The sequence below is a fragment of the Leifsonia sp. NPDC058230 genome, from assembly GCF_042882245.1.
GTDB lineage: Bacteria > Actinomycetota > Actinomycetes > Actinomycetales > Microbacteriaceae > Leifsonia.
Genome location: NZ_JBHVWM010000001.1, coordinates 643,348 through 700,879, shown reverse-complemented (window position 1 = coordinate 700,879; position 57,532 = coordinate 643,348). Strand labels below are relative to the sequence as shown.

The window sequence follows — 57,532 nt, the reverse complement described above, 5'->3', positions numbered from 1 at the left end:
GGGTGCGGCGCCGACCGTGCGTGCACAGGCTGACGCGATCGAGGTCGCCGATCTCCTGCTCGGCATGGCTCCTCCGCAGCTGCCTGCCGACGAGCAGGTCGCGCGACTGCGCGGATGGCAGGATGCCGCGACCGGCCGCGTCCCCCGCATGCTCCCCGATGGCTCGCTCGCCGATCCGGCGAAGCTCGACGACGACTCGGCCTACCACGTGCTCTCCGCCGGCTACGCCCTCGACCTGCTCGGTTCGGGCTTCCCGCATCCGCTCACCCTCGTCACTGAATCCTCAGCTGGCGAGCTCGCCTCGTTCTGCGACGCGCTCCCCTGGGAGACGCAGGCGTGGCGCGCCGGCGCGTGGGCCGACGCGCTCGGCACCGCACTGCTCTGGAGCCGACGGCGCGGCGACACCCAGCCGGCCGGCCTGCGTGAGGCCCTCTTCGGCTGGCTCGTGACCCACGCCGATCCGGCGACCGGGATGTTTGGGCGCATCGCTGCCGACGGCAGCCGCCTGCAGCTCGTCAACGGGTTCTATCGCGCGTCCCGCGGAACATTCGCCCAGTTCGCCGTTCCGCTTCCCTACCCTGAGCGGGTGGTCGACACCGTACTCGCGCACGCTCAGGATGTCCGGTACTTCCGACCGGATCGCCACGACGCCTGCAACATCCTGGACGTCGCGCACCCGCTCTGGCTGACCCGTGGTTCGGGGTACCGCACCGCCGAGGTCGAACAGACGGCCCGACGCCTGCTCGACGCCGCGCTGGAGCGGTGGGTCGCCGGGGAGGGCTTCGGCTTCCGCGCCCGCAGTAATGATGATCCGTCGCTCACCGCATCCATTCCTGGCCTCCAGGGCACCGAGATGTGGCTTGCGACGATCTGGTATCTCGCCGACCTCCTGGGTGTGTCCGAAGCGCTCGGCTACCGCCCGCGCGGCGTGCACCGCCCCGAACCTGCCCCGCTGGTCTGCGAGTAGTTCGGTCTATTCCCGACGTTCTCTTCGTTGACTAGAGGAGACCGAGCTGCAAAAGGATGCCGAGCTCGTTGGTCGACCCCCAGCGGTCGGACATCTTGCCGTCACGGAAGCCGACCACTTGTACATTGCGCACAGTGAACCGCTTTCCCGTCGGAGCGTGACCGAGGAATTCACCCGTGTGCGTGCCCGACAGGTTCATGATCGTGATGAATTTGGTCGGCGTCACGATCGTCTCGATGATCTCGCGATCGATGTCGGTGAAGGCCTTGCCGAACTGCTCCCAGTACCAGGCCATCCCGGTCGGCCCGACGGGTTGGCCGGCTGCCGGATCGTGATCCGTGAAGTCCGAGGTAAAACGCTCCTCTTCGGGCAACGAGGCGTCGCGCATTCGCTGCATCGCATCGATCGTGGCCTGTCCGCCTTCGGCGATTTCGGTTGACATGATCGTCACTCCCTTCGACGCGCCACAAGCTGGCGCTCTCATTCCCAGACAGGCGTTCGGCCTCCCGCATAGCGTGCGCCGAATCCGCCGGCCGGCAGGATCTCCGCGATGGTTTGCAGGTCATCGGGCGTGAGGGCGAGTTCGGCGGCTGCGACGTTCTCCTCGACCCGCTGAGGACTGCGGGTGCCGGGGATCGGCACGATGTGTTCCCCTTGAGCGAGAAGCCAGGCGAGGGCGAGCTGGGACACGGTAGCCCCCTTCGACTGCGCCAGCTCCGTGAGGCGACGCGTCGCCTCGAGATTCTTCTCGAAGTTGCCGGGCTGCCAGCGCGGATCGGCGCGGCGCATGTCGCCTTCCTCATACTGGTCGGCAGGCTTCGCTGTTCCCGTGAGGAAACCGCGGCCGAGCGGCGAATACGGCACGAAGCCGATGGCAAGCTCGGTGAGGGTGGGGAAGAGGCTCTCCACGTCGCGCTCGAACAGCGAGTACTCGGTCTGCAGCACTGATACGGGCTGCACGGCGTGAGCGCGGCGGATCGTCTCCGGTCCGGCTTCGCTCAGTCCGAAGTATTTGACCGTGCCGGCGTCGATGAATTCTTTCACGGTGCCGGCGACATCCTCGATGGGCACCGTGGGGTCGACACGGTGCTGATAGAGCACGTCGATGTGATCCACTCCAAGGTTCTGGAGGCTGTTCTCGACGACCTCGCGAATGTGTTCAGGGCGGCTGTCCTGACCGAAGTCGTGAGTGAAGCCGAACTTCGTGGCGATCACGATCTGGTCCCGGAACCCCTTGACGGCGCGCCCGACGATCTTCTCGTTCTCGCCCCAGCCATACATCTCCGCGGTGTCGAAGAAGGTCACACCGAGATCGTGGGCGCGCTGAATCGCGGCCACGCCTTCTCTCTGGTCACCGGTTCCGTACGCGATCGAGATCCCCATCGCTCCGTAGCCGATGGCGGATGTCTCCAGCCCCTGCCGACCCAGAATGCGCTTCTCCATCGTCAACGATCTTCCATCTTCGTTTCAGCCGTCATAGTCACTTCTTCATGCTACGTCTCGGCAGTGAGCAAGGATCCCGCGAGACTGGCAGGCTACGGGCGGGTGAGGAACGCGAGTTCGACGACCCAGCGGGTCTTGCGTGGCTCCGCGCGAGGATCAGTCAGATAGATCTCGCACCGAGAGGCAAAGGCTTCTCCACCGGGATGCGGCTGCGAGTCCAATTCGAGGGCGTGCTCGCGAACCCAGCGGTGCAAGTAGCGGTTCGCCGCGAGGGACTTAGCCCGGTACGCCAGCACGGCGTAGTTGCCGGCCGGAAGGACCCCCGCCTCGACCCGATCGTCCGTGACGTCAGCCTCACCCGCGACGCCGACCTCGATCTCCATCAGATCAGACATGTTCACCACATGGAGGCGAAGGAAGAAGGGCCCCGTCGGCTCGACACCGTGCTCACCGAGCCAGCCGATCAGTTCCGCGAGCAAGCGGTCTCGATTGGAGAGCATCGTTCTGAAAGGCACGGTCTCACGGATGCCGAGCGTCGCGACAGCCGGGCGGAACTCCAACGCGGGACCACTCACGACGTCCAATTCGCCTGCTCGCACGCCAACATCCTCGCATTCGCTACGAAGATCCGCCTGATCGGCTCCAGAGCATCCCGATCGATGCGAGGTGGATGACCCGGCCGACGGTCACCGCGGCGAGCAGTACCGACATCAGGACGAACAGCCACCCTATATAGGAGAAGGCGATTCCGAGTACGCCGAATTGATCGGCGGACGACGCGAGGACTCTCGGGAGATACACCCGCCCCACCGTCGCGACCGCCGCGAATCCGAGTCCGGCGACGATTGACCCAGGTAAGAGCGCCCGAAGGCTGACGCTGCGGTTGATCACGATCCAGGACGCGAACCACCACAGTACGCACCAGACCGTCGCCTCGATGATGAACTCGAGTACCGACAGTGTCGTCGTGCCACGCACGACGTAGCGGGTGGCGACCACGAGGATGAACCCGATGACGATCGCGACGATCGCGAGGACCCAGCGCCAAGCGAAGCGGATGGCAGCCTTCGGTGTCTTCCAGAGCCGACGGAAGCATCGTTCAAGGGCGCGGGCGAAGGCGGTCGCTGAGATGAGGAGCAGCAACGCGCCGACGAAAGGTGAAAGCGTCACCGCTTCGGCGTGCTGAGGGATCGACTGCTGCACCAGTTCTGCGGTGTGGTCGTCGAGGCTGAGATTCTCGGCGAACATCGCATCGGCCTCGGGGTTCAGGCTCCCTCGCAACCAACCGGCGACGATGAGGATCGGCAGAATCGAGGTGAACGCCTGAGCAGCGAGGGTCATCGCCCGATCGAACAGTTCGAGGTTGCGGATATCACGGAGTGAACGCACCACGAAACGGCCGGCCGCCGATCGCACGCTGGCCCGCATCAGCACACCTCCTCTGGCTTGGGCGGCAGCGACGCTGTGCCCTCGTCCTCGTCCTCGTCCAAGTGTCCCGGTCCGATTGGCAGGCTCGCATCATGTCAAACAGGTGATACGAGGTACCAGCCATCGGTGTGTTCACGCAATCAAGGTGATGACTCGAGCCTGAGGCCCGCCTAGATTGCGGGGTGGGTTAGGGCTCGACGAAAGCGACACTATGACACAGGTTCCTTCTACACTGCCGCCGGGTCAGCGACGCCGGATCATCGTCCGTGGCCTCCTCCGCGCAGCAGCGTCGACTGTGGTGCTGGTCGCCGTCTACTTCCTCGTGCCGCTCGACCGGATCGGCGCTGCTCCGCTGTGGGTCACGCTCGCTATCGCGCTGCTCGTACTACTCGGGGTCACGATCTGGCAGGTGAGCCGCATCGTCCGCTCGGCCCACCCGCGGCTCCGGGCGATCGAGGCGCTCGCCATCACCGCTCCCTTGTATCTGCTCCTGTTCGCGTCCACATACGTCGTGATCGCGGCCAGCGACCCCGACACCTTCACAGCGCATCCGTTGACCCGCCTCGACGCGCTGTACTTCACCATCACGATCTTCGCCACGGTCGGCTTCGGGGACATCTCACCCGCGAGTCAAGGGGCGCGACTCCTCGTCATGATCCAGATGATCCTGAACCTCCTGGTCCTCGGCGCAGGAATCCAGGTATTCGTGGGCGCGGCAAAGCGGGGCCGCTCCGCCGACTGAGAAGGCTCCGGCGACTACGTGACGTTTGGGACGACCGGCAAAGCCAAATCACGTGAACAGCATGATGCCACCACGCGGCCGCCTCCCTAGCGTGAGGACTATGAGTCCAGGATTCCCTCGCGCGACAATCATCCTGGTCGCACTCGCAGCTGCGACCATCACCGCCATCGGCTTCAGCGGCATCCGAGGCATCCTCGCCCCGACCCTGCTGACCCTCGTACTCGTGATCTGCGCGAATCCGGTACGCAGCGGGTTGCTCAAGCGTGGTGTGCCCGGTGGGATCGCCACCGGCTCGGTCATCCTGGTGGTCTTCGGCCTCCTCGCCGGCTTCACCTTCACGATCATCCTCGCCTTCGGGCAGTTCGTCGCGATGTTGCCGACGTACTCGGCGCAGTTCGCCGAGATCGGGGCGAACATCGGCGAATGGCTCAAGAGCATCGGCATCGGGCAGCGCGAGATCCAGAACTTCCTCCACACCATCAACCCGAGCAATGTCGTCGCAGCCATCTCGGAGACGCTCGGCGGCTTCGCCAGCGTCGTCGGCGGGTTGGTGATCGTCCTGACCATGATGATCCTGATGGCGGCCGACGCTGTCTACGCCCGCACCGTGCTCGGCCAGCTCGGCGCCCACGAACCCGACCTCGTCGTCGCCTTGCGGAACTATGCGTCCAACGTTCGGCGGTACATGGTCGTCACCACCGTGCTCGGTGTCGTCCAGGGCGCGCTGAACACCATCGCGTTGGCGATCTTGCAGGTGCCCGCCGCGCTCTTGTGGGGCTTGCTCGCGTTCCTCTGCAGCTTCATCCCGAACATCGGCTACTTCTTCGCCCTCATCCCACCCCTGATCTTCGGCTTCCTCGTCGGCGGCTGGCCGACAGCCATCGCGATCGTCATCATCTACGGAGTCATCAACGCCGTCGTCCAGTCGATCATCCAGCCCCGGGTCGTCGGCCACGCCGTGTCCCTCGGCCAGACCCTGACCTTCTTCTCGGTCCTCTTCTGGGCGATCATCATCGGGCCGATCGGCGCGATCCTCGCCATCCCGCTCACCCTGCTCGCGAAGGCCGTCCTGATCGACGCGAACCCGGATTTGCATTGGTGGCGGCCCGCACTGGGGCCGACTGCTGAAACAGAGAAGCTCGAGAAGGACAACGAGGCCTCGGCCAAGGCCGACCGTCGTCGAACCCACTCCGCGGGCACGGCGCCGCCCAGCTCGAAGCCGCCGGCAGGCTGACCGACCGGGCGACCACCATCGCGGCACCCGTAGCCCGAGCAATCACCGAATCGGCCCGAAGAATGGAAATGCCATGATCACGACAAACCCCGAGACGCGCAAGACCCTCCAAGAGCGCACTCTCAGCGGAAAGCGCGCCCGCGAGGAAACGCCGCCCTCTGCTCACGCCGATTGGGAGCCGGCCGCAGACCGGCCGGATCCGGTTGCCCTCCTGGTCGAGCAGAACCGAACCCGTGAAACCGACTTGGTGCCGGTTCGGCATGGCCGGATGATGCTGTCGCCGTTCACGTTCTACCGTGGCGCTGCCAAGATCATGGCTGCCGACCTGACCGGAACCCCGACCGCCGGTCTGGACGTCCAGCTCTGCGGGGATGCTCACCTGTCCAACTTCGGTGGCTTCGCCTCCCCTGAACGGCAGCTCGTCTTCGATCTCAACGACTTCGACGAGACTCTCCCGGGGCCGTTCGAGTACGACCTCAAGCGCATGGCGGCGAGCTTCACCATTGCGGCTGTCAACAACGGCTTCGACCCGAAAGACAGTCGTGCGGTGACAGTCGAATCGGTGAAGGCCTACCGGGACGCGATGGCAGCGTTCGCCGGGATGCCCACTCTGGACGTCTGGTACGCCCACATGTCCGAGCACGACCTCCAGGAAGCGTTGAAGGCTGTCGACAGCGCATCCGGTGATTCACCCGAGCCGGATAAGAAGAAGCACGGCAAACACGACAAGGGCAAGTCCGACACCGAGAAGTCGGAGCTGAAGTCGGCGATGAAAGCGACGAACAAGGCCCTTGCCAAGGGGCGCGCGCGAGACAGCCTGCAAGCGCTGGCGAAGCTGGTCGAGGTCGTCGATGGACAGGAACGCATCGTCAGCCAGCCGCCGTTGATCGTGCCCCTCCGCGACCTCACTGAGGCCTGGGGACTGTCGGCCGACGGCATCCACGCGCTGGTCGAGGACCAATTCGAGGCATACAAGGCATCCCTGAGCGACGACAGACGCGAGCTCCTCGAACGGTTCGCGATCGTCGACATGGCCCGCAAGGTCGTCGGGGTCGGCAGTGTCGGCACCCGCGCGTTCATCGTGCTGTTGCAAGGCCGCGACACCGGGGACCCGCTGTTTCTCCAAGTCAAGGAAGCCACCCGATCGGTGCTCGAAGACCACCTGCCGAAGTCGCGGTACGCCACATCCGGTCAGCGGGTGGTCGAAGGTCAGAAGCTCACGCAGGCGACCTCCGACATCTTCCTCGGCTGGACCAAGGGGGTGCAGGATGACCGCTACTACTACTGGCGGCAACTGCGCGACATGAAGACGTCGGCCGACGTCGAGTCGATGTCGCCATTCCGGATGACTCTCTACGCCCGGATGTGCGGCTGGACTCTCGCCCGCGCTCACGCCCGATCCGGCGATCCCGTTGCCATCGCGGAGAGCATCGGCACCGACGCTGACCTCGACCAGGCGATCGCCACATTCTCTGCACGCTACGCCGAGCAGAACAGTCGCGACTACCAGGCGTTCGTCAGCGCGGTGAAGAGCGGGAAGATCGAGGCCGAGCGGGCTATCTGATCCGACCTCATGCCGGCATGCCGTCGTGGTGGATCCCGTCATACTCGTGGTGCGGAATCCCGAGGGCGGACACGTTGATCGCCCAGTCGGCCCCGTACGCCTCGAAACCGGCGATCACAGGTGGCGGGAACGTCGGATCGATGAAGGTACCAACCGCGGCGCCGACCATGTCCGGAGCCACGTCGAGCTCCCAGTACACGGTCGAGCCGCACCGGGGGCAGAAATGATAAGTCGCACCGCCGCTGTCGCAGGAGAGGAAGGCGCTCGGTTTCCCGCTGTCACTGGGGAACCTCCACGCCGTCGATTCGCCTTCGATCGTCACGTACTCCTTGGGGAGGCGTGCTTGGACGCTGAAGACGCTGCCCGTGCGCCGTTGGCATTCGTAGCACTGACAGAGACTGATGCGCGCCGGATCGGGCCCGTCGTAAGTGAGGCTGAGCTGTCCGCAGTTGCATGAGGACGTACGAGTGGGCATTTCATGACTCCTTCGACGAGTGGTTGGCTACGCCATTTCACGTCCGTGTGCGGTGATCGCGTAGATGACGAGGATGTCGATCCCGATGACGATGATGGACCACCACGGCTGCGCCGGTACCAGGAACAGTTGCCCAAGGGCGCTGAGGCACACGAGGATGATCGCGACGACACGCGACCACGTAGCGCCTCTGAACAGGGCTATGCCAGTCAGTACCAGCAGCACCCCGATGATGATGTTCCACCATCCCCACCCGGTGATGTCGAACAGGAACAGTCCGCCTCGCGTGGCGACGTAGTACGTGTTCGACCCGATCAGCGCGACGACCGCTTGAACAATGTTGATGGCGCCGTTCAGGATGAGGATGATGGCGGCGAAGCCGATCCAGCCGACCCATCCCGTTGATTGCTTGACAGTGCTCATGATCCGTTCCCTTTTCTCTGTGGATGGTCGGCTAGCGCACGGGCTCGAACTCACCGGGCCGCCACGTCCTGTCGAAGAACGGCTGCAGTGGGCTGTACAGGCGCAGGAGCACGAACCAGCCCCGCTCCGGATCCGTCTGGATCCAGTTGCCTCGTGAGACGCCGTCTGGCTGGGTCGGGCCGAAGTAGACCACCGTCGAACCGTCGGCCTCCGCCTCCGCCGCGGGCGATGGGAACGCCTGGCTGCCGGCGCGCGGATAGAGCTGGTCGGTCTGCAGCAGGGAACGGGTCTGGTTGTCGTAGACGTTCAGCGACCAGAACCGGGCGGCGGGGATGTCCTTCGGCAGGGTCACCCGATAGGTCTTCGAGCCGTCGAACGCGACGCCGTCTCGATCAATGTTGGCGACGAGGTATTGCGACCCGACATTCGTCAACCGCATGCACATGGCCGGAGTGATACAGGTCGCGGTGTAGAACATCGACGACCGCGAGTGCAGCTTGCGCGCCCCCTTGTTCGGGAACGGCTTGATCCCCTCGGGGGTGACCAGCGGTGGCGGGTTGAGGAACTCGTACCCGCCGTCGAAGAGCATGTTCCACCATGCGGAATCGGCGTCGTCGTAGTAGCGGAAATTGTCAGTCGGGTGGGCGCCCATCCCTACTGTGCGGGAGGCGGCGTTGCCGACCGCTGCCGCATCGTCGAGGATGCCGCGCAGACGGGTATCCGGCGCGAACTTCTCGTCTTTGACGATCCCGATCGCAGCGAACTGGCCGGCGATCTCGGGGTCGAGTGCCTCAGCGGGTTCAAGCTGAACCAGCGCATCGAGCAGCTCGTAGTGACCGAAGTCGGCTGGCGGGATGGTGTTGATCGCCAGCCCCGTACCTTCGACGAAGCGGGGACTGCGCGGGTCTGTCAGTTGACCGAGGGGTCCCTTGCCGTTGAGGAAGGACCCGACGCTGCTTCCGACACCGCCGGGGACGTAGGGGTAGATCTTCAGCTGCTTCTTGATTCGGTCGGCCGCAGGAGCTGGGTCGTTGCCCGGGTACTCGTTGATGAACGCGCGCCCGACCAGGAACGCATGGGTCGTGCGTGACTTGTGCACGTAGAAGCCGCCTTCGGGCAGCGGGCCGTCATAGCCTGGCGGGACCAACAGATACGTACCGCCCCGACCACGGTCCGGACCCGGTAGACCGAAGTCGGTGATCCAGCGGAACCACATGTCGTCGATGACGCCTAAGACGTCCGACGGGGTCTCCACCACCACCGGTCCCTTGCCGAGATCGAGGAAGATCCAAAAATAGACCGTGTCGGCGTTCCCGGTGAGGAACAACGACCTCGAGTCCATCAGCTTCGAGAAGATCAGCACGTCGCCGTCCTCGACGCCGACATCGTGGAATCCGTTCCGGATCGCCATAGTCGACACACCCTGGATGGTGTTCATGAAGGCGTCGACCCCGTGCACATAGTCGAGATGGTCGCGGAGCTTCGCCGCGGTGTCTCCTGCGGGATAGCCATCGACGAACTCCAGCGCCCCGATCGAGGTTTCTACGTGGGACGGGGTGGTGACGACAGGCGGGACCGTCGTCTTGGCTGCAACTTCGGTGGGCATCACAGTCTCCTTCGGCTCGATTCGTGCCTACCCACGCACGGTAAGGCTGACAGGAGTCTGCGGTCATCACCTGATCTACATGATGCGGAGCGCGGGGCATGGGTCTGAAATGGGCCGACAGCAATTCCGCTGCACAGCGATTCGATCGCTCAACGAAGGGAACCCATCATGACTGACCCGGCCGACGACGCCCCTGTACTGGACCTGCTCGCTCGCATGACGGCGGATTCTTTGGCCGCGTCCACTCTCGACCCCGAGACCCTGTTGCTGGTGCGGGTCGCCGCACTGGTCGCCGTCGGAGCTCCGCCTGTCTCATATGCGCTCAACCTCGAAGCCGCCGGTGCAGCCGGTCTCGATGCCGATGATTTACGGGGCGTCCTCACCGCGATCGCGCCCATCGTCGGCACTGCCCGGGTCGCTGCGGCGACGGGCAACATCGTCAAGGCACTCGCGGCTGAGATCGAGATCGCCGCCCTCGAAGACGAAGACGATGACGAGGGGCTCAGCTGATGAGTCCACAACCAGGAGTATCCGCGGAGACGGTCGCGTCCCTCTCAACGCCAGACCGCATCGAGAGCAGACTCGGCACACTGCAGTTCCAGGATGGCGCGCCCACCGACGCGACCGCCGACCTGCTCTACGACCACCTCGACTTCCTCCACGGCGTCGAAGCCTTCATCAACGCCTTCCGGGGTGCATCGACCACTGCCGTCCGTCGCGGCTTCCAGTCCATCGGTGTCGAGGACAACTCCGTGCTGATCTTCTCCGACCTCATGGACTCGAACTCACTGTTCCTGACCGCGAACTGCGACACCGTCTATGTTCTGAGCTTCCTCGATCTGAGCAACGGGCCGATGGTCGTCGACGTGCCGCCGCTTCCAGCGCCGTCGGGCATCCTCGGCACGGCCGACGACATGTGGTTCCGCTGGGTGACCGACATCGGCCTGCCGGGCCCCGATCGGGCCACCGGAGGCCACTATCTCTTCGTCGGCCCGGGCTACGACGGCCCGCTCCCCGATAGCGGCTTCCACGTGTCCCACTCCCGAACGACGAGAGTGATCCTCCTGCTCCGCGCGTTCATGATCGACAACGATCCGACCGTGCCCGTGAAGGTGATTCGCGATGGGCTCCGTATCCATCCGTATGTGCCCGGCGGACCCGGTACCGCCGTCGCCACCTTCCTCGCCGGCAAGGCGATGCTCGCCGGAGCCGCGCCGATCCCTGAGACACGCTTCATCGAGGGATCCGGTGTGGCGTTCAACACCATCCCGGCGAATGACTTCGGATACTGGGACCTCGTGAACGAACTCGTGCAGACCGAGCCGGTCGGCGCCGGCGACCCCGAAGTCCTCGGCCTGCTGGCGGCGGTGGGCATCGTCAAGGGACAACCGTTCGCCCCGGATGACCGGATGCGGAAGGTCCTGGAGGCCGCCGTCGTCGTGGGCAACGCGACCGCGCGAACCGTTTCGATCGCTCCGCGGGAAGAAGAGGGCTGGGCGTATTACCCCGGGTCGGGTTGGATGAACCCGCTCTTCACCTCCGGCTATGACTTCCTCGCTCCCCCGCCGCAGATCACTCCTCAGGGCGCTGTCCAGAGTCCCAGCGACGGAGCCCTGAAGCTCAACGCCAGGATCGCGTGGTTCTACCCGTACACCGGTGTCACACCGGCGATGTGCATGCGGCTGACCGGGATCGGATCCCAGTACATCTTCACCTTCCGCGACGGCGACGGGGCCTTCCTCGACGGCGGCCAGAACTACCGGCTGACCCTGCCTCCCGACATTCCTCAATCCCGGTTCTGGTCGGTGATGGCCTACGATCGCCAGACCCGTTCGATGCTCAAGACCGGCCAGCCGAAGCCCGATCTCGGCAGTCAGTCGGGAACGGTGGAGGAGAACTCCGACGGCTCGACCGACATCTACTTCGGGCCATCCGCGCCGGAGGGGAAAGAGAACAACTGGATGCAGACCGTGCCCGGCAAGGGCTACTTCGTCATCCTCCGCCTCTACAACCCCCTGCAGCCGTTCTTCGACAAGACGTGGCGGCCGAGCGAGATCGTGACCGTGTAGTCCCGCCTTCGACCCGACGCCAATCGACAAGAGGTGCTCCTATGAGCGAGTCATTCGTCTGGGGAACCGTCGCCGCCTCCTCGCTTGTCATCGGTGCGCTCCTCGCCTTCTGGGTGAAGATCTCCCACAAATGGGTCGGATTGATCATGGCCTTCGGTGCGGGTGTGCTCATCAGCGCGGTCGCCTTCGACCTCGTGGAGGAAGCGGCAGCAAAGTCGTCGGGCACCGGATGGGCGGCGGTGGGACTCTTCGCCGGTTGCATCGTCTTCTTCGGCGGAGACCGGCTGATCGACCGTCTCGGCGGAAGCCGACGCAAGGACGTCACCGGAGCGGGAGCCGCCGCCGCACAAGGCGGCGGAGCCTTGGCGATCGTCCTCGGCAGCGTTCTCGACGGCATCCCCGAGTCGATGGTCATCGGGCTGACGATCTTCCAGGGCGGCGCCGTCGGCATCGCCTACCTGGTCGCAGTCTTCATCTCCAACCTTCCGGAGTCGATCGCATCGACCTCCGGGCTGCTGACCAGCGGATGGAAGAAGAGCCGGGTGCTGTGGATGTGGATCGCGATCGCGTTGATCTCCGGCCTCGCCTCGCTCGCCGGCTACGGCATCTTCCAGAATTCGTCGGAGGACACGGTCGCTTTCGTCCTGGCGTTCGCCGCCGGCGCGATCCTCACCATGCTGGCCGACACGATGATGCCCGAGGCGTTCGAGCACGGCGGCAAGCTCGCCGGGATCGCCACCACGCTCGGCTTCGCCGTCGCCTTCACCGTGCACACGATCGCGTAGCCGATGCGCTCCGTGACGACGGCCGCGTTCGACGAGGCAGACTCGATGCGCCCCTCCGCCCGGGCAGCACCACCACGGCTATTGAGTCAAGGGGGTGCCGCGCCATACACTGCGACCGTGACCGAGATAACTCGTGTCACAGCTCCGAGTGTGGGCGCCCTCGATCAGCTGTTACTCGATACGAAGCTCGCGATTCCCCTCCCTCGCGCCGGGTTCGTCAGCCGCGCTGACCTCATTTCACGCGGGTCTCAGAGCGATCGGCGCGTGGTCGCCATCACTGCGCCGTCGGGATACGGGAAATCCACGCTCCTCTCGCAATGGGCCGCGGCGGAGGATCGTCCCGTCGCGTGGGTGTCGCTCGATCGCTTCGACGACGACCCGGCGGCGCTTCTCTTTCTCCTGGCTTCCGCGTTCGCGCGTGCCACCAACGCTGATCCGTCCCTGATCTCCGACATGCGCGGACCGGGCGGCGCGCTGCTCGGCCGCGCCGCACCTCGCCTTGCGAGTGCCTTTCGAACGAGTCCCCGCCCCTTCGTGATCATGCTCGACGATCTCCACGAACTCGATTCGCCCTCGTGTCACGACGTCTTGAGCGTGGTCCTCGGCGGTATCCCTCTGGGATCGCAGTTCATCGCGGCGAGTCGTGTCGAGCAACCGCACGTCCCTCGTCTCCGCTCCTCGGGCGACACGATCGAGTTCGGTGTGGACGACTTGGCCCTCGACGCCACGGGAGCACAGCGGATCTTCGCAGAAGAGAGCGTCGAGCTGGACGCCGTCCATGCGGACGCGGTCGCGGATCGCACCGAAGGCTGGCCCGTCGGCCTGCACTTGGCGGCCATCATCGCCCGCGACACCGACGATCTGACGACGGCCGTATCGGGCGATGACAGGTTCGTCGCCGACTACCTCTACCGCGAATCGCTGACAGGCCTCCCCGACGAGATCCAGCAATTCCTGCGGCGCACCTCCGTGCTCGATCAGTTCTCTGCCGAGCTGTGCGACGCCATCCTGCACGAAAGCGGCGCCCAAGCCCGGCTGCGAGACCTCGAGCGGTTGAACGTGTTCCTCGTCCCACTCGATCGCCACCGCGACTGGTACCGCTACCATTCCCTGTTCCGGGAGTTCCTCGCCGGGGAATTGCGCCGCACTGAGCCCGACCTCATCGGGGACCTTCATTCGCGCGCCGCAGACTGGTACGAAGTCAACGGCTCTCCCGCAAAGGCGATCGAACACCTGCTCGAGACATCCGACGTCGTCGCGTGCGTCCGCCTCGTCACCGAACTCGCCCTCCCGACCTACCAGGCGGGTCAGATGGAGACCGTCCACCGCTGGATCACGGCGCTCGGCGATGACGCAGTCGCGGCCTACCCGCCGCTTGCCGTTCTGACTGGCTGGATCGCCGTCATCTCCGGACACGCCGCCGAGGCGGACCGGTGGGCGCAAGTGATCGACCGAGCGTCATTCGACGGCGTCCCTGCGGACGGCACGGCGTCTTTCGCGTCAGCTAGAGCGATGTTGCGCTCGATGATGTGCACGGATGGGCCGGACCAGGCGGCGGCAGATGCTGCGTTCGGGCTGTCTCAGGAGTCGCTTGCGAGCGCCTGGCGGGACCAAGCAGTCTGCCTCGTCGCGGAGGCTCACCTGCTGATCGGCGAAGTCGATGAGGCAGAAGCCAGGTTCGCCGAGGCGACGGCGCTTGCCATCCCGGCAGGAAACATCGACGTGCAGGTGCTTTCGGACACAGAACGAGCGCTCATCCTGATGGACCACGGTCGATGGGTGGAAGCATCCGGCCTCGTCGATGGAGCGATGACCGCGATCGATGAGCATCGTCTCAACGACTACGCCATTTCGGTGCTGACCTTCTCTTCGGCAGCCAGACTCGCCCTCCATCGCGGCGACCTGCCGAGAGCGGCTCAAGAACTGACGAGAGCAATGCGAGCCCGGCAATACTGCACGTACGCGGCACCTGCTCTGGCGGTCCGGGCTCGCCTCAGTCTTGCGAGGACCTACGTGGCAGTCGGCGACGAGGCGACGGCCCACCACTTGATGCGCGAGATCGACGAGGTCCTGATGCGCCGCCCGCGGCTCGGCACGCTCACGGACGAGGTGGCCGCGTTCCGCACGATCATCGACACGGATGCGAGGGGCCCTGCTGGGGCGTCGCCTCTGACCCCGGCGGAGTTGCGGCTTCTGCCGTACCTGCAGACGCACCTGACCATCCCGGAGATCGGGGCGCGGCTGTTCGTTTCCCGCAACACGGTCAGCACCGAGGTGGGATCGATCTACCGCAAGCTCGGCGTCTCGTCGCGGAGCGACGCCGTGAACCGCGCCACGGCGATCGGCCTGCTCGGCGAATGAGCATCACCCGCGCTCCCGGTCAGTCCACGACATCCTCGAGGTCGTGGCCGAGCGCCAGGGCGACTTTCGGCGCGGCGGCGACGACGCGGGGTACGCCGACGATCGGGCTCACCCCGACCAGAACATCGACGATCTCGTCCGGCGATGCCCCCGCACTCACCGCAGCGTCAGCGTTCTCGCCGAAGGAGGGCTCAGCAGCGCCGATCGCCACCAGAGCGGCCAGTCTGGCCAGCGCCAGAGTCTTTGGATTGAGGCTGGTCGATTCGAGTCCCGAAGCGACCGCCTCGTCTCCAGCGCCTGCTTCGTTGATGGCCAGCCGGCGCAGCCGTCCCACGTAGTCCGATTCCACGTTGTCCTCCACATCGGTCGGCCTGTCGCTCCGGTGGTTCCACCACAATTGGACGACAATCCGGCCCGCATCGCCTCACGCAGATCAGGTGAATCAGCTGAGGCGAGCAACCGCAGAACGCCCGCAGGTCACGAGAGTGATGCCCGGGATGAGACCCGCCAGGTTGACGACCCGTTATCTGCTGCAGACGCCAACCGTAGTCCTGTGGGCTTCCAGATCTCAGTCGAGCCGAGCGAGCAGGTGGTCGCCCACGCGCAAGGCGTTGGCCATCGCTGTGAGGGCGGGGTTCACCGCTCCGATGCTGGGGAAGAAGCTGGTGTCGACGACGTACAGGTTGTCCACCTCGTACGCCTTGCAGTCGGCGTCGAGCACTGACGTTGCGGGATCATTTCCGAAGCGCACGGTGCCGGACTGGTGGGCGCAGCCCGCGACCGGGATGTCGTTCTTCATGTAGGCGTCGCGCGGGATCAGGTGATCAGGATGCATGCCCAGGTGGCTGAGGTGCTTCTTCACCCGGCTGTAGAGCTGCTCGAGAGCCTCCCGGTTGTTCTCTTTATACGTCAGCACGACGTTTCCGTCTTTACCCAGCGTGACTCGATTGTCAGGCAGGGGCAGATCCTCTGCAGAGATCCAGAAGTCGACGGCGTGTTCGGCCATCTCGACAAGGGCGAACTGGGGCGCGAGCTTGGCGATGCGCTTTTCGCCCCGATACATCGGAGGTGACGATTTCCCCACCATCTGCACGTTGCCCATCGGGTATTCGAAGTCGTCGTCGCCGAGATACCAGTCGTTGACGCCGAGAGTCTTCTGAAAGCGGGTGTCGTTCTTCTCGAGCGAGATCGCGAGGAAGGCCCGGCTGTTGTGGTACATGTAATTGCGTCCGACCTGGTCAGACCCGTTGGCGAGCCCGTTCGGGTGCTTGTCGTTCGCGCTGGACAGGAGAAGTTTCGCGGAGTTCGCCGCCCCGGCCGAGACGACCACGATCGACCCGGTGAACCTCTGCTCAGTGCCGTCGACGTCCGCGACCACCGACGTGACGGTGCGGCCCGACGGGTCGGTCTCGAGTCGTCGGACGAGCGCGTTGCGCACAAGGGTGACGTTTTCGTGCGTGATTGCGGGACGGACCGCGATCACGTCCGCGTCCGATTTCGCGTGCACCAGGCAGGGGAATCCATCGCAGGTGGCGCAGCGGATGCACGCACTGAAGGCCGGGTTCGCCTCATCGAGCATGATCCCGTTGGGCGTGTGGAAGGGATGCAGTCCCACTTTGCCCATTTCGTCGAACAGTTCCTGCATCCGGGGCTCGTGGGACACCGGCGGGAAAGGATACGGGCCACCGGGCGGGTCCGTCGGGTCCTCTCCGCGGATACCGTGCACCTGGTACAGATCCTCGGCCTGCGAATAGTACGGCGCGAGGTCGTTGTAGCCGATCGGCCACGCAGGCGAGATCCCACCGTGGTGCCTCAGCTCGCCGAAGTCCGCTTCCCGCAACCGGTACAGCGCAGCTCCGTAGAACTTCGTCGCTCCACCCACGAAGTAGTGGACCTGCGGCTGGAAGGATTTGCCGTGGTCGTCGTACCAGGTGTCCTTCGAGACGTAGCGGTTGTCGACGAAGACGGCGGTGGCATCCCAGTTCTGGGGTTCTCGGGGCAGCCAGTCGCCGCGTTCGAGGATCAGGACCCGCTTCCCGGAGGGTGCCAGCCGGTGCGCGAGCGTACCTCCACCGGCTCCGGATCCCACGATGATGACGTCGTATTCGTCGGCCATGATTGTCTCCTCACATTGACGACTTCGCTAAAGCGACAGCTCTTCGAGCCGGTCGGCGAGGATGATCCGTGCCGCGGCCTCGATGAGTGCGAGGTGGGAGAACGCCTGCGGGAAGTTCCCGAGGTGCCGGGAGCGTCCGACCTCGAACTCCTCCGCGTACAGGCCGAGCGGTGAAGCGATCCGCAGCAGCCGCTCGAGCAGGTCTGTGGCCTGCTCCCTCTCGCCCACCACGGAAAGCGCCGAGACCAGCCAGAATGAACAGATGAGGAAGGTGCCTTCCTTGCCGCTGAGCCCGTCGTCGGTCTCGCCGGTGACGTACCGCAGCACGAAGCCGTGTTCGGTGAGGTCGGATGCGATCGCGTCGACGGTGGCCTTCATCCGCTCGTCGCTGCCCGGCAGGAAGCCGAATATTGCCGCGAGCAGGGTCGAAGCATCCAATGCGTCGGTGTCGTAGTGCTGACGGAGCACCCCGCGGTCGCTCACGCCGTGCTCGAGGATGTCCGCCTTGATCTCTTCCGCGGCAGCCGCCCATGTCTTCTCGAGCTCGAGGTCTTCGCGGATCGCGGCGATCTTCGCGGCGCGGTCCAGTGCCACCCACTCCATCAGCTTCGAGGACACATAGTGCTGGGGTGCCCCGCGAGCCTCCCAGATGCCTTGGTCGGGTTCGCGCCACGACGCCAAGGCACCCTCGGCCTGCGCTTTCACGAGGGGCCACAGCCGTCGGGGAAGGTGCTGGTTCCGGCGCGTGTGCAGCAGGAGGGAGTCGAGGACAGCGCCGTAGACGTCGTTCTGGCGCTGGTTGAAGGCGCCGTTTCCGAGCCTGACGGGCCGCGCCCCTTCGTAGCCGGAGAGCTCGTCCCGGGTGGATTCGGTCAGGTCGCGTCTGCCGTCGATGCCGTACATGATCTGCAGGCCGCCGTCCTGGTCCGGTTCGAGGTCCGCAACGAATTGCATGAACTCGTCGGCCTCCCAGTCCAGGTTCAGAAAGTGCAGGGCTTGCAGGGTGAAGGTGGTGTCCCGCATCCACGTGTAGCGGTAGTCCCAGTTGCGCTCACCGCCCGGTGTCTCCGGCAGGGATGTGGTCAGTGCCGCGACAGTCGCACCGGTCGGCATGTAGGTGAGACCCTTGATCGTCAGAGCCGCCCGCTCCAGAGGGTGTCGTAGCGGGTGGTCGGGGATGCGCGCCCGCGCCAGCCAGCGCCGCCAGAAGTTGACTGTGCGGTCGATCCGCTCTGTCGCATCGTCGACATTCGTCGGAGCGGCGAACTCTTCAGCCCAGGACAGTGCGCAGTAAGCCTTCTCGCCTGCCTTGAGCGTGTGCCGGGCCCGGGCCGAGCTGCCCTCCAGGCCGATCGACATGTCGGTGCTCAGCTGGAACGTCTGTCCAGAACCGGTGGCTTCTGCGACGTGGCCGCCCTCGTCGACCAGCGTCCACTTGGCGGGCTCGCGCCCGTAGTCGAACGCGGGCTCGCAGATCAGCTCGACCTCGACCGAGCCTTCGAGGCACTCCACCAGTCGCACGAGGATATGCTCGGCGTCGTCGTCAGCAGGCGGCCTGGTGTGAGGCGTGACGCGATCGGGTCCGGTTCGCGGTCCCATTGTGAGGGCGTCGGTCACCCGCAGCCAGCCACCCGGCGTGTGCCAGGTGGTGGTCAACACGTTGGTCCCCGGCACGTACGACCGGTGTGTCGGCACGTTGATGCCGTACGGCCCGAACCGGAACGAGCCTGCTTCCCTGTCGAGCAGGTTCCCGAACGTGCTAGCCGAGTCGAACGCAGGGACGCACAGCCAGTCGACCGAACCGTCCGGAGCGATGAGCGCCCCTGTGTGGCAGTTCGACAGGAAGGCGTAGTCGGCGATGGGCGGGAACGGCGACTTCGTGAGGCTCATTTCGCGACCTCGTTCGAGTCGACGATCCAGGGGCCCTGCCATCCGCCGTGATCTGCAACCAGGGTCGACGCGATCGCGGGACCCCATGTTCCCGGTGCGTAGGGGTGCACGGACGGGGGATCATCGATCAGCGGCTGCATGATGCGCCAGTTCTCCTCCACCATGTCCTGTCGCTTGAACCGACCGGAATCGCCCACGATCGCAGCATGCAGCAGCACCTCATACGGCGTGGCACCTTCGCCGCCCTCATCGGCGAACTCCGCGTCGAGGGTGATCGCCCGCGGGCCTTGCCCGTCCGCCCGGTGAGCGTCGACGATCAGTCGCGCGCCGGTCGAGGGGTCCAGCTTGACGACGAACTCGTCACGCACTGGCTCCCGGTCCTGCCCGGCGCCCAGCCCGAGGTGGACCGGCGGCGGCTCCCGGAAGACGACGCGCAGTTCGGTCTGTGTGACCGGAAGCCGCTTGCCGGTCCGGATGTAGAACGGAACACCCTCCCACCGCCAGTTGTCGATCTCGAGCCTCAACGCTGCGTAGGTCTCCGTCGTCGATCCTTCTGCGACCCCCTTGATGTCCTGGTAACCCTCGTACTGGCCCCGAACGTAGTGCGCGGGATCAGCGGCCTTCACCGAACGGAACAGCGTGACCGCCGCATCACGCAATGCCTCGGAATCTTCTCCCGAGGGCGGCTCCATCGCGGCCGCGGCAACCACCTGCATGAGGTGGTTGACCACCACGTCGCGCAGTGCACCGACGGGGTCGTAGAAATGACCGCGGTCATCCACCCCGAAATCTTCGGCCATCGTGATCTCCACGCACTCCACGTAGCTGCGATTCCAGAGCGGTTCCAGGATGGTGTTGGCGAAGCGGAGGTAGAGGATCTCCTCGTAGCCCATCTTCCCGAGGTAGTGGTCGATCCGATACAGCTGTGCTTCGTCGAGATACTGGTGCAGTTCCGCGGCCAGCGCCTTGGCGGATTCGAGATCGTGACCGAACGGCTTCTCCACCACGACCCGGCCGGCGGCCGTGAGGCCGGCCTCCGCGAGTCCCTTTGCGACCCTGCCGAACAGGAACGGAGGGATCTCGAGGTAGAACACCGGATGCTGGGCCCCGCTGATCGCCTCACCCACACGTTGGTAGGTGGCATCGTCACCGAAGTCGCCCTGCACGTAGGCCAGCCGGCCGGCGAACCGCTTGAACACATCCTCGTCCAGCACTTCACCCGTGGCGACGATCGAATCCCGCGCGCGCTGCACCAGGTGATCCAGCGTCCAGTCGTCGACGGCCACGCCCACGATCGGACAGTCGAGCAGCCCCCTGAGTTCCAGTCGGTACAGCGAGCGGAACGTCATCACTCTGGCGAGGTCGCCTGTTATGCCGAAGATCACCAGGACGTCGGCGACCGACGACCACTGGTCTGCGCCGGTGGCAGGGGATGGGTCCGTGGCTGGTGCCGCGGATGTCCTCACCGAAGTTGAGCTTGTCATCGCTGTCTCCATTTTCTGAATCAGTTCACGGCGGGCGCCGAAGACTCGGGGGCTGAACGTTCGGCTGTGGGCGGCGCGCCGACGACGCGGCGGCGGAAGACCACGTAGGTGTAGCCCTGGTAGAGCAGCACGATCGGAAAGCAGACCAGGGCGACGATGCTCATCACGCTCAGCGCGTAGTCTCCGGATGCACTTCCCGCGACAGTCAGCGTGTTCGCGGCGCTCGTACTCGACACCAGAACGTTCGGGTAGAGGCTGACGAAGAGGGATGCGACGACGAGCGCGATGGCAACCGAACTGCCCGTGAACGCGAGCCCGTCACGTGCGCGGAACTGCGCGACCAGCGAAGCGAGCACGGCAACGAGCGAGATCGCGAGAAGCACGTAGGTTGCAGGTCCCGGATGCGCGACCAACGCCATCCACACCCCGAACACCACGACCATGCCGAGGCCGACGAACGAGACCACGTGGCCGAACCCGCGCGCGCGCCCGCGGACCGCATCCGTCGCCCGAAGTGCGAGGAACGTGGAGCCCTGCAGGAGGCAGAGCGCGAGTATGGTCAGGCCGGTCCAGACGCCGAAGCCGGTGAAGAGGCTCCAGAAGGTGCCGGTGAAGTTGCCGTCGCTGTCGATCGGCAGGCCGGCGAGCAGGTCGCCCAGCGCGAGACCCAGCACTGTCGGGGCGACGATGCTGCCTGCTGTCAGGCACAGGCTCCATCCCCACCGCCAGCTATCGCGACGACCCCGGCCGCGCCATTCGAACGAGATGCCGCGCACGATCAGGGCGACCAGTAGGAGCACGATGGCCAGGTAGGACGCGGAGATCCAGGTCGCATACCAGGCAGGGAACGCCGCGAAGATCGCCGCTGCCCCGACGACCAGCCAGACCTCGTTGCCGTCCCAGAACGGGCCGACGGTGTTGATGGCGACGCGACGTTCGGTCTCCGTGCGGCCGACGAACGAGTGGATGACGCCGACACCGAAGTCGAAGCCTTCGAGAACGAAGAACCCTGTCCAGAAGACGGCGATGATGATGAACCACACGTCGGCGAGATTCACGGGGTCCTCCTCATCTGCTCAGGTCGGTCAGTACGTCAGTACCGGGGTGTCGGTGTGGGCGTCGTGATCGGCGTCCTCGTCGATCTGCTCGAGATCGCGGCGCCCGTACCGCAGCATCAGCACGACATCGAGCACGGCAAGCACGACGTAGACGATGAAGAACACAGCCAGACTGATGATGAGCTCAGTGGCGGAGACACTCGGCGAGGCACCGTCGGCCGTCTTCATCAGCCCCTGCACGATCCACGGTTGTCGCCCGTTCTCGGTGAGAAACCAGCCGGCCGTGTTCATGATGAACGGGATCGGCACGGCCCACGTCGCGATGACGAGGAACAGGCGCGAGGTCGGCAGCTTTCGGCGCAGGGCTATCCAGCCACCCCAGAGGGCGAACAGGAGCACGAGGGAACCGAGGTAGGCCATGACACGCATCCCCCAGTACTGGATGAACACATTCGGCACGTAGTTGCCCGGCCCATATTGGTCGACCGACTGCTGTTGCAGTTCGTTCAGGCCGACAACCTTGCCGTCCCACGTACCGGTCGCCAGCAGCGACAGCAAATGCGGTACCTCGATGATCTTCGTCGGTGTCTCATCGTTGTTGCCGCCGCCGATCTGGAACAACGAGAACGAACACGGCTGGCACGTCGTCCACTGCGCTTCGGCGGCGGCGATCTTCATCGGCTGATACGTGGTCTCGACGACGCCCAGGTAGCTTCCGACGCCGAGTTGGATTGCGGATAGCGGCACCAGCACCACAAGCGACAGGACTGCGGATGTCTTGAACGGCATCCGCCCACGCCTCAACTGCCACGCCGAGACGGCCAGCATCACCATCGCCCCGGTGATCAGCGAGGCGATGATCACGTGAATGTATCCCCACACGAACACCTGGTTGGTGAACAGGTCGCCGATCGAATTGAGCACCGGCCGCCCCGTAGCCGAATCGGTCGCGTATCCGACCGGATGCTGCATCCACGAGTTCGCGGCCATGATGAAGGCGGCGGACAGCATCGCGCCTGCCACCACCAGCCAGACCGAGAGCAGGTGAACGCCGCGGGGCAGCACGTTCCAGCCGAACACCCACAAGCCCAGGAAGGTCGACTCCAGGAAGAACGCGGCCAGCCCCTCCATCGCGAGCGGGGCGCCGAACACGTCACCCACGAACACCGAGTACTTCGACCAGTTCATACCGAACTGAAACTCCTGAACGAGACCGGTTACTACGCCGATCGCGACATTGATCAGCAGGAGAGTTCCGAAGAACCTGGTGAGGCGCTTCTGGCGCGGATCGCCCGAACGGAACCACGAAGTGTGGAGCAGCGCGACGAGAAAAGCCAGCCCGATCGTGACCGGTACGAAGAAAAAGTGGTAGATGCTCGTCGACGCGAACTGCAAGCGAGCCAGATCGACCAGATCCACGATAACGGCCCCTTCCGGTCCGTTCATCCGGGCATTGCAACCCGTCGAGCGTGTTCACGGCTCGGTCCGGGCTGCGGTTGCGGTCGGAACCGGTGGTCGCGCGCCCCAGTCTGCTCGCTTCCGAAGCCCGCGCGCAACGCTTTCACGGAATCGCTTTCAGATCGCTCCCAGTCCAACGAGTACGCGTGCAGGGATGAACACGTCCAGACTCTCCGCTCTGATCATCCTCATTGGGTGACGACTGGACGCGCTCTGCGGATCAGGATGTGAGCGAACGAATCTCGGACAGATCTACCGGCGCACCGCCGACGATGAGAGGAACTCCGTGACTACTGACAGGCCGAACGTGCTGCTGATCATGGCTGATGACATCGGCTGGTTCGACATCGGGGCGTATCACCGGGGGATCATGGGCACCACGACGCCGAACATTGACCGGATCGGAGCTGAGGGCACGATCATGACGGACAACTACGCTCAGGCGAGTTGTACCGCCGGCCGGGCGGCGTTCATCACCGGTCAGATCCCTATGCGCACCGGCATGACGTCGGTGGGTCTTCCCGGTGCGGAGCAGGGCATCCAGCCGGAGGACCCGACGCTTGCGGAGTTGATCAAGCCCCAGGGGTACCGGACCGCGCAGATCGGCAAGAATCATCTCGGGGACCGCAACAAGTTCCTTCCGACCGTGCACGGCTTCGACGAGTTCTATGGAAACCTCTACCACTTGAACGCGGAGGAGGAGCCGGAACAGCCGGAGTATCCGCGGCAGCTGCCGATCATGCAGCAGTTGTTCATGCCGCGCGGTGTGCTGGAATGCAAGGCAACCGACGTGGACGACCCGACCGAGGATCCCCGGTTCGGGACGGTCGGCAAGCAGACGATCAAGGATTCCGGTCCGCTGACGCGCAAGCGGATGGAGACCATCGAGGACGACCTTCTGGCGCATTCCCTCGATTTCATTCAACGTGCTCACGACGCCGGTGAACCGTTCCTGTTGTGGCATAACACGACCAGGATGCACGTGTGGACGCGGCTGTCGGAGAGGTGGAAGGACAAGACGGGTCTTGGTGTGTACGCCGACGGCATGCAGGAGCTGGATTGGGTGGTCGGTGAACTGCTCGGCAGGCTCGATGAACTCGGGATCGCGGACAATACGATCGTCGTCTTCGCCAGCGACAACGGCGCCGAGGCGTTCACCTGGCCGGACGGCGGCACGTCCCCGTTCCGTGGTGAGAAGGGGCTCGGCTGGGAGGGTGGATTCCGTTCGCCTCTGCTCATCCGATGGCCCGGTCATATCGGTGCTGGTCAGGTGCTGAACGGGATCATGTCGCTGGAGGACATCGTGCCGACGATCATGGCCGCGGCCGGTGTCCCCGATGTGAAGGAGCAGCTGCTGGAGGGGTACCAGGCGGGCGACAAGCACTTCCGAGTGCACCTCGACGGCTACAACCAACTTCCCTACCTCTCAGGTGAGGTCGAGGAGTCGCCTCGGCACGAGTTCTTCTACTACGGCGAGCACGAACTCTTCGCGCTGCGTTACAACAACTGGAAGGTGCACTTCCAGGTGAAAGACGACTGGTTCGCGGGGGCGCTTCTGCGACCGACAGTGCCTGAACCGGTGAATCTTCGCGCGGATCCGTTCGAACGTCACATGACGGCGCCGGCCTACCCGCTGTATGCCGGTGAGAAGCTGTGGACTGTGCTTCCGGCTGCGGCTCTCGTGAAGCAGCATGTTGACACGTTCACGGAGTTTCCGCCGCGGCAGGCACCGCCGAACTTCAACCCGCAGGCGATGGTGCAGGCAGCAATGGACGCGGCGGCGAACCGGAATGGCAACTGACCCCACCACCGGGATGGTCTGGCTGCCGGGCGGAACTTTCACGATGGGGTCAGACAGCCACTACCCGGAGGAGGCGCCGGCGCACACCGTCGCGGTCGGACCGTTCTGGATCGACCCGCTCGCGGTGACGAACGAGCAGTTCGGCGCGTTCGTCACCGCGACCGGCTATGTCACGGTCGCGGAGCGCCGCCCCGATCCCGCGGACTACCCGGGCGCCTCCGAAGAGATGCTCGTACCTGCCTCGACCGTGTTCGTCCAACCCGCGCACCGCGTCGACCTCGCCAATCCGTACAACTGGTGGACCTACGTTCCGGGTGCGCAGTGGCGCCATCCCCAAGGACCCGACAGTTCCATCGCCGGCCTGCACGATCACCCAGTCGTGCACGTCGCTTGGGAGGATGTGCTCGCCTACGCCACCTGGGCAGGCAAAGAACTACCCACCGAAGCCGAGTGGGAGTTCGCCGCGCGCGGCGGGCTCGACGGCGCTCCGTATGCCTGGGGGGACGAATTCACTCCCGGCGGCAAGGCGATGGCGAACACCTGGCAGGGTGAATTCCCCATCGAGAACACCCGAGTCGACGGCTTCGAGCGAACCGCTCCCGTCGGCTCCTTCCCGCCCAACGGCTACGGACTGATGGACATGATCGGCAACGTCTGGGAATGGACCGCAGACTGGTACGGCCCACACGAGCACATGGCCCACGCCTGCTGCAGCGTCGACAACCCCCACGGCGCCCGCCCCGAAGACAGCGTCGACCCCGCCATGCACGGCATCACCATCCCCCGCAAGGTGATGAAGGGCGGATCACACCTGTGCGCACCCAACTACTGCCAACGCTACCGACCAGCAGCACGGATGCCGCAACACCTCGACACGGGCACATCCCACCTCGGCTTCAGGTGCATCGTGCGCGCGTCAACCGGCCACGTGCGGGTCGGCACGGGCCGCGAAGCGGACTAGCCCGGTGGTTCCACCACGATTGGACGACAATCCTGCTGGCATCGCCTCACGCAGATCAGGTGAAGTGCGGAGACGGTGGGATTTGAACCCACGGTGCCCTGTAAAGGGCACTCCACCTTAGCAGGGTGGTGCACTAGGCCGAACTATGCGACGTCTCCTGAGCGTCCGCGAGCGAACGCACGACAGCCATCATAACGGACGCCCGAGCGTGTTTCGGACAGTCCTTTTGCAGGTTAGGCGGCGAAGCCTCCGGTGTAGCCGGGGGCGAAGCGGTAGAGAGTGTCGAACGCCAGCGAGATCCAGGCGATGCCGATGACGAAGCTCGCGACGACGATCCCGATGCTCACCCAGATCGGCGCGAGGCCGCGGCCCGAGGCGACCCGGCGCACAATCACCGAGCGGCCGATGACGTAGACGAAGGAGGACAGGAACGCCCACGCCCAGTGGAACGGACGATCCACACCCGTGCGCTTGAGTTCGCGGTAGTCGAGCCAGGCGAACACGACCATGAGGCCGTAGCTGAGCCAGCTGACGATGATGATCGTGAAGTACGCCCAGTTGAAGATCCCGAACTGGTACGAGAAGTTCTGGAGGTCGCGTTCCGTGCGGATGGAGGCCATCCCCGTGAAAGGGTTCCAGAACGGCAGAAGGAGACTGGGCAGGATGGGCAGCGCCACCACGAGCCAGATCCAGACGTTGTAGATGCGCGCGCCGGGCGCGAGCTGCCGACGCTCAGGGGCGAAGGATGCGCCGGCATACGGCACAGCGGGAGCGGCACCGTAGGCGGGCTGGCCGTATCCGGGCTGCACATACGTCTGCTGCGCGGGAGCGGTCGGCTGCACGGGCGCCGCCGGCTGCGCTGCGGGGAGGTAGTTCTCGGTCCAGCGCACGCCGTCCCACCAGCGGAGCTGCTGCGATCCGCTCGGGTCGGTGTACCAACCGGCCGGGGTCTGTCCGTTCGTGTTGCTCATCGCGCCTCCTCGGGCCCGGGCCATCTCGCGGCCCATCCGCACCGATGCTATCGGTGCAAGTCTTTGGATCGGCCGAGGATCACGCGCGTCGAGCCGACGGTCGCAACGACAGCGCCGTCCGTGCGCCCCCTCAGCTGCCGAGCGAACCGGTCAGCCGACCGTGGAAGGTGCGGCTGTGCGTGTTGAGGCCGGTCAGCTCGACCGTGGCGCCGTGCTTCTCGTACTTCGTCGCGACAGAGTCGAGAGCGGCGACGCTGGAGGCGTCCCAGACGTGCGAGCCGCTGAGGTCGATGATCACACGCCTCGGGTCTTCCGCGTACGAGAACTGCTCCACCAGGTCGTTGCTCGAACCGAAGAAGAGCGGTCCGAGCACCCGATATCGGGCGATCTCACCGCCGGGCTCGAGGATGCGCTCGACCCGCACGACGTGCGCGATGCGGCGCGCGAACAACACCAGCGCCAGCAGGACGCCGACTCCGACGCCGATCGCGAGGTTGCCGGTCGCCACCACGACGGCGACCGTCACGAGCATCACGAGCGTCTCCGGCACGGGCATCCGGCGCAGCGTGGACGGGCGCACGCTGTGCCAGTCGACCGTCTGCAGTGCCACGATCATCATCACCGCGGCGAGCGCCGCCATCGGTATCGCCGCCATCACCGGCGAGAGCACCCCGATGAGAAGCAGCAGGAACAGTCCGGCGACCAGGGTGGAGATGCGGGTGCGCGCCCGACCGATCTGGACATTGACGACGGTCTGACCGATCATCGCGCAGCCGGCGACCCCGCCCCAGAGCCCGGCGAGGATGTTCGCGACACCGAGCCCCCACGACTCACGGCCCTTGGCCGAACGGCTGTCGGTGAGCTCGTCGACGAGTTTCGCCGTCAGCAGGGTCTCCAACAAGCCGACCAGGGCGGCGGCGAATGCGGTCGGCGCGATGATCTGCAGGGTCTGCAGGTCGAACGGGACGGTCCACGGAGTGATCCCCGGCAGCACGCCGCTCACCGTACCCTCGTCGCCGACGGTCGGCACGTTCATCCCGAGCACCATCACTGCCCCGGTCACGACGACGATCGCAACGAGCGGCGCCGGGACGGACTTCGTGAACCTCGGGAGGAACACCACGATCAGCACGGTGACGGCGAACAGCGGATAGACCTGCCAGGGCACATCCACGACGTGCTGCAGCTGCGCCACGAAGATCAGCACGCCGAGCGCGTTCACGAACCCGATCATCACCGACCGGGGGATGTACCGCACGAGCTTGGCCAGACCGGCCGCCCCGAATGCGATCTGGATGAGGCCAGCGAGCAGCACGGCCGGGAGCACGTATCCCGTGCCATGGGCGTGCACCATCGGCGCGAGCACGAGTGCGACCGAGCCGGCCGCGGCCGTGACCATCGCCGGTCGGCCGCCCAGGAACGACATGGCGATCGCGAGAACGACGGACGAGACCAGGGCGACGTCGGGACCGACGCCCGAGATGATCGAGAACGAGATCACTTCGGGGATGAGCGCGAGCGTCGTCACGATCCCCGCGAGAACCTCGGTGGCGAGCAGCCGAGGGCGGCGCAGCACGGCCAGCATCGGAACCTGGCCGTTCGGCAGACGGAACGCAGTCGACGGCGGCGCGGACGGGGCTAAGGGCATCGGGGTCACGCGCCGGCAGCCGCGCGGGCCGCGCGGCAGTCCTTTCGGCAGCGGGTGAATAGACCCACGGAGTCTACCGGCCCCGCGCCGTGGCGACAGCCGCCGTAGGGGCGACGAGTGGTTGACACTGCATTCGTGAGCCGAGGAGGCTATGAGGACGCAACGTTGCCGTCTCCGGAAGGAAGATCATGAGCATCACCGAGCAATCCGCAGGAAAGCCGACAGTTGTTCTCGTTCACGGCGCGTTCGCCGAATCGGCCAGCTGGAACGGGGTGATAGCGGGGCTGCTCGGCGAGGGGTTCCCCGCGGTCGCCGTCGCGAACCCACTTCGTGGCGTGACGTCCGACTCCGAGTATCTGCGCGCCCTGCTGAGGGACATCACCGGCGACATCATCCTCGTCGGCCACTCCTACGGCGGGACGATCATTAGCGGAGGCGGAACGGACAACCCCAACGTCAAGGCACTCGTCTTCGTCGGAGCGTTCGCACCCGAAGCGGGCGAGACCCCCGGAGAGCTCGCGGCCAAGCTCCCGGGCTCGACGCTGGGAGAGACACTCACCTCGGTTGCCGTGCCCGGCGGTGGCAACGACCTCTACATCATGCAGGGCAGGTATCACGCGCAGTTCGCTGCGGACTCCTCCGCCGAGGTCGCCGATGTCATGGCCGTCACACAGCGGCCGATCCTCGAATCCGCCTTCGGCGAGCAATCCGGTGAGCCGGCCTGGAAGACGGTGCCGTCCTGGTTCCTGTTCGGCGCTGAGGATCGGAACATCCCGGTCGCAACGCATCGCTTCATGGCCGAACGCGCCGGATCGAAGAAGACCGTCGAGCTCGCGGGAGGCTCCCACACCGTCGGCATTCCCGAAGCGGCCAAGGTGGTGGACCTCATCCGCGAGGCCGCCGCAGCGGTCGCCTGACGACCATGTCGTCTTCACTCCCCCATCCGGCGCACGACCCGGAGTCGAACAGCTCGGACGAGCTGACCCGCAACCTCACGAGAACCGAGATCCAGCACGCGGGTTCGTCGATCCCCGGCCGAGACATCGTCCAGGTGCTGACCGAGATCCCCGTCGATGTCTCATCCGGATGGCACCACCATCCGGGCGAAGAGGTCGGCTACATCATCGCCGGCACCGTGCGAATGGAACGCCGGGACGGTGACACCCAGATCCTCTCCGCCGGCGACGGATTCCTCATTCCTCCCGGGGTGCCGCACAACGCGACCGACCTCGGGCCCGACACCGGCCGGATGCTGTCCACCTACATCGTGGAAGCGGGCCGCCCCGTCTCCACACTGGAGACGTGATCGTCGGCGGTCAGGAACCCGAACACGGCCTGGTGGTACTGCTCGGGCTGCTCGGTGTTCACCAGATGCCCTGATCCGACGATCACATGCAGGCGGGCGCGCGGGATCTCTGAGGCGAGAGTCTTCGCATCCCCGACGGGCACCAGGGCGTCCAGCTCCCCGGCGACCAGCAGCGTCGGGGCGTGGATGGACGCGACCCGGCCGCGCGCATCGAACGCCTTCTGCGCGAGGTACAGGGCGCGCCAGTCCTCCATCGACTGGTCGTCGGCCGCGTCATCCGGAAGCTCGAAGTAGGGTGCATTGTCCGGATCGGCGACGAAAGACGGCGAGAACAGCCACGGCACGATCAAGTCGAACATGTGCTTCGCCGACCGGTCCTGCTCGTACACGGCGAGCACCGCATCCAGGAACAGCTCGGCCTGTCGGTGCATGCGCGCATACGTCGACACCAGCACGAGTCTGTTGAGCCGGTCAGGATGGCGTAGTGCGAACTCCTGGGCGACCAGACCGCCCAGCGAGAATCCGACGACATGCGCACTGTCGACGCCGGCATCGTCCAGAACCGCGACGACGTCGTCAGCGAGGTCGGCGATCGTGAGGTCGCTCCCGGTGGAGGGTGTGCCGCCCGACCCTCGCAGGTCGATCGCGATCAGGCGCATCCCCCCGGACCACGCGGCGATCTCCGGCTCCCAGAAGTCGGCGTCGCCACCCAGACCGTGCAACAGGACGACGGCCGGACCCGAGCCGACGACCGTCCAGTGGATCGGCCCAGCAGGGCCGGAGGTGATGGACATGCGGGTAAGACTACAAGCCCATCGTGACACCGGACGCTTGCGTACCTCCAGTCAAAAGGACCAGAATGAAACGAAACGGTTTCGTTCTGAATGGAGAATGTCGTTGGAACTTTCGAATACGCGCCGACGAGCCGCCTTGACGTCATTGGTGCTCGCGGTGTCGGTCGTGTTGCTGGGGAGCACCATCCTCAACGTCGCGCTGCCCGAGATGTCCCTGGCCATGACACTGACTCCCGCGGGGCAGCAATGGGTACTCAACAGCTACACGCTCACATTTGCGGGATTTCTTCTGATTGCCGGAACGATCGGCGATCGGATCGGGCTCACTCGGACTCTCCTGATCGGACTCGCCGGATTCACTGCCGCAGCCGTCCTGGCATCTCTGCCGACCTCAGTCGGTTTCGTCATCGCCATGCGAGCACTGATGGGCGTCTTCGCAGCCGCGATCATGCCGACGACGCTGGCGATCATTCTGCGCATGTATCCGCCGGAGAGGCGTGCCGGCGCGATCGTGGTGTGGGCTGCCGCATCCGGGGTCTCCATCTCCGCAGGACCGATCGCGGGAGGACTGATGTTGAGCGCGGGCCTCTGGTGGGGGTCTGTGCTGGCGCTGGTCGCTGCACTCGCGCTTCTCGCTTTCGTCGGCTCGGCAGCATTCGTGCCGCGTCTGCCCGCCTCCGGAACGGGAGAGCTCCGATTCCTCCCCGTGCTCCTGTCCATCACCGGAGTGGGCCTGCTGGTTCTCGGGCTCACGAATGGACAGACCGACGGGTGGCTGAGCTACACGAGCCTCGGGTCCGCTGGCGCAGGTTTGATTCTCCTGGTCTGCCTGGTGGGGATCGAGGCCCGGCGCCGGGACGCCCTGGTCGACGTGCGCTTGTTCGGCGATCGGAACTTCACCGTCTCCGTCCTCGCATTGAGCGTGGCTGCCCTGGTGACATTCGGCGCCATGTATCTCTTGACCTTCTACCTTCAGGTGGCGCGAGGCTTTACGCCGCTGCAGGCCGGTCTGCTCTTCCTTCCGATGTCTGCAGGGCTCGTCTTCGGAGCTCCCGTGTCACGGCGACTCGTGGTTCGATTCGGCACCGGGCCGACCATCACGATCGGCCTGCTCCTGATCGGCGCGGCGATGGTCGTCGTCTCCATCTACTCGACGGCGACCTCGGTCATCCTGCTCTTAGTCGTGTTCCTCGCCCTAGCCCTCGGCTTTTCTCTCGTATTGAGTCCGGGAACGACGGCGGCTATGGAATCCGTGCCCCCGGCGCGGGTCGGGGCGGGGTCAGCGCTCCTCAACACGGCCAGACAGATCGCGAGCGCTCTGGGCATCGCGATTCTCGGCTCGATCCTGTGGTCTGTATACGGCTCGAACGTCACTCCTGCCCTGTCCGATCTAGCCAGCCCCGCGCGCCGAACCGTACGCCAATCACTCTCCGGCGCACTCGCGGTCCTCCATGATCACGCAGGGATCATTGCGGCCCACGACGCCTTCTTCACAGCCCTGCACGTCACCGCGCTGGTGGCAGGAGGTGCTGCCCTGTTGTGCGCCGTCGTGGTCGGAGTGACCGTAGGCGTCAGCGGACGCAGCCTGAAAGCGGCTCACAACTAGGCTTCTCGTATGTCGATGCTCGATCCGCAGGCCGACGCTGCGCCCCCTTCGGTTTCCAGCCGAGGAGAGCGTGCCGAGCAAGCCCTCATCGATGCGGTCCTCGACCTCTTGGACGAAGGCGGTGTCGCCGGCTTGACGATCGACAAGATCGCGCAGCGGGCGCGGGTGGGCAAGCCGACGATCTACCGGCGCTGGGGCAACAAAGAGGAGCTCGTCGCGTTCGCCCTCGGAAATGCCGAAGTGCCGCCGGAAATAGACGTGCGCGGCGAACTGCGCTCAACCCTGATCGCAGCGCTGGCGAATCTGGCCGAGCGTCTGACCTCGACCAGGGTCGGACGAGCCTGGTGTCGCCTGATCGGGTCATCGGATCGCTACTCAGAAGCGACCACCCTCTACGCCGAGCGTTTCATCGCTCCGCGAATCGATGTGCTGGTCTCGATGCTTCAGCGGGAGATCGACGCCGGCACGGTGCGCGCAGACGTAGACCCGGTCGCCACCATCAACCTGATGATCTCAACCGTGGTCGGTGGAATCGTGAACGTGCAGCCGGCCGGCTATACGCTCCCCTCCCCCGACCTGATCGTCGATACCTATCTCGTCGGCCTGAACCGGTCATAGCCTTCCTTGCCGACGCGCTCCTGCGCTTACCGGGCTCGTGAAAGCGTCGACGTCAGGACTTCAGCCACTCCAGGAGGTCGGCGTTGATGGTGTCGGCCTGCGTCGTCGGCATGCCGTGCGGGAAGCCGTGATAGGTCTTGAGCGTCCCGTTCTGAACCAGCTTCGCCGACAGTGGTCCCGCATCCGCGTATGGCACGATCTGGTCATCGTCACTGTGCATCACCAGAACCGGAACCGTGATCTTCTTCAAGTCTTCGGTGAAGTCGGTCTGCGAGAAGGCGACGATCCCGTCGTAGTGCGCCTTGGCTCCGCCCATCATTCCCTGGCGCCACCAGTTCTGGATGATCGCCTCCGACGGCACGGCGCCCGGACGGTTGTACCCGTAGAACGGGCCCGTCGGGAGCGCGCGATAGAACTCCGATCGGTTCGCGGCCAACTGGGCCTGCAGATCGTCGAACACGCTCTTGGGAAGGCCTCCCGGATTACCGTCGGTCTGCAGCATCAGAGGCGGTACGGCGCTGATGAGCACCGCTCGCGCGACCCTGTCCTCGCCGTACTGTCCGACATAGTGAGCGACCTCGCCGCCGCCCGTCGAGTGGCCGACGTGGATGGCGTCATGCAGGTCCAGGTGCTGCGTGAGCGCAGCAAGATCGGCGGCATAGTGATCCATGTCATGCCCATCGGATGTCTGGGTCGACCTTCCGTGCCCGCGCCGGTCGTGCGCGATGACCCGGTAGCCGTGGCTCAGGAAGAACAGCATCTGCGTGTCCCAGTCGTCCGCCGACAGCGGCCATCCGTGACTGAAGACGATGGGCTGACCCGAGCCCCAATCCTTGTAGAAGATCTCCGTACCGTCTGATGTGGTTATCGTGCCCATTTTTCTCTCCTCAGTCAGTGCTGTGTAAGCGGATTCGGCTGATCGGCGGGCATTCAGGGTGCACGATCAGGCTACCCCGGCACGCTCAGCCACACCACAGCATTCCGGGGCCAGCGTGCCGGTCGTGATCCGCACAACCGACGTAGAGTGAGGCCATGAAGCGTATGTGGCCGTATCTCGTCCCCGGAGTGATCTTGGGCGCAGTCGGGTTGGTCTGGACCCTGCAGGGGCTCAATGTGCTGCAGGGGTCTGGCATGAGCGGTTCCTCGATGTGGGCGACCATAGGGCCGATCGTTCTGCTGATCGGGTTGGCGCTGATCGTGGTAGCGATCGTGATCGCCCGACGCCGCAAAGCGCAGTGATCGGCGACCGCAGTCGCGGACCAAGCGGTGGGGATGGACCCACCTGCACTGTGGGCTGAGACCCGTATGACAGTGTGAAGCGTTTCTCTAGCGTGTGAATCACTCGCGAAGGGAGAACGCCATGGTGGCGATGAAGAAGACGGTGACGTCGGGACTGCCGTTCAAGTGCATCTGGATCTACGGGGTCGGCAATGCGGTCGTGCTCGGGCTTGTGCTCGCAGCGGCGCTGAGCGGAGGTGAGCCCAGCGTGTTCATGTGGGTGCGGGCGGCGATACTGGTCGGCGCAACGCCGTTCCTTCTGTGGCTGGAGAACCGCGCCAGAAGTGGCAGCGAGTCGGCTGGTGGGCGACTGCGGCTCGTCTCGACGATCCTGCCGGTCGCGGTGATCGTGGTGGACTTCATTCCGGGCGTCGCCCCCGTCTGGTACGGATTACTGCAGGGTCTGTGCGCCCTGGTGCTCGTTCCGGTCGCCGTGAGCACAATGGACGCGATGAGGAAGAGCTGATGACGAGTGAGCGGATCACCGGGGTCGCGGTGACGGTGGCCTCGGGCCTGGCCCGATCCACCACCTTTGCACTGTGCGGCTTGATCGTCCCTTTCGGCATCGCACTTCTGCCGCTGCTCGCCGCGTTGCACGCCGTCGGCTCGCCGTGGTCGTGGTCGAACCCCTGGTCCTGGGTCGGATCGGCGATCATCGGGGCAATCCTCACGCTCGCCCTCGCGCATCCGGTCGCCGTATTGTTTCGGCGGCTGATCGCACGCTGGAGTGGGACGAGCATCCCGAGCGGATTCCTCGCCCAGCCGGAGCCGGTGCGTCTGTCCACAGGATTCTGGTGGAACGGGTCGGCGTACGAACGGACCAGGGAGGACGCGCAGTCGGACCTGCGGCTCCGCCGGCTCCGCGAACCGGCATACTGGCGCGAGGTGCGCTGGGTGGTGATCGCCGCGGTCGTCGTCGCGCCGCTGTGCTCGGTGCCGGCGACTGCGATGGTCGGTGCGATCGTCCTCTTCGCGTTCGCGACGCCCCTCTCGATCGGCTCGGGCGTCGCACTGGCAGCCGTGTCGCTGGTGAGCGCGCCGTGGGCTTGGCACATCGTCCGCCCGGTCGCCAATCGTTGGCTGGCCACGCCTGACTCGCCCGACGGCTCCGTGGAGGACTTGCGGATGCAGCGGGCGGACCTCTCCGCAGCACACGACGCAGAGATCCGTCGGATCGAACGCGACCTCCACGACGGAGCGCAGGCCCGCCTGGTCGCGGTGGGGCTCGACCTCGCCACGGCGGAGCGCCTCATCGAGACCGACCCGGAACGGGCCGTGGCAATGCTCCGGGCGGCACGCGCGGGAACTGCTGAATCGCTCAAGGAACTACGCGGTCTCGTTCACGGTGTCTACCCACCCGTATTGATCGAGCGAGGACTCGTGCCGGCGATTCGCGCCCTCGCGCTGGACGGCCCCCTCGAGACCGTCGTCGACGGCCCGGACGATCTCCGCCTGCCCGCGCCGCTGGCCGCCGCTGTGTACTTCAGCCTCTCAGAGCTTCTGGCGAACGCAGCGAAGCACGCGAATGCCCGGATAGCGCGGGTGGCCGTTACGCGCGGAGCCGGCTGCATTTATGCTGTCGTGCACGACGATGGGGCCGGGGGTGCCGCGATGCGGCCCGGCGGTGGCCTCGATGGCGTCAGGCGCCGCCTCGCCGCGTTCGACGGGACCATCGAAATCGACAGCCCGACTGGAGGACCCACAATGCTGACCGTCATGGTGCCATGCGAATCGTCGTAGCCGAAGACCAATACCTTCTCCGCGACGGACTCGTCCGATTGCTCGAGGCATACGGCCACGAGATCGTTGCCACAGCAGCGAGCGGACCGGAGGCCCTCACGCGCTCCTGGAACACCGTCCGGACGTGGCTGTGCTCGACGTGCGCATGCCCCCCGACAACACCGATGAGGGGCTCCGGGCGGCACTGGCCGCCCGTCGTGAGGTGCCCGGACTCCCGATCGTGATGCTGTCGCAACACGTCGAGCAGCTCTACGCCCGCGAACTACTCGCCGATGGTGCGGGGGCGGTCGGCTATCTGCTGAAAGACCGCGTCTTCGACGGCGATCAGTTCCTCGACGCCCTCGAACGCGTCGCGGGCGGCGGCACGGCGCTGGATCCTACGGTCGTGGCAAAACTCCTGAACCGGCCGACCACCACCTCCCGGCTCGCGGGCCTGACCCAGCGAGAGCACTCACTTCTCGCGCTCATGGCCGAGGGGCTTTCGAATCAAGCCATCGCGCAGACGCTGCATCTCAGTAGTGGCGCCGTCAGCAAATACACGACGACCACCTTCGACAAACTCGGCCTGCCTCCCGACGACGGCGCAAACCGTCGCGTCCTCGCCGTCCTGGCCTACCTCAACGACACCGCGACGACCACGGAGTCGGCGCAACCACGCGAGTGATCGAGTCCTCTGAAGGGCCGGCGACCACGTGGTCGCCGGCCCTGAATCGGTCGTGTTCCGTGCTGCCTCAGTCGGTAGCGATCGGGAGCCAGAGCTGACTCTTGGCGCCCTTCTTCGAGCAGGTGTTAGCGATGACTGGAGCACCGTTGGCGGTGCTGCGGTTGCTCACGTCGACACAGTTGCCGCTCAATGCCGATCGGATCTGATAGCCGCCGCTCGCTTTCATGAACGACCATTGCTGGCTGACGGAGGAACTGCTGCACGCGGATTGGACGAGGGTTGCTCCGTTGGCATGGGACTCGCCCGCGACATCCAGGCAGAGACCGGAGCTCACCGAGACGATGTTGAAATTGTCTCTGGCAGCGGCAACGAGATTCCACTTCTCGTTGGCCGCTGCGATATTGGTCCACTGGATGATGCCGGCGCCGTCGACGGTGGAACCACCATTCACGTTCATGGCCAGGCCGTCGTGCTGGGCCGTGAAGATGTAGGAGACTGCCGTGTTGGGGAAGTTGGTCCCGGTCGGGGTGAACGACAGGGACTGTTCGGTCGCCTTCCGGCCTGCTCCGACGGAACTCCCGCTGGTGTCGGTTCCGGTGCGGAGAGGAGTGGTCTCGGCGAGTCGGGAGGCCTTGCTCGAGAGGGCCAGAGCGAGTCCGCTGTAGCGGTTCACAAGTCGGTAGCTACCCGTCCTGACGCCCGACGCGTTCGTCGTGGGTATGAAGAACCATTGCTGTCCCACCGTCGGGCCTGCCGCCGGCACGTTCGTGGCGGTCGGCTTCGTCCCCCAGGCACGTGTGGATGTCGTCGTCGTGGAGACGCCGAGGGCTTCACCAGTCGAGACATTCCGGACCGTGTACGACCCGTCGCCATTGCTCACGAAGTTCCACTTGGCCAGAGCTACTGCGGCGGAGGATGACGTGGACGTGACTGCCGCACTGCCGGCGACCTGCCTGAGCGTTTGCTCGCCTGCGCCGATCGTGTACGACTTCGTCGTATCGATCGGAGCGACAGCCGCGGGCGACGAGGTGATCGTGATGTTCGTGTACTGATTGCCGGTGCCGTCCGCGCAACCGATCGAGCAGTAGCTGCGGAAAGTCTTGCCGACGATGCTGGAACTGGTGGCATTCGCAGAATCGAGGAACCAGCGGTACCACGAGGCGCTGACGGCACTTCCCGTGTCCCCGGCGAAGGTCCATTTCTGGGTGGCGAGATTATCCGTCACGTAGTACGGCTGGGGACCGGCCGTCGATGTGGCCGCTTCCGGTTCGGCGACGTAAAGACCGAGGTATGCGTTATAGGTGACGTCACCGAGAAAGAGGGGTGACTTGCTGGGAAGGGTTCCGGCGGTGATCTGCTGCTGAACCGTTCCGGTATTCGCCGGGTTGTATTCCTTGTTCACCGGCGTGTATCCCGACGGCGCGGCGCTTGTGGAAGGCACGACATTGCTTTCCTTGCCGCCGATGCCAGGCTGGGACCAGGCTCCGTCGAACCACTTCTGCCACGACCCGGTGGCCATCTTCTGCGAGATCGGTGCCCGTGCAACGTGCGCGAAGGAGTCGGTCTGGCCGCCGCTCTTGTTGACGACGCGAGAGCCGTAGTTGACGTAGAAGTACCCGGAGGCAGTGTCTACAAAGAGGCGAGGATCGCCATCGCCGTAGGAGTACGTCTGGTTCGGGAACGCGGTGGTATCGCCTCGCGCGGTGCTGTAGGGGGAAGTGATGGCTTGGCCGACGATGGTCCAGGTCTTGCCTTGGGTGGTCGACCTGGCGAAGTCGATCGAGTCGTAGTGCAGCGCGTCGCCGAATGGAGCGGGCGTGAACTCGTTGTGCACGAGCCCGTACCAGTCGCCCGTGTCGGGGTCCACCCAAATGCCACCGGCCAGATCGCAGTAGTTCCTCTGCGAGTAGCCCGCATTTCCGACTGCGTACGTGGCCGTGACGCCTGTCGGGCTGTTGTTGCAGCGGAGGGTGGTGTTGTTGTTGTTGTCAGCCGGATTGGCTGGGTTGGCGGCGTCGCTGAGACTGGAGTCCCGCAGGGCGGTATCAAGATTCGTGCCGCTGAAGAACCGCCAATCGCGACTATCGGTCGCTCCGTAGAGCGATGCCGCGTCTTGGAAGTGGAATGAGCCGTCTTTGTCGATGAATGGCGCTTCCGGAGTGTCGTTGCTCGCGTGGGCAATGCCTGTCGCGCCGGTTGTCACCGTCAGGGATGGAGGAACCTCGGCCTGCGCAGCGCTCGGGAATAGCGCACCCACCGTGCACAGTCCGGCGGCTATGGCCACGAGTGACCATCCCTTGGGCGATTGAGTTCTCGGCATCATCGGCAGATCTCCTTGGATTGTTGGGAAGGGTCGAACGCCCCCGCGTCGCCAATCATCTGAGTACTCGTTCGCCCTTGTCAAGGAAAAATTGGCAGCGCTGCCATAAATTGTTCGCGAGGACCTGATAACGCTGTTAATTGACACGTCGCGCTGAAGCTGATCTAATACGTGTCGTGACATACATGTCGCGACATCTACCTTGGAGGCGTGATGAAGCCTGTCAAACGGGTTTCGGTTCTCAGCACCGGAACCGTGCAGATCCGTCCGGAGCATGTCGAGACCAACGGCACGCCGCTGATGTGGTGGCTCAACACGTCTCGCCGTTGGACCGATCCTCGACCGATCAACGTGTATGTGATCGAGCACGCGAAGGGGCTGGTGCTCTTCGACACGGGTCAAGACCAACGCTCGGTCACCGACACCGAGTACTTCCCTGGCGGCGTGACCGGACACATGTACCGTCGCCTCGCCAAGTTCGACATCCCCGAGGGTGCGACGCTCACCGAGCAGCTCAGGGCCCAGGGCTACGACATCTCCGACGTGCGGGTCGTGATCCTGTCTCATCTGCATCAGGACCACATCGGGGGCCTGCGTGAGCTGCCGAGGTCGGCTCGGGTTCTGGCGAGTGGTGTCGAATTGGCCGAGGTGGACAAGCGGTTCGCTGTCCTCAACGGCCTGCTGCGCGATCACATCAACATTCCCGGCATCAACTGGGTTCCGGTCACCCCCCAACCCGGCCGGGACGATTCGATCGCACCGTTCACCCACGCTCATGACGTCATGGGGGATGGCTCGCTGCTGCTTCTGCCGACACCTGGCCATACGCCCGGTTCGATGTCATTGCTCCTACGGAGCGAAGGTCTCCCGAGCATGCTCTTCGTCGGAGACGTCACGTACGACGCAGACCTGCTGGCCGCCGACCGCGTTCCAGGAGTCGGCGATCGAGCCGGTCTCCACGAGACGACTCGGCGGATCAATCAGCTGGCCACGCGCTACCCCGGCATGCCGATCCTTGCGGCCCACGACCCGGCTGCTGCCCGCCTCCTCGAGTCGGCGCTCTCGCAGCCCCGGAAGGCGATCCATTGAGAACCGCCGAGCTCGTTCGCTATCTCGTCCTCGCAGCGCAACGCGAGGGTAACCGGGTCCTCATGGCGCTCCTGTCCGAGATCGGTCTCACGCCGGCGCAGTCGGAAGCGCTGCGCATCATCTCAGAGCATGGCCCGCTCGCACTCAAGGAACTCGGCGACATGCTCGTGTGCGACAGCGGCACCAGTCCGAGCCGAATCGTCGACCGGCTCGTCGCCGCCGGCCTCGTGCAGCGGGACGCGAGCGAGCATGACCGGCGGCAGATCCGGCTCACCGTCACTCGAGAAGGCAAAGCCAGGTCGGACCAAGTGCGAGGCATCGAAGATCAGCTCTACGACGCGATCGACAGCACGCTGACCGCAGAGGACGAGCAAGCCCTCGTCCGCGTTCTGCGCATCCTGACCCGAGACTCGCCGGCTCGGCTCGCTCTCGAAACGCGGCTCGCCGCGGAAGAGCCACCAGCATGATCGATTCACCGATCAGCAGAACCGCACGGAGCAACGAATGACCTTCACACTGGATCTGGATATCGCCGCCGAACCGGCAGCTGTCTTCGGCTTCGTCGCCGACTTCGCCAACACTCCCCTGTGGTACTCGGCCGTGCAGCGCGTCGAGCGCCTCCACGGAGCCGGCGGCCTCGGGACTGAATACGCCGTGCATCGCCGGCTGCCTGGAGGTGCCGTCGTCAACAGGGTGGTAGTCACCAGCTACGTCGACGGGCGGGAGATCACGCTCACCTCGGTCAGCGGTCCGACCCCGTTCACCTACCGATACTCTGTCGAATCCGCGCCGAAGGGGGTGCGCCTCCTGCTCGAGGGCACCATCAGCGCGGCCGGACTGTCGGGTCCGGGCCGGTTGCTCGGGCCGGTGGCCGAACGATTGTTCAAACGCGGCATGCGCGACAACCTGCGCATCCTGAAGGACATCATCCCGCCACGATCCGGCCATGTGGCAACGCTGCCAATCGAGTGAACAGACGAATTGGCAGCGCTGCCAATTTCGTGTTACCGTGCCCGTAGTGTTACCCGCCCCCAGAGGAGATCAATGTTGATTAGCAAACGCATGACGCGGATGGCCGGCCTGGCCACCGCGCTCGCCATCGCCACCACCGTGGCCATGACGGGCTGTAGCGCCACCCCCGGTAACGCGTCGAAGACGCTGACGTATTGGTCGATGTGGAAGCAGGGCGAGCCCCAGCAGGTGGTGCTCGCCAAGGCGATCTCGAAATTCGAGAAAGAGACCGGCATCGATGTGAAGGTCCAGTGGGCCGGACGCAATGTGATTCAGCAGGTCACTCCACGCCAGGTCGCAGGCAACCCCCCGGACCTGTTCGATCAGGCAGGCAGCGCGATCTCTGGTGCGTTCGCGAAGAACAACGGTGTACTCGGTCTGTCGGACGTCTACGACTCCAAGCCGACCGGCGAGAGCAAGGAGATCGGCGAAGTCGTCCCGAAGGGACTCAGCTCGCTCTACACCAACAGCAAGCACGAACCGATTCTGGTGCCCTATGAAGTGACCGGTACCACCCTCTGGTACAACGGTCTCAAGCTCCCCGACCTCTCGGTGCAGACCTGGTCCGAGTTCACCTCCGAGCTCGACAAGCTCAAAGCCCAGGGGCAGACTCCGATCGCCGTCGACGGTGACCAGTCGTACTACGAGGCGTATTGGTTCGTGCTCTCCGCGCTTCGCCACGGCGGCGCAGATGTGATCACAGACATCGCCACCGACAAGACGGGAAAAGCCGCCGACAATCCCGCAGTGCTCGCGGCGGCGAAAGACCTGTTCCCGCTCATCCAAGGCGGATACATGCCATCCGATTTCAGCGGCACGAAGTGGCCGGCCCAGCAGTCCGCTTGGGCAGATGGGTCGAGCAAGACGTCGTTCCTTCTGATGGGTTCCTGGGCGCCGAGCGAGACCGGCGGTGCGCTGCAGAAATCGGGCATCGACGTCGCCTCGACGATTCAATACCGGTCGACGCCATTCCCCACTGTCGCCGGGGGAAAGGGCAATCAGACGACCTGGGTCGACGACTTCGGTTTCGCCATCCCGTCGAAGGCTCAGCACGCGGATGCGGCGAAACAGTTCATTCGATTCTTCACCGCAAAGGATCAGATGGAAGGAATCGCGAGCACCGCCGCCAACTTGACCCCGCGCGCCGACATCGCGGCGCCGGAGGGGCTGGCGGACTTCGCGGACGAGTATCAGAAGTCGGCCGATGCCGGGCAGCTCGTGGTGAATCCGGACGGTTCTTCGGCGAACTCGCAGTGGGCCTCGCAGGTGCTCTACCCGACCGTCGCCGATTTGTTCAACAAGAAGTTCGAGAGCCCGACCGCCTTCGTCGCAGCGCTGAAGCAGCGCACAGTCGCAACTCTCGCCGCACAGGGCTGACATGAACAGTTCAGCCACCGTGGCGAGCCGGACCTCCAGGGGTCCGGCTCGCCGGGCGAGTGCGTCGCTGGACAACCAGCGCCGTCGCATCTTCTGGCCTTTCGTGTTGCCGGCCCTCGTGATCTACGTGCTGTTCTTCATCGCTCCGGCCCTGTTCGGGGTGTGGGCCAGTCTCACCGAGTGGGCGGGCGCGGGTTCCGAAATGACCTTCATCGGTTTCGGCAACTACATTCGCCTCACCCGGGATCCGTACTTCCTGACGTCGTTCGGCAACACGATCCTCATCGCGTTCGTGTGCGGCTTCTTCGTCTTCCTCATCGCGTTTGCATTCTCGATCGTCGTTCGCGAGATGCGGGCGCGAGTCACCGTGCGGTCCTTGCTCTTTTTGCCCTACCTCATCTCGCCGATCGTGATGGGCATCGCCTTCGGTCTGCTGCTCGCGCCCAAGGGCGCCGTGAACTCGATCCTTCACGCGCTCGGCCTCGGTGCCCTCGCGATCGATTGGCTGGGACCGGACAACCAGTTCCACACGATCATGGCCGGGCTCGTCTGGATCAACGTCGGGTTCTATGTCGTGCTCCTCATGTCCGGGATCGACCGCATCCCGCCGTACTTCTACGAGGACGCCGAACTCGCCGGGGCGAATGCCTTCCAGAAGTTCATCCATGTGACCGTCCCGCTCAGCTGGGACATCATCACCATCGCCGTGGTGCTGTGGCTGATCGGCGCCATCCGCGTCTTCGACTTCATCATCGCGTTCACCGGCCTCGCCGGGATCCCACCCGCCAGTTCGAGCACGCTCGCAGTCGCGCAGTACGCGGCGACCACCGGCGGCCCGTCCCCTGCCTATCAAATGGGATACGGCAGCGCGATGGGCGTATTCATGGTCGTGCTGATCGGCCTGCTGGTCGTGGTCGTAAGGAGAGTGATGCGCCGTGACGCGCTTGAGTTCTGAAGTCCTGAGCCGCACCAGCGCGCTCGGAAACCTGCCCGCGACGAAGAGCGCGCGAAAGCCTCGAGCGTTCCGAAGCCGTACCACGGGCTGGTTCGGACATGTCGTCTCTCCCCTCATCTGGTTCACAGCCGCCTTCAACGTGCTGCTGTTCCTCTGGGTCGTGCTTCAGTCGTTCCGCAACGGCTCCGAGATCTTCACCAAACCGTTCGTCCTGCCCCGCACGATCAATTTCGACAACTACGTCAGCGCACTCACCGTTGGCCAACTCGGCTCCGGATTCCTCAACACGATTCTGATCTGCGTGACAGCGACGGTGACGATCGTCGCCCTCGCTGCGCTCGCGGGACAGGCGCTCAGCCGCACCAAATACCGTGCGGCCAGCCCGGTGACCAGCATCTTCGTCGTCGGCATGGGTATCCCGGTTCAGGCGGTGCTCGTGCCGATCTTCGTGCTCATGCAGACCATCAGCAGCACGATGTATTCGGTCTTCGGCTGGTGGGATGAACGGATCAGCGTCTACATCGTCTACGTCGCAACGGGCCTGCCGTTCGCCGTCTTCCTCCTCTCCGGATTCTTCCGCTCGCTTCCGACCGAGGTCGAGGAGGCAGCGGCGATCGATGGCGCCGGCCCGCTGCGCACGTTCCTCTCCGTCATGCTGCCGATGGCGCGCCCGGGAATCATCACCGCGTTCATCCTCACGCTGCTCGGCCTGTGGAACGAGACCCTCATCGCGCTGGTCTTCATCACCGACACCGACAAATACACCTTGCCGGTCTCGCTGCTCGGGCTGTACGGCACGATGCAGTACACCTCCAACTGGGGCGGACTCTTTGCCGGCGTCGTGATCGTGACGCTTCCGATCCTGATCGTCTATCTCGTGCTCGGAAGACGGATCGTCGAGGGGATGACCTTGGGCGCTGGAAAGTGATGAATGCCTCCTAGCCCGCGCCCGACTCCGATCGCCACTGCTCAACGAAGGAACCCAGCACCATGACCGACCTCCGACTCGACCGCGTCACTGTACCCACTGCGCCCCTTGGAGCAGACAACCCGTTGCCGCCGCTGTTCGGCTCGGGCAACCGCGACTACACCGTGGACATGAGCGAGGCGCCCGACGAAATCCGCGCGAATGCCGGGTACGGCCGGGTCGCCTCCATCGCGCCCTACCTGATGCAAGACGACTACGGTCGCGAACGTGAACTGATGGAACATCCGGTCGCAGTGCTCGAGAACGAGGTGCTGAGGGCGACCTTCCTGCTGAACGCCGGCGGCCGGCTCTGGTCGCTGATCCATCGACCCACCGGCAGGGAGCTGCTGTTCCGCAATGACGTTCTCCAACCCGCCAATCTGGCCCTGCGGAACGCGTGGTTCGCAGGGGGCGTCGAGTGGAACGTCGGCACCATCGGGCACACTCCCGGTACGTTCGCCCCGATCCATGCGGGCCGGGTCGAGCATCCGGATGGAACGCCCGTGCTCCGGCTCTGGGAGTTCGACCGCATCCGCGGGACGGTCTACCAGATCGACGCCCATCTGCCGACAGGATCCGCCGCGCTCTACATCAATGTACGGATCACGAACAGCACCTCGTCGGATGTGCCCTCGTACTGGTGGTCGAACATCGCGGTTCCTCAAACCGACGGCACCCGAGTGATCACCTGCGCAGACCGGGCTTGGAACTACGGGTACAGCGACCGGTTGGCAAGCGTGCCGATCGTGGACGCGCAGTCGGGAACCGACGCGAGCTACCCCGGTCGATCCGGTGACGCGGCGGACTATTTCTTCGACACGCAGGATGCCCGGACCCCCTGGATCGCCGCGATCGACGAACAGGGAACCGGGCTGGGACAGGTCTCCACCCGGCAGCTCCGCGGCCGAAAACTCTTCCTCTGGGGTCGCAGAGCCGGCGGTGAACGCTGGCAGGAATGGCTCTGCGGCGAGGGTCAGTCCTACATCGAGATCCAGGCCGGACTCGCGCGCACCCAGTTCGAACACGTGCGTGTTCCCGCGAAAGGCCACCTCTCGTGGGTGGAAGCATACGGCCGGGTCGACGTCGACGCTGAGCGCGCACACGGAGACTGGACGGATGCCCGCTCGGCCGCCGCCGGCGCCATCGAGAACCTGGCATCCGAGAGAGCGTTGGAGCAGGAACTCACCGATGGTGCCCGGACGTCTCGGCTGCCCGTCGACGAGATCCTGCACGCCGGCTCCGGCTGGGGGTCGCTGGAGGGCACGCGCGAGGGGTCCAGAGCCGGCGGCGAGATCGACGAACTCGCGACGCCGTTCCCACGGAGCACCATCACGGAGATGGAGGCCGACTGGCTGGAGTTGCTTCGCAGCGGACGCTTCCCGCACACCGACCCGACGACCTTTCCGAGGTCGATGCAGATCGATCCGGTCTGGGAGGACCACCTGGCAGCGGGAAGCGGATGGGTGGAGCCCGCACTGCTCGGCGGCCTGCTCGCCGCGCGCGACGACCTCGTTGGCGCACGCGCACGCTGGCTCGAGTCTGTGGGTGTTCAGCCGAACGTGCTCGCGCTGCGGAATCTGGGAGCACTCGCTCTCCACCTGGACGAGCACGACTCAGCGCTCGAGTGGTACGGTCGCGCGCTCGCCCTGGCCCCCGCGGTGCGCCCGCTCGTCATCGAGGCTCTCCGAGCCTTCGTCACGGCGGGTGCCACGGAGCGCGCGCTGGAGGTCATCGACGGACTGAAGGGTCCCATCCGCTGGAACTCCCGCATCCGTCTTCTCGAGGCGAGGGCCGCAGTCGCCACCGGCGATCTCAGCCGCTGCGGTGCCATTCTCGACGGCGGATTGGAGGTTTCCGATCTCCGCGAAGGCGACAACTCCCTCACCGAGCTCTGGTGGGACTATCAGACAGCGTTGCGTGCGCGCGACAACGGCGAACCGGTAACCAGTCGTCTCAGATCCACGGTGGTGGACACGCTGACGGTGCCCCGCGAGTTCGATTTCCGAATGGTGCGCACAGAGCGGTCCGACCTCCCAGAAATCGCTAGGGTGTGACGATGACAAGCAGGGTTCCCAAGGCTTCGCGTTCGACCGCCCCAGACATGGAGGACGTAGCACGGCTTGCCGGCGTCTCCCCGCAAACCGTTTCGAGAACACTCCGCGGGTACAAGCACGTGTCCGCCAGCGCTCGGCAGAAAGTTCTCGACGCAGTCAACGAACTCGGCTACCGCCGCAACGGCTCGGCATCGTCCCTCGCTTCGGGCCGGACCAGAGCGATCGGCGTCGTCGCCCTCGGAGAGGGTTCATTCCGTTTCGAGGTCATGCGCGGCATCAGTGCGGTGGCGGATGCCGCCGAGTACACGGTGAACATGGTCACCACGGCATCGTCGAGACCAGCGGATCTGGAGCGCGCCGTGTCGCGACTCCTGGACCAGTCCGTCGCTGGAATCGTGCTCGCACTCAACCTGAGCGAGACGAGCGACGAGTTGGAGCGCCTGATCGCTGAGGCCCCGACCATCGCGGTCGGAGGAGACCGGGCCGAATGGTCCGCGGCCATCTCCGTCGACGCCGATGCTGCTACCCGGAACGCCGTGCGCTACCTGCTGGACCTCGGACACGAGACGGTCAGCTACGTCACCGGCTTCGGCGGTGCCGCGCTCACGGCGGCGTGGCGCGACGAGCTGAACCAACATGGACGTCCGATCCCCGAGATCCTGGAAGGCGATTGGTCGCCGGAGTCCGGCTATGAACTCGGCAAGCACCTCGCGCTCGACACGTCGGTGACGGCGGTGCTCGTCGCCGGAGACGACATGGCCTTCGGGCTGATGCGGGCACTCGCGGAGGCCGGCGTCCGCATCCCCGACGACATCTCGATCATGGGCGCCGCGGACAATCACTTCTCGCCGTGGTCGTCACCACCACTGAGCTCGATCGAGGAGCTCCTCGACGAGCGGGGGGCTCGGGCGGCACGCTACCTTCTTCATCTGCTGGAAGACGATGGTGAGCCGTTCGTTGCGAGCCCGACGGTGCCCCAACTCGTCATCCGTGCCAGCACGGCGAGCCCGCCTGCATCCGGAACACGAGGAACCCGTGACCACTGACGCCGTCGACAGCTTCATCCGCACCAGGACGAGCAACGTCCCCGGCGATGGCTGGTTCGAGAATGCCGGTCTCGGCATGTTCATCCATTGGGACCACGCGAGCCAACAGGGTCTGGAGATCTCGTGGGCGATGACCGGGTACTACCCGATCGAACGGTTCCGCGACCGGGTCACGATCGCGACCTACCAGTCGAGCGCGGCGACCTTCGATCCCGAGTCGTGGGACGCGGCCCGGGTCGCGAAGCTCGCCCGCGACGCGGGAGCACGCTACGTGGTCTTCACCACCCGCCACCACGCCGGCTACTCGATGTTCAGCTCCCAGTACTCCGGTTTCGGCGTCGGGACCTCCCCGTCGGGCCGAGATGTCACGCGCGAGCTGGTCGACGCCTTGCGCGCGGAAGGCATCCGGATCGGCTTCTACTACAGCCTCTCGGATTGGCACCACCCGGACTATCCGGCGCTGGAAGAAGACGACCTTCCATACGCGCTCGAGCGCTGGCCGTTGGCGGGCCAGCTCGAGCATGCGGGCACACCGCTCGCGGACGACCGGCACCGGCGCCCGTCGGCGGAGAGCTGGGATCGCTACCGCGAGTACCTGCGCGGGCAACTCACCGAGCTGCTCACCAACTACGGTCAGATCGACCTTCTCTGGTTCGACGGCGAGTGGGAACGGTCGCCCGAGGAGTGGGACGTCGACGGCCTGCACGATCTCATCCGTTCGCTTCAGCCCAACGTGGTCATCAATGACCGGCTGCTCGGGCATGGCGACTACGTCACCCCTGAACAGGGACTGCCTCGCGATGTTCCCGACGGGCCGTGGGAGCTGTGCCTGACCATCGGCGAGGTGTGGGGCTCGGTACCGGGTGACACGATGCATAAGACCGCGACTTCCCTGATCACCACCCTGACCGAAGCGAGGTCCCGTGGCGGCAATCTGCTCCTGAACCTCTCGCCCACCGGTGACGGGTCGCTCGACCACAGGCAGGTGGACGCGTTCGAGCAGATCGCCGAGTGGATGACGCGGCACCGAGAGAGCGTTCACAATGTCTCTCCGACCGTCGGTGTCGACTTCTACGGGCCGACCACAGCGAAGCCCGGGCGCTTGTACCTCCATCTGGTGATGCGACCGATCGAGGAGATCATCGTTCGAGGCATCCCGGTCGACCGCATCCGGCGGGTCACCCTGCTGGCCGACGGCCGGGAACTCGCGTACTCGACGGTGGACGACGTCCACGACGTCACAGCATCAGCGACGGGCGAACTGCGAATCCCGGCTCCCGAACCATCGGCTGCCCTGATCGACGTCATCGCGATCGAGTTCGAGTAGGTTCGTCGAAGACTGTACTGACCACGGGTGTGCCCGAGAACCTTCTCGCCGAACCCTCCGGCCCCCTATGCTGTCGGGTGGGACACGCGGGGGACACCAAGACCGCTGCGGTGGCGCGCAAACGACGCGCGAAAACCGATTGAGGACACAGCGTGTCCGCTTCGAGCAATAGCGTCGGTTTCACCGGATTCGTCCGACACTCACATTCACACACAGCACCTCGGGGACAACCGTGACTCTGATTCGTTTATCGCTGCGCTTCGTGCGCCCGTACTGGCGCGCTGTCACAGCCGTCGTGATCCTCCAATTGATCGCGACGATGGCAGCGCTCTACCTGCCGACCCTCAACGCCGACATCATCGACAAGGGCGTCGTGAAGGGTGACACCGACTTCATCTGGCGCACCGGCGGCATGATGCTGATCGTCTGCTTCATTCAGGTCCTGGCGGCTGTCGCGGCAACCTACTTCGGGGCGCGCGCGTCGATGTCTGCCGGCAAGGACATCCGTCGCTCCTTCTACCGCAAGGTCGATTCGCTGCCATCGCTCGATCTGGCGCGGTGGGGCATGCCCACACTCATCACCCGCAACACGAACGACGTGCAGCAGGTCCAGATGCTGCTTCTGATGACTTTCAACTTCATGGTGTCGACGCCGATCATGTGTATCGCCGGCATCATCTTCGCAGTCCGAGTCGACGCGGGGCTGTCGTGGCTGATCTGGGTCTCGGTCGCCGTGCTCTTCGTGGTCGTCGGCATCCTCGTCTGGCTGTTGCTGCCGATGTTCCGCATCATGCAGGAGCGCATCGACGGCGTGAACGGTGTCATCCGCGAGCAGATCGTCGGCATCCGGGTGATCCGGGCATTCGTACGCGAGAAGTTCGAGACCGACCGCTACGACGACGCGAACGCCGCCCTGACACAGATCTCAGTGAAGGTCGGCAACGTGTTCGTGCTCATGTTCCCGATCATCATGCTGATCCTGAACGCGGCGACGGTCGCCGTGCTCTGGTTCGGCGGCCATCGCGTCGACGCGGGTGACATCCAGATCGGCGCACTCACGGCGTTCCTGCAGTACCTGCTGCAGATCCTCGTCGCGGTCATGATGGGCGTCTTCATGGCGATGATGATCCCGCGCGCGATGGTCTGCGCCGAACGCATCAACGAGGTGCTCGGAGCCAAGCCCTCGGTCAGCGCGGGCGCCGAGAACGGAGCCGTACCCGTCGACGGGCGAGTCGTCGTGCAAAACGTCACTTTCGGCTATCCGGGAGCAGAGAAGCCGGTCCTCAACGATGTCACCTTCACGGCTGAGCCCGGCAAGATCACCGCGATCGTCGGGTCGACAGGCTCGGGCAAATCCACGCTGGTGTCGGTGATCGCGAACCTCTTCACCCCGCAGAGCGGCCACGTACAGATCGGCGGCGTCGCGGTGGATGGGCTGAGTCGACAGCAACTGGCGGGTGTGCTGGGCCTCGTGCCGCAGCGTCCGTACCTGTTCTCCGGGACCATCGCGACCAACCTCCGTTTCGGCCGGCCGGATGCGAGCGACGATGAGTTGTGGGAGGCGCTGCGCGTCGCTCAGGCCGAGGACTTCGTCCGCGCGAAAGACCATGGGCTCGATGAACGCATCGCCCAGGGCGGCACCAATGTGTCCGGTGGCCAGCGACAGCGGTTGTGCATCGCGCGGGCTCTTGTCTCGCGGCCGAAAGTGTTCCTCTTCGACGACTCCTTCTCAGCTCTGGACGTCGCAACGGATGCCCGGTTGAGGCGTGCTCTCGCGCATTCGACGGGCGATTCGACGGTCATCGTGGTCGCACAGCGCGTTTCCACCATCCGCGAAGCCGACACGATCATCGTCATGGACGATGGACGCGTGGTCGGTCGCGGCACACACGACGAACTGGTCGAATCGAACGAGACGTACCGCGAGATCGTCGAGTCGCAGCTGAGCCTGGAGGTGGCCTGAGATGGCTCGCTCAACCGAACGAAAGAAGCGCGGCGGGCGCCCAGAAGAGGCACAGAGCCCGACCGCCACGGACATCGTGCTCGACGAGCTCGAAGAGGAGTACGACTTCACGCCCTCCGAGGCGGACGGCGACATGTTCGGCGGCACGCCCGGCAAAAAGGCCGAGAATTTCTGGCCGTCGTTCAAGCGGCTGATGGGTCTCCTGAAGCCGGAGTGGCTCGGGATGGCGTGGGTCACCCTGCTCACGGTTGTCTCGGTCGTGCTCGTGGTCATCGCTCCGAAGATCCTCGGTGATGCGACCGACGTCATCTTCAAGGGCGTGATCGGGTCGCAGCTGCCGAAGGGCGTCCCTGTCGACCAGGTCATCGCGCAGCTGCGGGCCTCCGGCCAGAACCAGCTCGCCGACGTGGTGGCCGGCTCCGGTGTCACCACCCATCAGGGGATCGACTTCACCGCGCTGGGACGCCTGCTGCTGATCGTGCTGGCGATGTACCTCGTCGCCTCAGTGCTGCAGTGGTGGCAGGGCTACCTGCTCAACGCGCTGGTCATGCGAGTGGTCTACGGGCTGCGGTCCGACGTCGAGGCAAAACTCAACCGCCTCCCGCTCAGCTACTTCGACACCCGTCAGCGCGGTGACCTGATGTCGCGGGTCACCAACGACGTCGACAACATCCAGACGGCGTTGCAGCAGGCCTTCTCGCAGCTCATCCAGTCGGTCCTCACGGTGATCGGCATCGGCATCATGATGTTCATCGTGTCGTGGCAGCTCGCGTTGATCGCGCTCATCTCCATCCCACTCTCCGGCGTGATCGCCGGAGTCATCGGCTCGCGCTCGCAGAAGCTGTTCAAGACCCAGTGGGCTTCAACAGGCGCTCTCAACGGGCACATCGAGGAGTCGTTCTCAGGTCTCGACCTGGTGCGCGCCTTCGGTCGCGACGGGGTCATGCTCGAGCAGTTCGATGAGCGTAATTCCACGCTGCACAAGGCCCAGACGGGTGCCCAGTTCGTATCGGGCAGCATCATGCCGGCGATGAACTTCGTCTCCTACCTGGCCTACGTGCTGATCGCCGTCGTCGGCGGGTTGCGCGTGGCCGCGGGCCAGCTGACTATCGGCGACGCCACCGCCTTCATCCAGTACTCGCGTGAGTTCTCGCAGCCGATCGGACAGATCGCGGGCATGGCGAACATGTTGCAGTCGGGCGTCGCGTCGGCTGAGCGCACCTTCGAGTTCCTCGACTCCGAGGAGCAGAAGCCGGATACGGCCACCGAGCACCTGCCTGAGCGCGCCGACGGCCGGGTCGAGCTCGATCACGTCGACTTCTCGTACGACCCCGCGATCGAACTGATCCGCGACCTGTCGCTGAGCGTCCAGCCGGGAAGCACCGTGGCGATCGTCGGTCCGACCGGTGCGGGCAAGACCACTCTGGTGAACCTGATCATGCGCTTCTACGAGCTGAGCGGTGGCAGCATCCGCCTCGACGGCATCGACACCACTCTTCTCTCCCGCGCCGAACTGCGCGGTCAGGTGGGCATGGTCCTCCAGGACGCCTGGCTGTTCTCAGGCACGATCCGCGAGAACATCCGGTACGGCCGGCTCGATTCGACGGACGACGAGGTGATCGCGGCCGCGAAGGCCACCATGGTCGACCGCTTCGTGCGGCAGCTGCCCGACGGCTACGACACGGTCATCGAATCGGATGGCGGCAACGTGTCCGCCGGCGAGCGACAGCTCATCACGATCGCCCGTGCGTTCATCGCCAACCCGTCGCTCCTCATCCTCGACGAGGCGACTTCATCGGTCGACACCCGCACCGAGCTGCTGGTGCAGCACGCCATGGCCGCCCTCCGCACAGACCGCACGTCGTTCGTGATCGCGCACCGGCTGTCGACGATCCGCGACGCGCACACCATCCTGGTGATGGAGAACGGCCGGATCGTCGAGCAGGGCGGTCACGCCGAGCTGCTTGAACGCCACGGCGCGTACTACGACCTGTACATGACACAGTTCCGCGGCGACGATGCGGAGGCCGAGCTGGAACTTCAGGAGAAAGGCGTACCGGTAGTGGTAGCAGCGGGATCGGGAGAGCCGGACGTCTCAGAAGAGGTGACCACACCGTAACTTGTGGCCGGTTCTACACCGGGGTGTTGCCGAAGCCCCTCAGCGATGCACGACAAACCGGTCGAAGAGCGAGAACTCGGCCTGATCGGGCCGTTGGAGCCGCAGCCGGGAATCCTCGAGTATTGCCCGCGTGATCGGAACAGCGCCGTAGGGCGGACGGGTGTTACGAGCTTCGAGGCGACGCCAGAGTTCCTCGAACGTGACATCGAAATAGTGCAGCTCGGCGCTGGCGCCGAGCCGCTGAGCGACTCGGCGGATCCCATCGCGCTCTTCCCGCTGCCACGTCCCGTCTTCGAGGATGACGTTCAGTCCGCGTTCGACCAGCTGTACCCAGAGCCGGTCCAATCGGTCCTGCATGTTGTCGCGCAGCGCATCGAAGAAATCGAGACCCAGGTCGGCCATCCACTCGTCCGTGCTGAAGCGGATGGCGCCTGTCTCTCGTTCTTGCTGGCGAGCGAAGGTCGTCTTACCGGAACCCGGCAGCCCACATAGGAGTATGACGACGGGCCGCTCGATTGCGCCCCCTCCCGGGGCTCCGCGCGTCCCATTCGACAATGTGCCTGCTCCCGTCGTCAGCCCGGCACAACCACGCTACCGCGTGATCAGGAACCCGCTCGGTGCGCGTCGCGGACGACGGCTGCTATTTGCGAAGCGCAGACACCTGGAGCCGAGCGGCGACAAGTGTGACCGCAACGATCGCCGCAGCAAACCAGCACAGGCCGACCTGCGGGCTGACGTACGAGGTCACTATCGCCAGAAGCACCGGCGGAAGTCCCTGCCCCAGGTACGTGATCGTGAAGAAGATGGCGATCACGCCCGCACTCGAGGCCGGATCGGCGGTCGTGGCAGCAACACCCAACGCAGATTTGAACAGCAGGCCAAGTCCCGCGCCGGCGACGCCGGCACCGATCAGGAAGAGGGTCAGCGACGGGTTGAACAGTCCGACGATGATCACCAGGAACCCGACGGCTGCGGCGCCAGTGCCCAGGCCGAGCATCCAACTCGGGGAAACCCCTCCCAGAGCGATCTGCGAGACGGCGGAGACACCGAGCGCGACAAATGCCGCGAATCCCCAGATGATCGGTGCCGAGACGTGCAGTTCGTTCTCAACGATCAAGGACCCGAGGGACAACAGCACTCCGAATCCGCCGAACGAGCAGAACGCCACCGCGGACGCCCCGATGAAGGCCAGCCGCTGACCCTCTCGGAGTCGGAATCGCCGCGTCTGTTCCTTGCGGAAGGCACGCCGGTCGACTGTCTCGGGGCTCAGGATCACCGCCACGGTTCCAACGATCATCGCCACGATGAAGATGACATACGACGTCGTCAATGGGGCCGTGAACCACTGCGCGATCGCTCCGGAAACGAGGGGGCCGAGCGAGAGTCCACCGAGGACCGCGATGGATGCGACGGTTGACGGGAAACGAGACCGGGAGTTCGTTGGCCGTGCCCTCCGGTAGAGGTCCGACAGATACGTCGTGGCAGTGGACGCGACGAGGCCGACCGCCAACCCCGTGAGGAAGCGCCCAACCAGGAGGCCCGGATACGCGGGCCACACCATCATCACGACTGCAGCACCGACACCGACGATCAGCGCCGGAACGATGATTCGACGTCGACCGAAACGATCCGACAGGTGTCCGAAGAAGACGAGCCCGGCTACTGTGCCGACAACTGTGATCGCGAATGCCACGGTGACCAATGTTGGATTCAGCGCATCCTGCTGTGCGTAGAGAGGCCAGAGCGGAGTGGGAAGGGTAGCGAACGCCTGAAGAATGACGACCGCGCCAGTCACCAGCCAGAACCCGGTGAGATGACGTGCTTGCGAACGGGCGTGGGGCAGTCCTGGGTTGTCCGCGGCTGCGATAGCCATGTGAGTTTCTCCAATCGAAGTCGATCTGCACTTCGAGCGAGAGTACGACCTTCTTATCGCTCACGGAGAATAGTGAGCACGCTACAATCTGCAGAACAGATGGAAGGCGACCCCATGGAATTGAGGCAGCTCCGCCACTTTCTCGCACTGGCAGAAGAGCAGAATTTCACCCGCGCAGCCCAGCGTGAACACATCGTTCAATCGGGGCTCTCCAACTCGATCCACTCGCTTGAACGCGAACTGGAAACCCCTCTCTACGTGCGGGGCAGTCGACCAATTCGCCTGACCGCAGCCGGATTCGCGCTCGAAGGCCCTGCCCGCCGCACGATCAGCAGTGCCGGGTACGCCCGCCAGGCGGTGCGCGATACCCGTCAGGCGATCACTGGTGCGATACGCATCGGCGCGATGCAGTCAGCCGAACACGTCGTGCCCCTGACGGAGTACGTCGCCAGGTTCACTCGCGACTACCCCGGGATCACTGTGGAGGTTCTGCAACTAGCTGCGCTGGATATGTTGGCGATGGTCGAATCCGGCGAACTCGACTGCGCGATCGTTCCGGCGCCGCCCAGCACCGGACACAGATTGCGCCTCGTGAAGTTGGGGCGCGAGCCGATGAAACTCGCGGTCCCACCCGCCCACCCGCTAGCTGCCGAAAAGAGCGTGCGCCTGACCCAACTCGAACACGAGAGGTTCGTGGAAGTGCCCCCGACCTGGACTTCTCGCCTTCTCAACGACGCGGCGTTCGCCGGACGGGGGATCGAACGAAACGTCGTCTGCGAATCCAACTCATGGGACCTCGTTCTGCAACTCGTCGGCGCCGGCGTCGGAATCGGGATCGTCCCAGGAGGACTCAGTCATCCCACGATCGCCGAACCTACACGATCGGTTGTCCTTGTACCTTTCGCCGACGTGCGGCTCGAACGCCATCTCCATCTGGCGATTCCGTCTGTCGGCGAACTCGATCCAGCAGCAACACGGTTCATCGAGGAGGTCTGGCACCTCCGCAACGATCCTACGGTCGAGTGAGCGACTCCTGCCGGACCATGCTGCGGGCCACCTGGCTCGGAGTGAGTGGCCGTTGGCTGAGGGGATGTGCACGTTCCGGACGGATGGCATCCAGGAAGAGCTCGACGTTACGCCGCCATGCGCCGGGTGCCGTCGACCGGGTCACCTCGGCGATCTTGCTGTTCGAGACGGCGATGAAGAGCAGGTCTTCCATCGTGAAGTCGGGTCGCACCGCGCCTTCGTCGCGCGCGAGCGTCACCAGTCTTCTCACCGTCCGTTGAATCTCGGCTCGGATCGCCTGAAGTCCGGGAGCGCCGTCGAAACGGGTGTTCATCAGGTTCAGGTACCCGTCGCGTTCTGCCTCGATCTCGCAACTGGCGACGATGTACTCCGCGAGTCCCTCCCACCGGTCCGGGTTCGCCAGCGCGTTCCTGGCGACGGCGAGCTGGCCCCGGAGCGGCTCCTCCAGGACGGCCTCCCACAGTTTCAGTCGTGACGGGAAGTGCCGGTAGAGGGTGCCCGGGCCGACACCGGCGGTAGCGGCGATCCTGTCCATCGGCGCATTGAGGCCCTCGGCCGCGAAGACCGCCTGTGCGGCGGCGGTCAGCTTCTCTCTGTTGCGGATGCTGTCGCTGCGTTCAGCGCGCGCGGCAACGCCCTGTCGACCCTTTTCACCAAGCTCTTCGGCCATTCGCCAATGCTACGGGAATAACGGAGACAAGACTCCGTTATACGCCTTATCGGAGAGTGGTCTCCGGTTAAATCGTTAGGAGAACTGATGGAACTCGGCGTTTACTCGTTTGCAGAACGGATCGCTGACCCCACGACGGGCAAGACGCTCAGCCCCCAGGAGCGGCTGAAAGAGATCGTCGAAGAGATCGAACTGGCCGACCAAGTCGGCCTCGACGTTTACGGGCTCGGCGAACACCACCGGGCGGAGTTCGCAGCCGCCAGCCCGGCCGTCGTTCTGGCCGCGGCCGCAGCACGTACGAGCAGGATCAGGCTGTCGAGCGCTGTCACCGTACTGAGCTCCTCCGACCCGGTACGCGTGTTCCAGGACTTCGCAACGCTCGACCTCCTGTCGGACGGACGAGCGGAGATCATGGCCGGGCGTGGCGCGTTCACCGAATCGTTCCCCTTGTTCGGCTTCAACCTCAGCGACTACGACGAACTGTTCGACGAGAAGCTGAGGCTCCTGCTCGCACTGAACTCATCGGAACGCGTGTCGTGGACAGGCAGGCACCGCCCCGCGCTGCGCGACCAGCCCGTGCATCCCCGCCCCGCACAAGCGAGCCTTCCGATCTGGGTCGGCGTCGGGGGTACCCCGAGCTCCGCCGTGCGCGCGGGACAGAGCGGCCTTCCACTGGCGCTAGGGATCATCGCCGGCGACGTGCGTCGATTCGCCCCGCTCGCCGAGCTCTACCGCCAAGCTGCAGAAGAAGCCGGGCACAACTCTGAGGCGTTGCGGGTCAGCGTGAACGCACACGGCTTCGTCGCAGACTCCGCCGAGGAGGCGATCGAGAAGACGTATCCGTACACGCAGAAAGCGCTGGGAACGTTCCTCGGACTCCCCGCGTCGTCCCTTCCGAGCAGACAGCAGTACGAGAGCGAGCTCGCGCTACCCGGCGCGCTGGTCGCTGGAACGCCTGAGCAGGTCGCCGAGAAGATCCTCTACCAGCGCGAGCTGTTCGGCATCGACCGCTTCCTCATGCAGATGAGCGTCGGTACCATGCCGCACGCTGACGTCATGCGAAGCATCGAACTCCTCGGCACGCAGGTCGCACCTCTCGTCCGTAGCGAACTCGGCAGCATCGCTGCATAGCCGCGTCGGGGGGGGGGGGGGGGGGGGGGGGGGGCCCCCCCCGGGACGGGGGGGGGGTGGGGGGTGGGGGGGCGCGCGGGGGGGGCGGGGCCGGGGGCGGGTGGGGGGACACCC

General features: G+C 65.1%; 51 protein-coding genes, 1 tRNA gene and 1 pseudogene (1 of these 53 cut by a window edge). 31 read left to right on the top strand and 22 right to left on the bottom strand.

What is annotated here, in order from left to right:
* Positions 1-967: the 3' portion of an acyltransferase gene (locus tag ACFVV0_RS03550; protein WP_387058299.1), read on the top strand. 749 nt of this gene lie to the left of the window's left edge; the window shows 967 of its 1,716 coding nt (coding positions 750-1,716); its start codon lies beyond the left edge, outside the window; its stop codon occupies positions 965-967.
* Between the two features lie 31 nt (positions 968-998).
* Here ACFVV0_RS03550 and ACFVV0_RS03545 read toward each other — a convergent pair whose 3' ends face one another.
* The 4 genes from ACFVV0_RS03545 to ACFVV0_RS03530 form a co-directional block, all read right to left on the bottom strand.
* On the bottom strand, positions 999-1,409 hold the full coding sequence (locus ACFVV0_RS03545) for an ester cyclase (RefSeq protein ID WP_387058296.1): 411 nt from the start codon (positions 1,407-1,409) through the stop codon (positions 999-1,001).
* 38 nt (positions 1,410-1,447) lie between these two features.
* Entirely contained in the window at positions 1,448-2,410 is a 963-nt protein-coding gene (locus tag ACFVV0_RS03540; RefSeq protein ID WP_387058293.1) for an aldo/keto reductase, read from the bottom strand.
* Positions 2,411-2,502: 92 nt separating this feature from the next.
* A complete protein-coding gene (locus tag ACFVV0_RS03535) occupies positions 2,503-3,009 on the bottom strand; it encodes a hypothetical protein (protein WP_387058290.1) in 507 nt (168 codons plus the stop codon).
* 19 nt (positions 3,010-3,028) lie between these two features.
* Positions 3,029-3,838: a YhjD/YihY/BrkB family envelope integrity protein gene (locus ACFVV0_RS03530; protein ID WP_387058288.1), complete on the bottom strand. Its 810-nt coding sequence runs from the start codon at positions 3,836-3,838 to the stop codon at positions 3,029-3,031.
* Positions 3,839-4,049: 211 nt separating this feature from the next.
* Here ACFVV0_RS03530 and ACFVV0_RS03525 point away from each other — a divergent pair, with 211 nt between their 5' ends.
* The 3 genes from ACFVV0_RS03525 to ACFVV0_RS03515 all read left to right on the top strand — a co-directional run bounded on the left by ACFVV0_RS03525 (position 4,050) and on the right by ACFVV0_RS03515 (position 7,378).
* Positions 4,050-4,580 carry a potassium channel family protein gene (locus ACFVV0_RS03525; RefSeq protein ID WP_387058285.1) on the top strand — a complete coding sequence of 177 codons (531 nt, stop codon included), beginning with the start codon at positions 4,050-4,052 and terminating at the stop codon, positions 4,578-4,580.
* A gap of 100 nt (positions 4,581-4,680) precedes the next feature.
* A complete protein-coding gene (locus ACFVV0_RS03520; protein ID WP_387058281.1) occupies positions 4,681-5,814 on the top strand; it encodes an AI-2E family transporter in 1,134 nt (377 codons plus the stop codon).
* Between the two features lie 73 nt (positions 5,815-5,887).
* On the top strand, positions 5,888-7,378 hold the full coding sequence (locus ACFVV0_RS03515; RefSeq protein ID WP_387058279.1) for a DUF2252 domain-containing protein: 1,491 nt from the start codon (positions 5,888-5,890) through the stop codon (positions 7,376-7,378).
* Positions 7,379-7,385: 7 nt separating this feature from the next.
* Here the strand turns inward: ACFVV0_RS03515 and ACFVV0_RS03510 are convergent, their stop codons facing one another.
* The 3 genes from ACFVV0_RS03510 to ACFVV0_RS03500 are packed head-to-tail and all read right to left on the bottom strand — an operon-like array spanning position 7,386 to position 9,882.
* Positions 7,386-7,853, bottom strand: a complete 468-nt coding sequence (locus tag ACFVV0_RS03510) for a GFA family protein (protein WP_387058276.1) — start codon at positions 7,851-7,853, stop codon at positions 7,386-7,388.
* A gap of 27 nt (positions 7,854-7,880) precedes the next feature.
* Complete coding sequence (locus ACFVV0_RS03505) at positions 7,881-8,276, bottom strand: hypothetical protein (protein ID WP_387058273.1); 396 nt, start codon at positions 8,274-8,276, stop codon at positions 7,881-7,883.
* 31 nt (positions 8,277-8,307) lie between these two features.
* Positions 8,308-9,882 (bottom strand): DUF1254 domain-containing protein, encoded by a 1,575-nt coding sequence (locus ACFVV0_RS03500; RefSeq protein WP_387058270.1) that lies wholly within the window; start codon positions 9,880-9,882, stop codon positions 8,308-8,310.
* A 168-nt stretch (positions 9,883-10,050) separates the two neighbouring features.
* Between ACFVV0_RS03500 and ACFVV0_RS03495 the strand changes: the two genes are divergently transcribed.
* The 4 genes from ACFVV0_RS03495 (at position 10,051) to ACFVV0_RS03480 (ending at position 15,097) form a co-directional block, all read left to right on the top strand.
* The gene (locus tag ACFVV0_RS03495) at positions 10,051-10,392 is read left to right on the top strand and encodes a carboxymuconolactone decarboxylase family protein (RefSeq protein WP_387058266.1); all 342 of its coding nucleotides are present in this window, start codon (positions 10,051-10,053) and stop codon (positions 10,390-10,392) included.
* A complete protein-coding gene (locus tag ACFVV0_RS03490; protein ID WP_387058263.1) occupies positions 10,392-11,951 on the top strand; it encodes a DUF1254 domain-containing protein in 1,560 nt (519 codons plus the stop codon). The genes ACFVV0_RS03495 and ACFVV0_RS03490 overlap by 1 nt, the downstream gene beginning before the upstream one ends.
* A 41-nt stretch (positions 11,952-11,992) precedes the next feature.
* Entirely contained in the window at positions 11,993-12,736 is a 744-nt protein-coding gene (locus ACFVV0_RS03485) for a ZIP family metal transporter (protein WP_387058260.1), read from the top strand.
* Between the two features lie 117 nt (positions 12,737-12,853).
* Positions 12,854-15,097 carry a LuxR C-terminal-related transcriptional regulator gene (locus ACFVV0_RS03480; protein ID WP_387058257.1) on the top strand — a complete coding sequence of 748 codons (2,244 nt, stop codon included), beginning with the start codon at positions 12,854-12,856 and terminating at the stop codon, positions 15,095-15,097.
* A gap of 19 nt (positions 15,098-15,116) precedes the next feature.
* On the opposite strand, the gene ACFVV0_RS03475 is transcribed toward ACFVV0_RS03480, so the two are convergent.
* The 6 genes from ACFVV0_RS03475 to ACFVV0_RS03450 all read right to left on the bottom strand — a co-directional run bounded on the left by ACFVV0_RS03475 (position 15,117) and on the right by ACFVV0_RS03450 (position 23,064).
* A complete protein-coding gene (locus tag ACFVV0_RS03475; protein ID WP_387058254.1) occupies positions 15,117-15,446 on the bottom strand; it encodes a carboxymuconolactone decarboxylase family protein in 330 nt (109 codons plus the stop codon).
* 219 nt (positions 15,447-15,665) lie between these two features.
* Complete coding sequence (locus tag ACFVV0_RS03470) at positions 15,666-17,213, bottom strand: GMC family oxidoreductase (protein WP_387058252.1); 1,548 nt, start codon at positions 17,211-17,213, stop codon at positions 15,666-15,668.
* 27 nt (positions 17,214-17,240) lie between these two features.
* Positions 17,241-19,103, bottom strand: a complete 1,863-nt coding sequence (locus ACFVV0_RS03465; protein ID WP_387058249.1) for a glycoside hydrolase family 15 protein — start codon at positions 19,101-19,103, stop codon at positions 17,241-17,243.
* Entirely contained in the window at positions 19,100-20,587 is a 1,488-nt protein-coding gene (gene zwf, locus ACFVV0_RS03460; RefSeq protein ID WP_387058246.1) for a glucose-6-phosphate dehydrogenase, read from the bottom strand. The genes ACFVV0_RS03465 and zwf overlap by 4 nt, the downstream gene beginning before the upstream one ends.
* A gap of 20 nt (positions 20,588-20,607) precedes the next feature.
* A complete protein-coding gene (gene cydB, locus ACFVV0_RS03455) occupies positions 20,608-21,645 on the bottom strand; it encodes a cytochrome d ubiquinol oxidase subunit II (protein ID WP_387058243.1) in 1,038 nt (345 codons plus the stop codon).
* A 27-nt stretch (positions 21,646-21,672) separates the two neighbouring features.
* Positions 21,673-23,064 (bottom strand): cytochrome ubiquinol oxidase subunit I, encoded by a 1,392-nt coding sequence (locus ACFVV0_RS03450; RefSeq protein WP_387058240.1) that lies wholly within the window; start codon positions 23,062-23,064, stop codon positions 21,673-21,675.
* Positions 23,065-23,389: 325 nt separating this feature from the next.
* Here ACFVV0_RS03450 and ACFVV0_RS03445 point away from each other — a divergent pair, with 325 nt between their 5' ends.
* Together ACFVV0_RS03445 and ACFVV0_RS03440 are read left to right on the top strand one after the other, a co-directional pair.
* Positions 23,390-24,904, top strand: a complete 1,515-nt coding sequence (locus tag ACFVV0_RS03445) for an arylsulfatase (RefSeq protein WP_387058237.1) — start codon at positions 23,390-23,392, stop codon at positions 24,902-24,904.
* Complete coding sequence (locus ACFVV0_RS03440; protein WP_387058235.1) at positions 24,894-25,865, top strand: formylglycine-generating enzyme family protein; 972 nt, start codon at positions 24,894-24,896, stop codon at positions 25,863-25,865. Before ACFVV0_RS03445 ends, ACFVV0_RS03440 begins: the two co-directional genes overlap by 11 nt.
* A gap of 67 nt (positions 25,866-25,932) precedes the next feature.
* On the opposite strand, the gene ACFVV0_RS03435 is transcribed toward ACFVV0_RS03440, so the two are convergent.
* The 3 genes from ACFVV0_RS03435 to ACFVV0_RS03425 form a co-directional block, all read right to left on the bottom strand.
* Positions 25,933-26,023 (bottom strand) — tRNA-Ser (locus ACFVV0_RS03435).
* A gap of 75 nt (positions 26,024-26,098) precedes the next feature.
* On the bottom strand, positions 26,099-26,836 hold the full coding sequence (locus tag ACFVV0_RS03430) for a DUF2510 domain-containing protein (RefSeq protein ID WP_387058232.1): 738 nt from the start codon (positions 26,834-26,836) through the stop codon (positions 26,099-26,101).
* 130 nt (positions 26,837-26,966) lie between these two features.
* A complete protein-coding gene (locus tag ACFVV0_RS03425) occupies positions 26,967-28,484 on the bottom strand; it encodes a SulP family inorganic anion transporter (RefSeq protein WP_387058230.1) in 1,518 nt (505 codons plus the stop codon).
* 188 nt (positions 28,485-28,672) lie between these two features.
* Between ACFVV0_RS03425 and ACFVV0_RS03420 the strand changes: the two genes are divergently transcribed.
* Positions 28,673-29,401, top strand: coding sequence for an alpha/beta fold hydrolase (locus ACFVV0_RS03420; protein WP_387058228.1), 729 nt, complete (start codon positions 28,673-28,675; stop codon positions 29,399-29,401).
* Between the two features lie 5 nt (positions 29,402-29,406).
* Positions 29,407-29,790 (top strand): cupin domain-containing protein, encoded by a 384-nt coding sequence (locus ACFVV0_RS03415; protein WP_387058226.1) that lies wholly within the window; start codon positions 29,407-29,409, stop codon positions 29,788-29,790.
* On the opposite strand, the gene ACFVV0_RS03410 is transcribed toward ACFVV0_RS03415, so the two are convergent.
* Complete coding sequence (locus tag ACFVV0_RS03410; protein ID WP_387058224.1) at positions 29,745-30,584, bottom strand: alpha/beta fold hydrolase; 840 nt, start codon at positions 30,582-30,584, stop codon at positions 29,745-29,747. The two genes, ACFVV0_RS03415 and ACFVV0_RS03410, sit on opposite strands and share 46 nt — an antisense overlap.
* A gap of 136 nt (positions 30,585-30,720) precedes the next feature.
* Here ACFVV0_RS03410 and ACFVV0_RS03405 point away from each other — a divergent pair, with 136 nt between their 5' ends.
* Together ACFVV0_RS03405 and ACFVV0_RS03400 are read left to right on the top strand one after the other, a co-directional pair.
* Positions 30,721-32,190: an MFS transporter gene (locus ACFVV0_RS03405; RefSeq protein WP_387058221.1), complete on the top strand. Its 1,470-nt coding sequence runs from the start codon at positions 30,721-30,723 to the stop codon at positions 32,188-32,190.
* Between the two features lie 9 nt (positions 32,191-32,199).
* A complete protein-coding gene (locus ACFVV0_RS03400) occupies positions 32,200-32,808 on the top strand; it encodes a TetR/AcrR family transcriptional regulator (protein WP_387058218.1) in 609 nt (202 codons plus the stop codon).
* A 52-nt stretch (positions 32,809-32,860) separates the two neighbouring features.
* On the opposite strand, the gene ACFVV0_RS03395 is transcribed toward ACFVV0_RS03400, so the two are convergent.
* On the bottom strand, positions 32,861-33,685 hold the full coding sequence (locus ACFVV0_RS03395) for an alpha/beta fold hydrolase (protein WP_387058215.1): 825 nt from the start codon (positions 33,683-33,685) through the stop codon (positions 32,861-32,863).
* A gap of 155 nt (positions 33,686-33,840) precedes the next feature.
* Between ACFVV0_RS03395 and ACFVV0_RS03390 the strand changes: the two genes are divergently transcribed.
* The 4 genes and pseudogenes from ACFVV0_RS03390 (at position 33,841) to ACFVV0_RS03375 (ending at position 36,490) form a co-directional block, all read left to right on the top strand.
* Positions 33,841-34,047: a hypothetical protein gene (locus ACFVV0_RS03390; protein WP_387058212.1), complete on the top strand. Its 207-nt coding sequence runs from the start codon at positions 33,841-33,843 to the stop codon at positions 34,045-34,047.
* Positions 34,048-34,168: 121 nt separating this feature from the next.
* On the top strand, positions 34,169-34,552 hold the full coding sequence (locus tag ACFVV0_RS03385) for a hypothetical protein (RefSeq protein WP_387058209.1): 384 nt from the start codon (positions 34,169-34,171) through the stop codon (positions 34,550-34,552).
* Complete coding sequence (locus tag ACFVV0_RS03380; protein WP_387058207.1) at positions 34,552-35,826, top strand: sensor histidine kinase; 1,275 nt, start codon at positions 34,552-34,554, stop codon at positions 35,824-35,826. The genes ACFVV0_RS03385 and ACFVV0_RS03380 overlap by 1 nt, the downstream gene beginning before the upstream one ends.
* Positions 35,811-36,490, top strand: a pseudogene (locus ACFVV0_RS03375) (response regulator). The gene ACFVV0_RS03380 and the pseudogene ACFVV0_RS03375 overlap by 16 nt, the downstream one beginning before the upstream one ends.
* 67 nt (positions 36,491-36,557) lie before the next feature.
* Here ACFVV0_RS03375 and ACFVV0_RS03370 read toward each other — a convergent pair.
* The gene (locus ACFVV0_RS03370) at positions 36,558-38,993 is read right to left on the bottom strand and encodes an RICIN domain-containing protein (protein WP_387058206.1); all 2,436 of its coding nucleotides are present in this window, start codon (positions 38,991-38,993) and stop codon (positions 36,558-36,560) included.
* Positions 38,994-39,023: 30 nt separating this feature from the next.
* Here ACFVV0_RS03370 and ACFVV0_RS03365 point away from each other — a divergent pair, with 30 nt between their 5' ends.
* From ACFVV0_RS03365 to ACFVV0_RS03315, 11 genes are all read left to right on the top strand, one after another.
* A complete protein-coding gene (locus ACFVV0_RS03365; RefSeq protein WP_387059463.1) occupies positions 39,024-39,899 on the top strand; it encodes an N-acyl homoserine lactonase family protein in 876 nt (291 codons plus the stop codon).
* Complete coding sequence (locus tag ACFVV0_RS03360; RefSeq protein ID WP_387058204.1) at positions 39,896-40,366, top strand: MarR family winged helix-turn-helix transcriptional regulator; 471 nt, start codon at positions 39,896-39,898, stop codon at positions 40,364-40,366. The genes ACFVV0_RS03365 and ACFVV0_RS03360 overlap by 4 nt, the downstream gene beginning before the upstream one ends.
* Before the next feature lie 37 nt (positions 40,367-40,403).
* On the top strand, positions 40,404-40,871 hold the full coding sequence (locus ACFVV0_RS03355; RefSeq protein WP_387058201.1) for an SRPBCC family protein: 468 nt from the start codon (positions 40,404-40,406) through the stop codon (positions 40,869-40,871).
* A 72-nt stretch (positions 40,872-40,943) separates the two neighbouring features.
* Complete coding sequence (locus tag ACFVV0_RS03350; protein WP_387058198.1) at positions 40,944-42,287, top strand: ABC transporter substrate-binding protein; 1,344 nt, start codon at positions 40,944-40,946, stop codon at positions 42,285-42,287.
* A gap of 1 nt (position 42,288) precedes the next feature.
* A complete protein-coding gene (locus ACFVV0_RS03345) occupies positions 42,289-43,242 on the top strand; it encodes a carbohydrate ABC transporter permease (protein ID WP_387058195.1) in 954 nt (317 codons plus the stop codon).
* Positions 43,223-44,170, top strand: a complete 948-nt coding sequence (locus ACFVV0_RS03340; protein WP_387058192.1) for a carbohydrate ABC transporter permease — start codon at positions 43,223-43,225, stop codon at positions 44,168-44,170. The genes ACFVV0_RS03345 and ACFVV0_RS03340 overlap by 20 nt, the downstream gene beginning before the upstream one ends.
* Positions 44,171-44,232: 62 nt before the next feature.
* On the top strand, positions 44,233-46,263 hold the full coding sequence (locus ACFVV0_RS03335; RefSeq protein ID WP_387058189.1) for a DUF5107 domain-containing protein: 2,031 nt from the start codon (positions 44,233-44,235) through the stop codon (positions 46,261-46,263).
* A 2-nt stretch (positions 46,264-46,265) separates the two neighbouring features.
* Positions 46,266-47,309, top strand: a complete 1,044-nt coding sequence (locus ACFVV0_RS03330; protein WP_387058186.1) for a LacI family DNA-binding transcriptional regulator — start codon at positions 46,266-46,268, stop codon at positions 47,307-47,309.
* Entirely contained in the window at positions 47,299-48,636 is a 1,338-nt protein-coding gene (locus tag ACFVV0_RS03325; protein WP_387058183.1) for an alpha-L-fucosidase, read from the top strand. The genes ACFVV0_RS03330 and ACFVV0_RS03325 overlap by 11 nt, the downstream gene beginning before the upstream one ends.
* A gap of 232 nt (positions 48,637-48,868) precedes the next feature.
* Positions 48,869-50,599, top strand: coding sequence for an ABC transporter ATP-binding protein (locus ACFVV0_RS03320; RefSeq protein ID WP_387058180.1), 1,731 nt, complete (start codon positions 48,869-48,871; stop codon positions 50,597-50,599).
* 1 nt (position 50,600) lies between these two features.
* Entirely contained in the window at positions 50,601-52,718 is a 2,118-nt protein-coding gene (locus tag ACFVV0_RS03315) for an ABC transporter ATP-binding protein (protein WP_387058177.1), read from the top strand.
* A 39-nt stretch (positions 52,719-52,757) separates the two neighbouring features.
* Here ACFVV0_RS03315 and ACFVV0_RS03310 read toward each other — a convergent pair whose 3' ends face one another.
* Positions 52,758-53,273, bottom strand: a complete 516-nt coding sequence (locus ACFVV0_RS03310; RefSeq protein WP_387058175.1) for an AAA family ATPase — start codon at positions 53,271-53,273, stop codon at positions 52,758-52,760.
* Between the two features lie 85 nt (positions 53,274-53,358).
* Positions 53,359-54,591: an MFS transporter gene (locus ACFVV0_RS03305; protein WP_387058172.1), complete on the bottom strand. Its 1,233-nt coding sequence runs from the start codon at positions 54,589-54,591 to the stop codon at positions 53,359-53,361.
* Between the two features lie 99 nt (positions 54,592-54,690).
* On the opposite strand from ACFVV0_RS03305, the gene ACFVV0_RS03300 reads away from it, so the two are divergent.
* Positions 54,691-55,617 carry a LysR family transcriptional regulator gene (locus ACFVV0_RS03300; protein ID WP_387058169.1) on the top strand — a complete coding sequence of 309 codons (927 nt, stop codon included), beginning with the start codon at positions 54,691-54,693 and terminating at the stop codon, positions 55,615-55,617.
* Here ACFVV0_RS03300 and ACFVV0_RS03295 read toward each other — a convergent pair.
* Entirely contained in the window at positions 55,604-56,287 is a 684-nt protein-coding gene (locus ACFVV0_RS03295; protein WP_387058166.1) for a TetR/AcrR family transcriptional regulator, read from the bottom strand. The two genes, ACFVV0_RS03300 and ACFVV0_RS03295, sit on opposite strands and share 14 nt — an antisense overlap.
* 87 nt (positions 56,288-56,374) lie before the next feature.
* Here ACFVV0_RS03295 and ACFVV0_RS03290 point away from each other — a divergent pair, with 87 nt between their 5' ends.
* Positions 56,375-57,418, top strand: coding sequence for an Atu2307/SP_0267 family LLM class monooxygenase (locus ACFVV0_RS03290; RefSeq protein WP_387058164.1), 1,044 nt, complete (start codon positions 56,375-56,377; stop codon positions 57,416-57,418).
* The last annotated feature ends 114 nt before the right edge of the window (positions 57,419-57,532 follow it).

Bases quoted from the DNA above. Each gene is read 5' to 3' on its own strand.
- ACFVV0_RS03305 (WP_387058172.1), bottom strand. From the start codon at position 54,591: ATGGCTATCGCAGCCGCGGACAACCCAGGACTGCCCCACGCCCGTTCG.
- ACFVV0_RS03540 (WP_387058293.1), bottom strand. From the start codon at position 2,410: ATGGAGAAGCGCATTCTGGGTCGGCAGGGGCTGGAGACATCCGCCATC.
- ACFVV0_RS03290 (WP_387058164.1), top strand. From the start codon at position 56,375: ATGGAACTCGGCGTTTACTCGTTTGCAGAACGGATCGCTGACCCCACG.
- ACFVV0_RS03515 (WP_387058279.1), top strand. From the start codon at position 5,888: ATGATCACGACAAACCCCGAGACGCGCAAGACCCTCCAAGAGCGCACT.
- ACFVV0_RS03295 (WP_387058166.1), bottom strand. From the start codon at position 56,287: ATGGCCGAAGAGCTTGGTGAAAAGGGTCGACAGGGCGTTGCCGCGCGC.
- ACFVV0_RS03490 (WP_387058263.1), top strand. From the start codon at position 10,392: ATGAGTCCACAACCAGGAGTATCCGCGGAGACGGTCGCGTCCCTCTCA.
- ACFVV0_RS03425 (WP_387058230.1), bottom strand. From the start codon at position 28,484: ATGCCCTTAGCCCCGTCCGCGCCGCCGTCGACTGCGTTCCGTCTGCCG.
- ACFVV0_RS03345 (WP_387058195.1), top strand. From the start codon at position 42,289: ATGAACAGTTCAGCCACCGTGGCGAGCCGGACCTCCAGGGGTCCGGCT.
- ACFVV0_RS03395 (WP_387058215.1), bottom strand. From the start codon at position 33,685: ATGGGCACGATAACCACATCAGACGGTACGGAGATCTTCTACAAGGAT.
- ACFVV0_RS03525 (WP_387058285.1), top strand. From the start codon at position 4,050: ATGACACAGGTTCCTTCTACACTGCCGCCGGGTCAGCGACGCCGGATC.
- ACFVV0_RS03520 (WP_387058281.1), top strand. From the start codon at position 4,681: ATGAGTCCAGGATTCCCTCGCGCGACAATCATCCTGGTCGCACTCGCA.
- ACFVV0_RS03390 (WP_387058212.1), top strand. From the start codon at position 33,841: ATGAAGCGTATGTGGCCGTATCTCGTCCCCGGAGTGATCTTGGGCGCA.
- ACFVV0_RS03505 (WP_387058273.1), bottom strand. From the start codon at position 8,276: ATGAGCACTGTCAAGCAATCAACGGGATGGGTCGGCTGGATCGGCTTC.
- ACFVV0_RS03485 (WP_387058260.1), top strand. From the start codon at position 11,993: ATGAGCGAGTCATTCGTCTGGGGAACCGTCGCCGCCTCCTCGCTTGTC.
- ACFVV0_RS03335 (WP_387058189.1), top strand. From the start codon at position 44,233: ATGACCGACCTCCGACTCGACCGCGTCACTGTACCCACTGCGCCCCTT.
- zwf (WP_387058246.1), bottom strand. From the start codon at position 20,587: ATGACAAGCTCAACTTCGGTGAGGACATCCGCGGCACCAGCCACGGAC.
- ACFVV0_RS03400 (WP_387058218.1), top strand. From the start codon at position 32,200: ATGTCGATGCTCGATCCGCAGGCCGACGCTGCGCCCCCTTCGGTTTCC.
- ACFVV0_RS03330 (WP_387058186.1), top strand. From the start codon at position 46,266: ATGACAAGCAGGGTTCCCAAGGCTTCGCGTTCGACCGCCCCAGACATG.
- ACFVV0_RS03470 (WP_387058252.1), bottom strand. From the start codon at position 17,213: ATGGCCGACGAATACGACGTCATCATCGTGGGATCCGGAGCCGGTGGA.
- ACFVV0_RS03300 (WP_387058169.1), top strand. From the start codon at position 54,691: ATGGAAGGCGACCCCATGGAATTGAGGCAGCTCCGCCACTTTCTCGCA.
- ACFVV0_RS03365 (WP_387059463.1), top strand. From the start codon at position 39,024: ATGAAGCCTGTCAAACGGGTTTCGGTTCTCAGCACCGGAACCGTGCAG.
- ACFVV0_RS03315 (WP_387058177.1), top strand. From the start codon at position 50,601: ATGGCTCGCTCAACCGAACGAAAGAAGCGCGGCGGGCGCCCAGAAGAG.
- ACFVV0_RS03495 (WP_387058266.1), top strand. From the start codon at position 10,051: ATGACTGACCCGGCCGACGACGCCCCTGTACTGGACCTGCTCGCTCGC.
- ACFVV0_RS03355 (WP_387058201.1), top strand. From the start codon at position 40,404: ATGACCTTCACACTGGATCTGGATATCGCCGCCGAACCGGCAGCTGTC.
- ACFVV0_RS03510 (WP_387058276.1), bottom strand. From the start codon at position 7,853: ATGCCCACTCGTACGTCCTCATGCAACTGCGGACAGCTCAGCCTCACT.
- ACFVV0_RS03415 (WP_387058226.1), top strand. From the start codon at position 29,407: ATGTCGTCTTCACTCCCCCATCCGGCGCACGACCCGGAGTCGAACAGC.
- ACFVV0_RS03500 (WP_387058270.1), bottom strand. From the start codon at position 9,882: ATGCCCACCGAAGTTGCAGCCAAGACGACGGTCCCGCCTGTCGTCACC.
- ACFVV0_RS03430 (WP_387058232.1), bottom strand. From the start codon at position 26,836: ATGAGCAACACGAACGGACAGACCCCGGCCGGTTGGTACACCGACCCG.
- ACFVV0_RS03530 (WP_387058288.1), bottom strand. From the start codon at position 3,838: ATGCGGGCCAGCGTGCGATCGGCGGCCGGCCGTTTCGTGGTGCGTTCA.
- ACFVV0_RS03545 (WP_387058296.1), bottom strand. From the start codon at position 1,409: ATGTCAACCGAAATCGCCGAAGGCGGACAGGCCACGATCGATGCGATG.
- ACFVV0_RS03440 (WP_387058235.1), top strand. From the start codon at position 24,894: ATGGCAACTGACCCCACCACCGGGATGGTCTGGCTGCCGGGCGGAACT.
- ACFVV0_RS03370 (WP_387058206.1), bottom strand. From the start codon at position 38,993: ATGTCACGACACGTATTAGATCAGCTTCAGCGCGACGTGTCAATTAAC.
- ACFVV0_RS03420 (WP_387058228.1), top strand. From the start codon at position 28,673: ATGAGCATCACCGAGCAATCCGCAGGAAAGCCGACAGTTGTTCTCGTT.
- ACFVV0_RS03385 (WP_387058209.1), top strand. From the start codon at position 34,169: ATGGTGGCGATGAAGAAGACGGTGACGTCGGGACTGCCGTTCAAGTGC.
- ACFVV0_RS03465 (WP_387058249.1), bottom strand. From the start codon at position 19,103: ATGAGCCTCACGAAGTCGCCGTTCCCGCCCATCGCCGACTACGCCTTC.
- ACFVV0_RS03410 (WP_387058224.1), bottom strand. From the start codon at position 30,584: ATGTCCATCACCTCCGGCCCTGCTGGGCCGATCCACTGGACGGTCGTC.
- ACFVV0_RS03380 (WP_387058207.1), top strand. From the start codon at position 34,552: ATGACGAGTGAGCGGATCACCGGGGTCGCGGTGACGGTGGCCTCGGGC.
- ACFVV0_RS03350 (WP_387058198.1), top strand. From the start codon at position 40,944: ATGTTGATTAGCAAACGCATGACGCGGATGGCCGGCCTGGCCACCGCG.